Source organism: Halomonas sp. V046 (genome assembly GCF_052645355.1).
The window spans coordinates 1-57671 of the sequence record NZ_JBQXYF010000021.1; the positions used below are offsets into that span (position 1 = coordinate 1).

Below are 57671 nucleotides of genomic sequence, written 5' to 3' on the forward strand. Positions count from 1 at the left end.
ACGAGTCGCTTGCCTTGATATTTCAGTGACTTCGTCACTGACTCATCGGCAAGCGCCCACATGAATTACCTGATCAATTGTTAAAGAGCGGCGCACCACAATCGATGATGCGCGTCTCGCTTGCTGCGAGAGCCGTTCCGGCTGACCCAGCGCCCTGCGAGGAAGGCGTATTCTACAGAAGCGGAGCGTTTCGTCAACCCCGTGCTGCATGGGGAAGAAGCTGGTTCGTCATGCGATGCTTGGCAGCGTATGGCGACCCTCCGTTTCAGTGGTGCGCATTCTACCGAAGCAGCCTGCGAAGTCAAGCGGTGATTTTTCGAAGCGACTTAAAAAGTCATTTGAAATCAACCACCTGAACCACCAATCACCGCAGGCAACGTTTGCTCGTTGCCGGCAGCGGATGCGTACTTTACGGCTTCAGCGGCGCCCTCGCAAGCATTTTTGCAAAAAAAGTTCGACTATTGGCTAAGACCTCGCTGCCCTCGCAACGCTCTGTCCACAGCCCAGACCTCTGCCTGCCCTCAGCCCTGCCCACCACACAGCCCACAGCACCGCCCCTTCGCGCCTGGACCGCAGCGCCCATGCCATGCGGGCCAAGGCAACGCTCCGACACTCTTTCGTCAGATGACGAAGCGTTCCACAAAGCGATGGACGGGTAGTGCTTCGAGGCCTTCCTGGTCTTGGCACAGCGCCATGATCTCGTCACAGCGACCACGAGGAAAACGGGTGCCAAGGTGGCGCTTGAATTTCTCGACCAGCACCGGGATACCCTGCTCTCGACGCCGGCGATGGCCTATGGGGTATTCGACCGCGACCTTGTCGCTGGCGCTGCCATCGCTGAAGAACACCTGAATAGCATTGGCAATGGAGCGCTTGTCGGGGTCCAGGTAGTCGCGGCTGTAGTCCGCATCCTCGATGACTACCATCTTCTGGCGTAGCTCATCGATCATCGGGTGCGCCTCGTGAAAGGCATCTTCGTAGTGCTCGGCATCGAGATGACCAAGCATCAACGGCACCGCGGTCATGTACTGCAGGCAGTGATCACGATCGGCTGGATTGGCAAGCGCTCCTTGCTTGGAAATGATGCGGATGGCCGACTCGTGGGTGGTCAGCTCGATGCGCTCCACCTCGGCCAGCCGATCCTTGACCTCGGGATGAAGAGTGACGGCTGCCTCGCAAGCCGTCTGGGCATGGAACTCGGCCGGGAACGACAGCTTGAACAGGATGTTCTCCATCACGTAACTGCCGTATTCGCGCTGGAAGCGGAATCGGCGCTGGTCGTCGGGCTTAGTCGCCAGGTCCTTGTTGGTATGACTGAAGGCAACATCATAAAACCCCCACTGCGGCGCCGACAGCGCGCCGGGGACCCCCATTTCGCCACGCATGGCGATATCCACCAGGCGCACTCCCCGGGAGGTGGCATCACCCGCCGCCCAACTCTTGCGTGACCCCGCATTCGGCGCGTGGCGATACGTGCGCAGACTCTGCCCGTCGACCCAGGCATGGGAAAGCGCCGAGAGCATCTGCTCGCGGCTCGCCCCCATAAGCTTCGCCACCGCGGCGGTGGTCGCCACCTTGACCAGTACCACGTGATCCAGGCCGACGCGGTTAAAGGAGTTATCCAATGCCAGCACGCCCTGGATCTCGTGGGCGCGGATCATGGCATCCAGCACATCGCCCATGGTCAGGGGCGTGTCGTTTTCGGCGACGCGCTGCTGGGAAAGATGATCGGCCACGGCCAGAATGCCGCCCAGGTTATCCGACGGGTGGCCCCACTCGGCGGCGAGCCAGGTGTCGTTGTAATCGAGCCAGCGCACGATGGTGCCGATATCGAATGCCGCCTTGACCGGGTCCAGACAAAAGGCCGTCCCCGGCACCCTGGCCCCATGCGGCACCATCGTGCCGGGAACCATCGGCCCCAGATGCTTGGTGCACTCGGGAAATCGTAGCGCCAGCAGTCCGCAGCCGAGCGTGTCCATCAGACAATAGCGCGCGGTGTCCCGCGCCTCGGCACTGTCAATCGGCGTCGTGAGCATGTAGTCGGCGATCTGCTGCAGTTCGCTGTCGTAATCCGGTCGCACATTGGCTTCGACGGTGCTCATGCTGCCCTCCTTCGCACATGGAATTGCGACGACGCCGCCTTGCGGCGGCGTCCTGTCATGGCTTCAACTTCAGTATCGTGCTCGGCTTGCTCTGGCGCCAACTCTTGACACCTATCTCGGTCGCCATTCAGATCGGCGCCTCGACCAGGGATCGCAGCGCCGCTGACTCGGTCATGATGGCCGTGTTCGCGGCGACCTCACGCCGGGGTCGGCGCCGGCACCCTGACTCGCCCCTCCATCAGGATTCTGGCGCTGCGGCTCATGGTGGCCTCGGTCGCCACCCATTCACCGTCCACTTGCGTCGCCGCAGCACCCACCCGCAGGGAGCCGGACGGATGACCGAACACCACCGAGGTGCGCGGCGTGGTCTCACCTTCGGCCGCCCCCCCGCCCGCGGCCAGGTTGACCAGGGTGCCCGGCACTGCCGCGGCGACGCCGATAGCCACCGCCGCGGTCCCCATCATGGCGTGATGCAACTTGCCCATGGACATGGCGCGGACCAGCAGGTCGATATCGCTCGCCGAGATCGCCTTGCCACTGGACGCCTGGTAGTCCCTGGGCGGCGCAACGAACGCGATCTTGGGCGTGTGCTGGCGAGCTTCGGCGTCCTCCAGACGCGATATCAACCCCATGCGCAGCGCACCATGCGCGCGCAATAGCTCGAGCCGAGCGAGCGCCTCAGGATCGGCGTTGATGTCATCCTGCAGCTCGGCGCCGCTGTAGCCCAGGTCACCGGCATCGACGAAGATCGTCGGAATGCCGGCGTTGATCAGGGTGGCTCGGATACGTCCCTCGGGGACCACACCGGGAGGCACCTCAAGTTCATCGACCACGGACCCTGTCGGGAACATGCTGCCCTCACCATCGGCCGGATCGACAAAGGCAAGCTGCACTTCGGCGGCCGGAAAGGTCACGCCATCGAGCTCGAAATCGCCCGTTTCCTGAACCCGACCGTCATTGATCGGCACTCGGGAAACGATGGTCTTGGCGATGTTGGCCTGCCAGATGCGCACTTCGACCTCACTGCCCTGCCCCAGTCGCTCGGGATCGATCAGGCCGCTCTCGATGGCGAAGGGGCCCACCGCCGAGGACAGGTTGCCGCAGTTGCCGCTCCAATCGACGAAGGCCTTGTCGATGGCGACCTGGCCAAACAGATAGTCGACGTCGTGGCCGGGCCTGTCGCTCTTGCACACGATGACCACCTTGCTGGTGCTGGAGGTGGCGCCGCCCATGCCATCGGTGTGCTTGGCATAGGGATCGGGGCTGCCGACGATGCGCATGAGCAGCGCGTCACGCTCGGGGCCTGGGGCCTGCGCCGCTTCGGGAAGGTCCTCCAGGCGAAAGAACACGCCCTTGCTGGTGCCGCCACGCATATAAGTGGCGGGGATCCGGAGTTGGGGTGGATACACCGTCGTCGCCATCACGCCACCTCCGATTCGAGAAAGTCCTGGGCGAAGCGCTGCAGCACACCGCCCGCCGAATAGATCGAGAGCTCCTCGAAGGTGTCAAGACGACACAGCACCGGCACACTGACGCGCTCGCCGTCGCGACGCACTATCGTCAGCGTCAACATCTTGCCGGGTTGAATATCGCCTTCGACATCGAAGGTCTCGCTGCCGTCGATGGCCAGGGTCTGGCGCGTGGTGCCCTCTTCAAACTGCAGCGGCAGCACGCCCATGCCGATCAGGTTGGTGCGGTGAATGCGCTCGAAGCCTTCCGCCACGATGGCCTCGACACCGGCGAGCCTGACGCCCTTGGCCGCCCAGTCCCGGGACGACCCCTGGCCATAGTCGGCGCCGGCAATCACGATCAGCGGCTGCTTGCGCTCCATGTACGCCTCGATGGCCTCCCACATGCGCATGACCGTGCCCTCGGGCTCGAGTCGCGCCAGCGATCCTTGGGTCACGGTGCCATCGACGACGGCCATTTCATTGATCAACTTGGGGTTGGCAAAGGTCGCACGCTGCGCGGTCAGGTGGTCGCCGCGATGGGTGGCGTAGGAATTGAAGTCCTCTTCTGGCAGGCCCATCTTGGCCAGGTATTCGCCGGCCGCGCTGCTGGCAAGGATAGCGTTGGACGGCGACAGGTGATCGGTGGTGATGTTGTCACCCAGCACGGCGAGGGCGCGCATGCCGGAAAGGCTGCGCTCGGCGGCGAGTGCTCCCTCCCAGTAGGGCGGACGTCGAATATAGGTACTCATCGGGCGCCAGTCGTAGAGCGGCTCGGTGTGGCTCGCCTGCTCATCCTTGACCTCGAACATCGGGATGTAGACCTGGCGGAAATGATCCGGCTTCACGCTAGCCTCGATGATCGCGTCGATCTCGTCGTCCGCCGGCCACAGGTCCTTGAGTGTGATCGGCTGGCCCTCGGCGTCGTGACCGAGGGCATCCTTTTCGATATCGAAACGAATGCTGCCGGCGATGGCGTAAGCCACCACCAGCGGCGGCGAGGCGAGGAAGGCCTGCTTGGCGTAAGGGTGGATACGACCGTCGAAATTGCGGTTGCCCGACAGCACCGCCGTCGAGTAAAGATCGCGCTCCACGACTTCCTGCTGGATCTTCGGATCCAGCGCACCGCTCATGCCGTTGCAGGTGGTGCAGGCGAAGCCGACGATACCGAAGCCAAGCTGCTCGAGCTCCGGCAGCAGATTGGCCTCTTCCAGGTACAGCTGCACCGCCTTGGAGCCCGGTGCCAGCGATGTCTTGACCCAGGGTTTGCGAGTCAGACCGAGCTCGTTGGCACGCTTGGCCAAAAGCCCCGCGGCGATGACGTTGCGTGGATTCGAGGTGTTGGTGCAGCTGGTAATGGCGGCGATGATCACCGCACCGTCCGGCATCAAGCCCTCTTCCTGCTCGTAGGCGCCGGCAATACCGCGGCTGGCGAGTTCCCGGGTGGCGACGCGGTTATGGGGGCTCGACGGTCCGGCCAGGGTACGCTCGACGCTGGACAGATCGAAGCGCAGGACCCGTTCGTATTCGGCGTCCACCAGGCTGTCGGCCCACAGCCCGGCCTCTTTGGCGTAGGTTTCGACCAGTGCGATCTGCTCCGGCTCACGCCCGGTGAGACGCAGATACGCAAGCGTCTGCTCGTCGATGTAGAACATCGCCGCGGTGGCGCCGTATTCCGGCGTCATGTTCGAGATCGTTGCACGGTCCCCCAGGGTCAGGTGCGAAGCCCCCTCGCCGAAGAACTCCAGATAGGTCGATACCACACGCTCACCGCGTAGAAACTCGGTCAGCGCCAGCACGATATCGGTGGCGGTGATCCCCGGTTGCGGCTTGCCACCAAGCTCGACGCCGACGATGTCCGGCAGGCGCATATAGGAAGCGCGTCCGAGCATCACGCTCTCGGCCTCCAGGCCACCGACCCCTACCGCAATAACGCCAAGGGCATCGACGTGAGGCGTGTGGCTATCGGTGCCCACGAGAGTGTCGGGAAACGCGACACGCCTGCCGTTTTCATCGGCGCGCGCCTGGATCACCGGCGACATCCGCTCGAGATTGATCTGGTGCATGATGCCGTTACCCGGCGGAATCACGTCTACGTTCTCGAAGGCGGTCTTGGTCCAGTTGATGAAGTGAAACCGGTCCTCGTTGCGACGGTCCTCGATGGCGCGGTTCTTGTCGAAGGCACCTTCCTCGAAACCTGGATGTTCGACGGCCAGGGAATGGTCGACGATCAACTGGGTCGGTACCACCGGGTTGACCTTGGCGGGGTCGCCCCCCTTCTCGGCGATGGCGTCACGCAGGCCGGCCAGGTCGACCAGCGCCGTCTGGCCGAGGATGTCGTGACACACCACTCGGGCAGGAAACCAGGGGAAATCGAGATCACGCTTGCGCTCGATGATCTGCGTAAGCGCCGCGGTGAGGTCCTCCGGCGGGCAGCGACGCACCAGGTTCTCGGCCAGCACCCGAGACGTGTAGGGCAGTCTGGCATAGGCACCCGGGGCGAGGGCGTCCACCGCCTCCCGGGTATCGAAGTAGTCAAGATCAGCGCCGGGCAGGGGCTTGCGATAGTCGATGTTCATGGCAGGCGATCACGGGTCCTGCCGCCAGCGCCCCGATGAGGCCCGGCGGCCATGATAGGAAAGAAGGCGGCGGCCTCTCGCGGGCCGCCGCGGTCAGGGGCGATACACGCGCTTCAAGCGCGCTCTTCGATCGGCACCCAGGTGCTATGGTCAGGGCCGGTGTAGTCGGCGCTCGGACGAATGATGCGATTATTCTCGCGCTGCTCGAAGACGTGGGCGCACCAACCGGTCACCCGCGAGCAGACGAAGATCGGCGTAAACAGCTTGGTCGGGATATCCATGAAATGGTAGGCACTGGCGTGGAAGAAGTCGGCGTTGCAGAACAGTTTCTTCTCGCGCCACATGACCTCCTCAACGCGCTCGGACACGGCATACAGGCGCGTATCCCCCACGTCATCGGACAGCTTCTTGGACCATTGCTTGATGATCGCATTGCGCGGATCCGACTCACGGTAGATGGCGTGGCCAAACCCCATGATCTTGTCCTTGCGCTCGAGCATCGCGAGGATCTCGCGCTCGGCTTCGTCGGCCGAGTGCCAGTCCTGAATCATCGCCATCGCCGCCTCGTTGGCGCCGCCGTGTAGCGGACCGCGCAGTGAGCCGATGGCGCCGGTCACACAGGAGTGCATGTCGGATAGCGTCGAGGCACACACCCGGGCGGTGAAGGTCGAGGCATTGAACTCGTGCTCGGCGTAGAGAATCAGCGAGACGTTCATCACCCTGGCGTGCAGCTCGGAAGCCGGCTCATCGCGCAACAGGTGCAGGAAGTGGCCCCCCACCGAGTCGTCATCGGTCTCGGTATCGATGCGCACGCCGTCGTGGCTGTAGCGATACCAGTAGCAGATGATCGACGGCAGCGCCGCCAGCAGGCGGTCCGATACGTCCTGCTCCTCGCCGAAGTCTTCCTCGGTCTCGAGATTGCCAAGCATCGAGGCGCCGGTACGCATCACGTCCATGGGATGTGCGTCGAGGGGAATCTGCTCGAGCACCGTCTTGAGCGCCTTGGGCAGCCCGCGCAGCCCCTTGAGCTTAGTGACGTAAGCATCGAGCTCGGCCTGGTTTGGCAGCTTGCCCTTGAGCAGCAGGTAAGCGACCTCCTCGAAGCGCGCCTTCTCGGCGAGCTCTTCGATGTCGTAGCCGCGGTAGGTCAAGCCGGAGCCGGTGACCCCCACGGTACAAAGAGCGGTGGAACCGGCGCTCTGGCCGCGCAGGCCAGCCCCTGAAATCGGTTTGTCAGCCATGGCGTGTCTCCTTTGAGATAGGACTGGTTAGTGTCACTAACGTAGCGAGGACGTCGGATGCTCTCAGGCGCCCTGACTGTCGTCGAACAAGGCGTCGAGCTTGCGCTCGAAATCGTGATAGTTGAGGAAGTCATAGAGTTCCTCGCGGGTCTGCATGGTATCCACCACATCCCGCTGGTGACCGTTGTCGTGAATGCTCTGGTAGACCTTGAGCGCCGCGGCATTCATGGCACGGAACGCCGACAGCGGATAGAGCACCATGGCGCAGCCGGCGCCCTTGAGTTCATCCTGGGAGAACAGCGGCGTCGCGCCAAACTCGGTGATGTTGGCCAGGATGGGCGCATTGACCCGCTGGCTGAAGGCTCGGTAGTCGTCGAGGGTGTGCACCGCCTCGGCGAAGATGGCGTCGGCGCCGGCCTCGATGCAGGCATTGGCACGCTCGATGGCCGCGTCCAGCCCCTCTTTCTGAAAGGCATCGGTACGCGCGATCAGGTAGAAGTCCGGATCGATGCGGGCATCGGCGGCGGCCTTGACCCGATCGACCATCTCTTCTTTCGACACGATGGCCTTGTTGGGTCGATGACCACAGCGCTTCTGCGCCACCTGATCTTCCAGATGCACCGCCGCCACGCCGGCGCGCTGCATCTCCTTCACCGTGCGCGCGATGTTGAACGCCCCACCCCAGCCGGTATCGATGTCCACCAGCAGCGGCAGGTCCGTGGCGGCGCAGATGCGATGAGCATCCTCGACCACATCGTTCATCGTCGTCATGCCCAGATCAGGCAGGCCAAAGGACGCATTGGCGACACCGCCACCGGACAGATAGATGGCCTGATGACCGACCCGCTCGGCCAACATGGCGGTGTAGGCATTGATCGTGCCGACAATGGGCAGCGGCTGTTGGGCCTTGAGGGCGGCGCGAAAACGCGCACCTGGGGTCTGAGTGGTCATGGGGCCTCCGTGGTCATGTTCCGGGATAGTAAGCAATTAGAGTTGGCGCTGGGGTCAATCGGGGTCAGGTGATGTCGCTGGCATCCTGAGTAACGACGCTGGGGGCGTCGCGTCCTTCGAGGGAGGCGGCGTAGCGCGCCACGACGTTCTCGCGCGATGCGCTGACGTGGCGGCGCATCAGAAGCTCGGCAAGCTCGGCATCGCCGGCCTCGATCGCATCTACGATGCGATGGTGTTCGACGAAGGCCTTCTGCGGCCGCGCGCCGCTGGCACTGAACTGAGTACGGTACATGCGCACCAGGTAATAAAGGTCATCACACAGCAAGGCGGTGAGCATGCGATTGTGGCTGCCCTGGACGATGCGATAGTGGAAGTCGAGATCGCCTTCGCGCTGGTAGTACGCCTCGCCCCTGGCAAGGTCTGACTGACGCTCGTGCACCGCCAGCACCTCACGCAGGCCCGCAATCTCCGTCGCGGTCATGTTCTCGGCGGCAATCCGCGCCGCCATGCTCTCGAGTGCCTCGCGAACGTCGAACAGCTCCATCAGCTCCTTCATCGACAGCTTCACCACACGGGCCCCGACATGGGGGACGCGTTCGATGAGTCGATGAGCCTCGAGTCGCCGCATCGCCTCGCGCAATGGTCCTCGCGAGATGCCATAGGCCTTCGATAGCCCCGGCTCGGTGATCTTGCTGCCGGCAGGCAGCTCACCGCGCACGATCGCGTCTTGCAACTGGTGGAACACCCGCTCGGCCAGGGTTCGGACCTCGGGAGCGACGTAGATGTCTTGTTGGCTGGTGGTCATGTTAATTGTCGACAATGATGGCATGAAAGGACTGTAAGACAGCCGAAAGGCTCGGTCAATACCGCGCATTCTCGCAGCCGTTAGCCATTGGTTGTAGACAATGCTGCCGTCCGCCTTCTCCATCCGCCGGGGCGTTGACGATCGTCCCCCGCCGAGCAAGGACAAAACGCACCCGCAGGCCTAGAATGGGCCGCCAGTTTCTGCCAGGGCGCCCCATGACTCTCGCCATCCATCCCTTTCCCTACCGACGGGATCCGCTCGACCACTTCGCGTCGCTGCGTGCTCGCCCGGGTGCCGTACTCCTCGACAGCGGTGGCCCGGTGGCGCCCGGCGGGCGCTACGACATCCTGACCAGCGACCCTCTCGATACGCTGGAAGTCGATGCCGATGGCCAGGCGCGCCTGGCGAGCCACCATGGCGCGATGTCGGGCAACCTGTTCGATGTTCAACAGCGCTTGCTGGAGCGCCTGCCGCTGCCACAGATGGACTCTTCGCTGCCCTTCCTCGGTGGCTTGATCGGCTTCTGGAGTTACGACCTGGGGCGTCGCCTGGAGCCCATCAACGGCACCGCCCAGGCCGTGAACGATCTGCCGTTGGCACGCCTGGGCCTCTACGACTGGGCACTGATTCAGGATCACGAGCAACGCGAGAGCTGGCTGGTGGCAACGCCCGAGCGCCGCCAGCAGGCCGAAGCCTGGCTCGAGCTTGCCCCTGCGCCGACCGCCGACTTCCGCCTCACCGACGACTTCAAGGCCAAGCTGTCGGCCGAGGCGTACCGTGACCGTTTCGATGCCGTCCAGCGCTACATTCGCGCCGGTGACTGCTACCAGATCAACCTGGCCCAGCGCTTCAGCGCCACCTTCGAGGGCGATCTGTGGCACGCCTACCAGCACCTGAGGCGGGCGACACCCACGCCGTTCTCGGCGTTTATGGCGTGGGACGACAAGGCCATCCTGTCGCTGTCTCCCGAGCGTTTCCTCCAATGTTTCGACGGCATCGTCGAGACGCGCCCGATCAAGGGCACCCGGCCCCGCGGCGCCACGGCGGAGGAGGACAAGCGCCTGGCCCGGGAGTTGTCCGAGAGCATCAAGGATCGTGCCGAGAACGTCATGATCGTGGATCTGCTGCGTAACGACCTTGGCCGCGTGTGCCTGCCGGGCACGGTCAGGGTGCCGCAGCTATGCGGCCTGGAAAGCTACGCCAACGTCCATCACCTGGTCAGCATCGTCCATGGCCATCTGGCTCCGTCACTGGCGCCGCTGAAGCTGCTCGAGGCCGCCTTTCCCGGAGGCTCGATCACCGGCGCTCCCAAGGTGCGTGCGATGCAGATCATCGATGAGCTGGAACCCGACCGACGCAGCGCCTACTGCGGTAGTCTCGGCTATGTCGACAGGCGTGGCCGCATGGATACCTCCATCGCCATTCGCACCCTGGTGGCCGATGCCGGGCGCTTGCATATCTGGGGCGGCGGCGGGCTGGTCGCCGACAGCGACGGCGATGCGGAATACGCCGAGACCCTGGACAAGATTCGCCACCTGATGGCGGCCCTGGACACCCCGCCCCGCTAGCCGTGCTAGCGCTCGACGCGGGTCACGCCCACCCCGCGCCAAACAAAAGAGAATAAGAAGCCTTTTCAACAAGAGCCGCTGGTTATATCGGATCATAAGATAGGAACCAAACGATATTGGGGGCGACATTTGCGTATTTGGTAGGGTAACGGCCAAACCCTTAGCGAGGCGGCCATGACGTCCTTCGATGCCAATGCTTTCGTCCTGGAGCACGACCAGGCAAGCCCCAAGAACATACTCAAGGCCGCCTACCAGGCCTTCGGCGAACTGACGATTTCCTTCTCCGGCGCCGAGGACGTGGTCTTGATCGACCTGGCCTTGAAAGTCGCGCCCAAGCAAGATGTTCACGTCTTCAGCCTGGATACCGGACGCCTCCATGCCGAGACCTACACCTTTATGGAACGGGTGCGGGAGCACTACGCCATCGACCTGGACATCCGCTTTCCGGATCAACAGGCGGTTCAGGCGCTGGTCAACGACAAGGGGCTGTTCAGTTTTTACCGCGACGGTCACCATGAATGCTGCGGCATTCGCAAGGTCGCGCCCCTACGCGAGCGCCTCAAGGGCCTGCCCGTGTGGGTCACCGGTCAGCGACGAGATCAGAGTCCCGGCACCCGTTCCAAGCTGCAAATCGCCGAGCGTGACACCGCCTTCGGTAGCGACGACCAGCCGCTCTACAAGATCAACCCCTTGACCCACTGGTCCAGTGAAGACGTCTGGAACTACATTCGCTCCTTCGACGTGCCCTACAACAGCCTGCATGAAAAAGGCTTCGTCAGTATCGGTTGTGCCCCCTGCACGCGCCCCATTCTGCCGGGCCAGCACGAGCGTGAAGGCCGCTGGTGGTGGGAGGATCAAGGCGGCAAGGAATGTGGCCTGCATGCCGTGAACCTGCCCGGCACCGCCAGCACCGGCTGAGCGTGTGCTCAAGCGGCGCCTGACGGCCCACCGACGGGCAGTACATGACCCGCCAGTCAAACGCAGACGGCGCCCCGAAGGACGCCGTCTGCGTTTGATCGACTGTAGAACGGCGACACGGACCGCGCCTGTCGCCTTCTGGCTCGCCACACCGACGCTACGCATCGACCGGCGACGCGATTACGCCAGGCGCGGTGCCCTAGCGCACCGGTAGCTCGATCCCCTCGAACAACTGGTGCTCGTGTCGAGGACCGGCGGCCAAGGCCTCGTCGACCAGGTCCCGCTCGAGGTGGCCGGCAAAGCCTTTGAGGAAGTCGTACATGTACCCGCGCATGAAAGTCCCGCGCCGAATGCCGATCTTGGTCGTGGAGCTTTCGAACAGATGGCTCGCGTCGAGGGCAACGAGATCGTCATCGAGGGTGTCGTCCACCGCCATGTGGGCGACGATGCCGACGCCCATGCCGAGGCGAACGTAGGTCTTGATCACGTCGGCATCCGCGGCGGTCAGCACGACATTCGGCGACAGCCCTCGAGCGCGGAACGCGTCATCCAACTGGGAACGGCCAGTGAAACCGAACACATAGGTCACCAGCGGGTGCTCGGCGAGGGCGTCCAGCGTCAATGGCCCGTCTGCCAGGGGGTGGCCCTTGGGTACCAGCACGCAGCGATTCCAGCGATAGCACGGCAGCAACACCAGGTCATTGAACAGGTCCAGCGACTCGGTGGCGATGGCGAAGTCGGCCTGACCATCACTGACCATCTGTGCAATCTGCTTGGGCGTGCCTTGCTGCATGTGCAGCGCGACATCGGGATAGCGCTGGGTAAAGGAGTGGATCACCGGAGGCAGGCAGTAACGCGCCTGGGTGTGAGTAGTGGCAATCGACAGCGCACCGCGGCGCTCGTCGCTGTGCTCCTGCGCCACATCCTTGATGTTGGCCGTGAGCCGCAATACCTGACCGGCAAGCTCGATGATCGACTGCCCCGCCGGCGTCACACGGGTCAGGTGCTTGCCGCTGCGCGCAAAGATCTCGACGCCGAGTTCGTCTTCCAATAAGCGAATCTGCTTGGAGATACCCGGTTGCGACGTGAACAGACTCTGAGCGGTCGCCGAAACGTTCAAGTTGTGCCGGGACACTTCCCAGATGTAGCGCAGCTGCTGTAATTTCATGTCACTTCTCTCACGCTCACGATAGGCGCCCTTGGACCGATCGCTGGCCGGGTCTCGCCGAAGCTTGCCCCACCCTGGCCGCCACGCTCCGCCTGGGCGGTGCGAGGCGCCAGTGCGTCGGCAGCTTGCGGCGAGCGTCTGGTCGGCACAACATGCCAAAGCGCCATAAAAATAACTTTGGTGATTACTTTATAGCATAAACGATTCAGGTGCAGCCTATCGTAAGGATGCTAAGAACCTATCGACCCAATATTTGCCAGCCACCCGGCCGACCGCTAACATCGTGCCACCGGGCATGGTTGCCGTGCCCCCAATTCCGCTCGATAAAGCGCAACGCAAATGGAGATTCACATGGCCAATAACGTCGATGTCACCAACGCCAACTTCGAGCAGGAAGTTCTCAAGGCAGACGCTCCCGTCCTGCTCAAGTTCTGGGCCCCGTGGTGCGGCCCGTGCAAGGTGATGGCCCCGGTGGTCGACGAAGTCGCCGAGGAGCGCGATGGTGCCTTGAAAGTGGTCAGCATCAACGTCGATGATGCTCCCGAAATCGCGGCCGAACAGGGCGTTCGCGGTGTTCCGACCGTGATGCTGTTCAAATCCGGTGCCAAGGTGGCGTCGCTGGTGGGCGCGCAGTCCAAATCACAGCTGACCCAGTTCATCGATCAGAACGCCTGATCGCCTCGGGTAAGCCTGTATACGACGGCGCCCCGGCCTTTGGCCGGGGCGCCGTCGTTTTCGGGCGGTCCATCCTACCTGCCGAGCCCCCGGCAGAGCGATGCCTGGTGCCCGCGAAGCGCTCAAGGCTCGCCGGGGCGCTGAGGCTTTTTCGCCGTCTTATGTCGCCTGACCCGCTCGGCCAGCGGCTGATTGGCCTCTTCCACGGGCCCGCCCTTGGCCGGCCCCAGCAGATGCGCCATCCAGCGCGTCTGGGGGTGACTATCGAGGGCAATCTTCAGCGTCATGGTCAAGACCACCGACAGCAGCATGCCCGTCACGCCGAGAATCCAGCCCCACACCACCAGTGACAAGAAGGCCACAAAGGTCGAAAGGCCTAACGCTCTGCCCATCACCCGCGGTTCGATCAGGTTCCCCATGATAAAGTTGATCATCAGATACACCAGACTAAGCAACAGTGCCTGGGCTGGCCCTCCTCCATCCGGAGACACCAGTATCAACAGCACCGGTGGCAGCGCCGCGATCGCCGAACCGATATTGGGAATGTAGTTCAAGGCGAAGGCCAACACGCCCCACAGCAGCGGGAAGTCGACGCCAACGATCAAGCAGGCAAGCCACACCAGCGCGCCGGTAATCAGGCTGATCACGGTCTTCACCGCCAGATAACGCTTGAGCGTGTGACTGAACTCGGTAAAACGGTTGAGACTCGGCGCGGGATTGGCCAGGGCCCGCGAGACCTTGTCGCGAAAGTTCAACGTCTCGAACAGCAGGAACATCACCAGCAGCCCCACGACGATGCTTTGCATCATCAGGTTGCCGAGCTGTCCGAGCAGCGTCGGCAGCCACTCCCCCAACTGCTGCGTATCGATCAGCTCCGCGAGGCGTCGAGTGTCGATAGCGAGACCCATGCTCGCCAGCCCGTCCAGCACGGTCAGGTAATACTGATATAGCTTGTCCTCGATTCCCGGCAACTCATCGGCGAAGGTGCCAACGCTGTTGACCAGCAATAGCCCCAGCAGCGACAGCACGCCCCCGATCACCACCAGCGTCAGCCACACCGACAGGCGCAGCCCCACCCCTCGCTCGTGCAACCACTGAACCGGTGCGGTGCACACCACGGCAATGAACACCGAAAGCAGCAACGGAACCAGCAGATCCCCACCGGCGCGCATGCCGGCGATGATTACCACCAGTGCTGCCAGGGTCAACGTCAAATTCAACGGGAGCCGGCGCTCTTCCTTATCCTCGACATTCTCGTCCACGAGCCATGGTTCCTTGAGAGTTGGGACATCTATCATGCCTCATAGCAGTTACGGTACAAAACTGCCGCCGTAATTCGCCTGAATCGAGGCCGGTTCCGCCGACGGACGGGGGCCCCGACGCGCCGCCCCGGTTGCCGTCCTCCGATGCGAAAACCAGTCGCCCTCATGGTGCAAACAACAAGGAAGGCCAATCCCCCAGGAACTCCTTCATGACATCGTTCGTCCTATGCTAGAACTCTTCACTTCATGTCCCGTGATGTCCGCCCGGGCATCCTGCAAGGAGGCTTTCATGCCGCACCATCTTCCGCCCCTCCCCCATCCGTCGCGTCCCGGCCGACCTCGCCACGCTCGCGGCCTGCCCGCCCTTGGCCTCGCCGCGCTGCTCGGTTCGATGCTGCTCAGCGCACCGGCGCTGGCACAAGACCCCGCCAACGGCCCCGAACGCAAGGCCCAGCGCTACCTCGACGTGCAAGCCCAGTCCGAGCTCGATATTGTCCCGGATGAAGCGACACTCAGCGCACGCCTGTGGGAAAAGACGCCCGCCGTCGCCCAGGAAGAGGACAGCGGTGATCACGGCCAGGCCCTTGGCGAGGCACGCACACGGCTAGAGCAGCGAGCCGCCGAACTGGTACGTACCCTGGAAGAAGCCGGCCTCGAGCGCGACGCCATCAGCGCCGGCTCCCTCAGCGTCCAACAGGAGATGCTCCACCGCCCCGGCACCGACAACGAAGCCCCGACAGTGATGGTCCGCACCCGCCTGGAGCGCCCGGTCACCCTGTCGATCAGCGATCTGGATAGCCTGCCGACCATTCTCGATGCCCTCACCGATGCCGGGGTCAATTCCCTCGACGGTGTCAGCTACGACCTGGCCGACCGAGACGCCGCCAGCGACCAGGCGCTGACCCAGGCGCTTCAGCGTGCCCGCCAGAAAGCCGAGTTGATGGCCGAGACCCTCGGCGTGGAACTGGGGGAAGTGGTCAGCATCAGCGAAACCAATGCGCCGGTGTTCCAGCCACGCATGATGGCCATGCGCGCCGATGCAGCCATGGAAAGCGGCGGCGGCGCCGAGTACCGCCCGGGTGCCATCACCATCGACGCCGGCGTCAACGTGCGCTGGAGCCTGGCGCCCTGACGATGGCCGCGTTAGCGTGACGCTGGCCGCCGCAAGACGAACACCCCCACGAGGCGACTCGTGGGGGTGTTCCGTGGTGAGGGAGATAAAGGCGTGGCGCAGTCAGCTGCAACGACTGTCTCACGTCACGCTTGGCGCTTTTCCCTCGACAGCGTTCCGCCCAGTGGCGTCACACTTGGCGCCAGCGCGCCGACTCAATTGATCCGTTCGACACCGCCCATATAGGGCCTCAGCACCTCGGGCACGGTGATCGAGCCATCGTCGTTCTGATGGTTCTCCATCACCGCGATGAGGCAGCGCCCTACCGCCAGACCGGAGCCATTCAGGGTGTGCAGCAACTGCGGCTTCTTCTGCTCCGGCGAACGAAAGCGCGCCTGCAGACGCCGCGCCTGGAAGTCCTCGCAGTTGGAGATCGACGAGATCTCGCGATAGGTGCCCTGGCTCGGCAGCCACACCTCAAGATCGTAGGTCTTGGCCGCCGAGAAGCCCATGTCACCGGTGCACAGGGTCACCACGCGATACGGCAGCGCGAGCGCCTGCAGGATCGCCTCGGCGTGGCCGCGCATCTCCTCGAGTGCCGCATAGCTCGTGGCCGGATCGACCAGCTGGACCATCTCGACCTTGTCGAACTGGTGCTGGCGAATCATGCCGCGAGTGTCGCGCCCGTGAGAGCCGGCTTCGCTGCGAAAACACGGGGTGTGGGCGGTGAGCTTGAGCGGCAGCGCCTTGGCCTCGACGATCTCGTCACGCAGCAGGTTGGTCAGCGGCACCTCGGCGGTGGGGATCAGGTGGAACCCACGTTCGTCGTCGAGCTTGAACAGGTCCTCGCCGAATTTCGGCAGTTGGCCGGTACCGTAGAGTGACTCCCGGTTGACCATGTACGGCACGTAGCACTCTTCGTAGCCATGCTCCTGAGTCTGCTTGTCGAGCATGAACTGGGTCAGAGCACGGTGCAGGCGAGCCACCGGCCCACGCATGACCGCAAACCGGGCGCCGGTCAGTTTGGTCGCAAGCTCGAAGTCGAGATCACCGTTCTTGGCCCCCAGATCGACGTGATCCTTGACCGCGAAGGCATATTCACGCGGCTCGCCCCAACGCGCCACCTCGACGTTATCGTCTTCGCTGTTGCCCTGGGGCACGTCGTCGTGGGGCAGGTTCGGAATCCCGGCAACGATATCGTCCCATTCGCCCTGAACGTCACCGAGTCGAGTCTTGGCCGCATCGAGGCGATCGCCCAGGTCGCTGACTTCGTCGAGCAACGGCTGAATGTCCTCGCCGCTCGCCTTGGCCTTGCCGATGGCCTTGGACCGCGTATTCCGCTCGTTTTGCAGCCGTTCGGTCTCGGCCTGCAGCTCGCGGCGGCGGGATTCGAGCGACCCGAGTCGCTCGGTATCGAGGGTAAACCCGCGGGCGGCCAGTCGTTGGGCGACCTGGTCGAGGTCGCTGCGCAGCAGTTTCGGATCGAGCATGGAGTCTGGGTCCGTCGCCTATCGTGAAATCGGAAGACAAATGATGAAAAGTCTGGGCGCCCATTGTAGGCAAAACCGCCTTCCTGCGCCATGTATGGACGGCCTGGCCACGCCGCCGAGATGCGCGATACGCCTGGAACAAGGTAAAGTGGTGGCCTTCTTTTGACGCCCCGCCGCCTGGAACAGAGATTCCCGGATCAAGGGCCAGCATCGACCGAGACCATGATCGCACGACTTTCCGCCGACGCGACCCACCTGGACAGCCGCTACGTTCGCTTTCTCGAGGCGCTCAAGCGCTCGGGCTTCGAGGGCGAGATTGCCCCGGACTACGCCAGCCGCACGGTACTGGCGACCGACAATTCACTGTATCAACGGCTGCCCCAGGCGGCCGTCTTTCCGCGCCACCGGGACGACGTCGAGCGCCTGGCACGACTCGCCGGCCGCGAGGAATACCGCACCCTCGTGCTGACCCCGCGCGGCGGGGGCACCGGCACCAACGGCCAGTCGCTGACCGACGGCATCGTGGTCGATGTCTCGCGGCATATGAACCGCATCCTCGACATCGACGTGGAACGGCGCCGGGTGCGCGTCCAGGCCGGCGTGGTCAAGGATCAGCTCAACGCCGCCCTGCGTCCTCACGGCCTGTTCTTCGCCCCGGAACTGTCCACCTCGAACCGGGCGACGCTCGGCGGCATGATCGCTACCGATGCCAGCGGCCAGGGCAGCTGCGAGTACGGCAAGACGCGCAACCATGTGCTCGAACTCGACAGCGTCCTGATCGGCGGTGAGCGTCTGGTCACCGGTCCCGTCAGCGAGGCCGAGCTGGAGGCTCGCTGCGCAGAAGATGGCGCGGCCGGCCGCGCCTACCGGGTGGCCCGCGAGATCATCGATACCCAGGCCGAGGCCATCGCCGCGACCTTTCCACCGCTCAACCGCTGCCTGACCGGCTATGACCTGGCTCACCTGCGCGAAGACGACGGCCGCTTCAACCTCAATAGCGTGTTGTGCGGTGCCGAAGGGTCCTTGGCCCTGACCTGCGAGGCGGTGCTCAACGTGCTGCCGATTCCGCGCCACTCGACCCTGGTCAACGTCCGCTATGCGAGTTTCATGGACGCCCTGGCCGATGCCAAGGCGCTGATGACGGGCGGCGCCAGCCCGACATCCATCGAGACGGTGGACGACACGGTGCTTGGCCTTGCCATGGAGGATTTCGTCTGGGAAGGCGTCGCCGATTTCTTCCCCGCCAGCGCCCCAGGCGAGCCCCCCATCGCCGGCATCAACCTGGTGGAGTTCAACGACGATGACCGTGAGCGCCTCAGGCATCGGGTCGAGCGTTTCTGCGACCACCTGAACCACGACGCCAGCGTAGCGCGCCTTGGCTTCACCCTGGCCGAAGGCCGCGACGCAATCGGCCGGGTCTATGCCATGCGCAAGCGCTCCGTGGGCCTGCTCGGCAATGTCCAGGGAGAGAAGCGCCCGCTGCCCTTCGTCGAAGACACCGCCGTACCGCCAGAACACCTGGCCGACTACATCGCCGAATTCCGCGCCTTGCTCGATGCACGGGGCTTGAGCTACGGCATGTTTGGCCACGTCGATGCGGGGGTTCTTCACGTGCGCCCGGCACTCGACATGAAGGATCCGGCCCAACAGGCCATGATCCGCGAGATTTCCGATGCGGTAGCAAAGCTCACCCACAAGTACCATGGCCTGCTGTGGGGCGAGCACGGCAAGGGCGTGCGTTCGGAGTACTCGCCAACCTTCTTCGGAGACCTGTATCCGAGCCTGCAGCGCTTGAAGGGCGCCTTTGACCCTTACAACCAGCTCAATCCAGGCAAGATCGCATCGCCGCTTTCGATGGCACCCGACGCCGTGCCGTCCAAGGCACCCGACGGCTCGCACAACGCGGCCACGCAGGCGGCGACACGCCACGACCCCAATCTGCTCGCCATCGATGGGGTGCCGATGCGCGGTGATTTCGATCGTCAGATCGACGAGCGCGTGTGGCAGTCCCACGCCGATGCGGTGTACTGCAACGGCAACGGCGCCTGCTACAACTATGATCTCGATGACGCCATGTGCCCGTCGTGGAAGGCTACCCGCGACCGCATTCACTCGCCGAAGGGGCGCGCCAGCCTGATGCGCGAATGGCTGCGCCTGCAGGGCGAGGCCGGCATCGATGTTGTCGAGGAATCTCGGCGCAAGAAGCAGGAAGGCACCTTCGGGTTTCTGCGTCACCTACCCGGGCGCGCGTGCAACAGCGCCAAGGGCAAGGACGACTTCTCCCACCAGGTCTACGACGCCATGGCCGGTTGCCTGGCGTGCAAGTCCTGCGCCGGCCAGTGTCCGGTCAAGGTCAACGTCCCGGCCTTCCGCTCTCAATTCCTCGAGGTCTATCACGGTCGCTATCTGCGCCCGCTACGCGACTATCTCGTCGGTGGACTCGAATTCCTGCTGCCCTGGCTGGCGCCCCTGGCACCGCTCTATAACGCCGCCCTGGGTAACCGACTCGTCGATCGCCTGATGACTCGCGGCGTCGGCATGGCGGATAGCCCTCGCCTGTCACGCGCACGGCTGAAGCCGCTTCTCACAGCCTGGGGCATTGCCGAGGCAACGCCGGTCTCGCTGGGGCGACTCACCGAGCGCCAGAAGGCACGCAGCGTGATCCTGGTCCAGGATGCCTTCACCAGCCACTTCGAAGCACGGCTCGTCGCCGATGTGGTGGAGTTGTTGTCACGCCTGGACATCCGAGTCTTCGTCGCGCCCTTCGCCCCCAACGGCAAGCCGCTGCACGTTCAGGGCTTCCTCGGTGCCTTCGAGCGCACCGCCAAGCGTCAGGCAAACCGTCTCAAGGCGCTGGCCGATAGCGGTGTAGCGCTGGTCGGTATCGATCCGGCCATGACCCTGACCTACCGTCAGGAATACGTCACGGCCCTCGGATCAAACGCCGTGCCCGAGGTATTGATGCTGCAGGAGTGGCTATTGTCACTGGGCGACACCCTGGTGCCGCCGGGCCTGGACCTGAGTCACGAGAAGGCCTTCTCGCTGATGAGCCATTGCACCGAGAAGACCCAGGCCCCGGGAAGCCCCAAGGCCTGGCAACAGGTGTTCGCGCATTTTGGCCTGACCCTGAAGGCACTGCCCAGCGGCTGCTGCGGCATGTCCGGGACCTACGGGCACGAAGCCCGCAATCTGGCGACGTCGAAGGCCATCTATGCGCAGTCCTGGCAGCCGGTCGTCGAGGAACAGGGCGCCAGTGGACGCCTCGTTGCCACCGGATATTCCTGTCGTAGCCAGGCCCAGCGGCTGTCGGATACCCACCTTCCCCATCCCCTACAGGGCCTGCTGGGCGCGCTGCGTCGCGCCGGCTGAGCGTGCGATGACGCCCTCCCGGTGAGGGCGTCATCGCGCGGCGCCAAGATGCAGGCTGTTTTTGCCACGGCCGCTGGTCTACCGCTGTCGCGCTCCGCCTCCCCTCCGCCCCTCCGCCCGTCACCTTCTTCACCGTCGACTCGTGCGCGACGCGACGCGCCGCTTGGCGAAACGTCATCGCGTCAATGGATTGCACGATCGCCGCCACGACGATAGGCTGCGCGGCTTTCGAATTTTCCGGAGCCGTTCGCCCATGGAGCACGCAGGACTTACACTGGCCGTCATCGGACTCTTGGCCCTCGGCTCGCAGTGGCTGGCCTGGAGGCTCAAGGTGCCCGCCATCCTGATCTTGCTGGTGGCGGGCATCGCCGCCGGCCCGATCACCGGGCTACTCGACCCCGACGCCTTGTTCGGCGATCTCCTATTCCCCTTGGTGTCGCTTGCCGTCGCAGTGATTCTGTTCGAGGGCAGCCTGACGCTGAACTTTCATGAATTAGGCGGACACGGACGCACGGTCAGGCGACTCGTCACCACCGGAGCGTTCCTTACCGCGGTGCTCGCCGCCGCCGCCGCCCACCAGTTGCTGGGCCTCTCGTGGCAGATGGCATGCCTGCTCGGCGCCCTCCTCGTGGTGACCGGGCCTACCGTCATTCTGCCCATGCTGCAGACCCTGCGCGCCCGCGAGCACCTGACCCAGATCCTGCGCTGGGAAGGCATCCTGATCGACCCGGTGGGTGCCATCGGCGCCGTACTCGTGTACGAGTTCGTCGCCCTCGGATCCGGCGCGGCGGGCGCAGATTCGGGCTCTGCTGCCCTGGCGCATACCCTCGTCCAGTTCGCCCAGACGCTCCTGGTCGGCTTCGGCTTCGGCGCCATCGGCGGCTATGCCTGGGGCCAGGTGCTGCGCCGGCACCTGCTGCCCCAGCGCCTGCACAGCTTCGGCACCCTGATGATCATGCTGGGGCTGTTCACCGCTTCCAATGCCCTGTTCCACGAATCCGGCCTGCTTACCGTCACCGTCATGGGCACCTGGCTGGCCAACATGCGCGGCGTCCCGACTCGTCCCATCATCGAGTTCAAGGAAACCCTGTCGGTGCTGTTGATCTCGGGCCTGTTCATTCTGCTCGCGGCACGCCTGACCGTTGATCAGCTGGCCATGCTGGGCTGGCCGGCCTGGGCCTTTCTGGGGTTCTTGCTGATCATCGTACGTCCGCTGGCGGTGTGGTTGTGCACCCTGGGAAGTCGCCTGGAATGGCGCGAAAAAGCCCTGCTGGCCTTCATCTCCCCCCGCGGCATCGTCGCCGCTGCCGTGGCGTCGCTGTTCGCTCTGCGTCTTGAAGAGATCGGCGTCGAGGGCGCCGATATGCTGGTCCCGATCACCTTTCTGGTCATCATCACCACCGTGGTGGCGCAAAGCCTGCTCGCCCGGCCAGTCGGCCAGTGGCTCGGGGTTCGTCGCCCCTCGGCCAACGGCGTGCTGATCATCGGTGCCAATCCGGTCGCTCGCCAGATGGGCCAGTGTCTGCGCGATGCCGGACTCGGCGTGCTGCTGGTCGACAGCAGCTGGGACGCGGTGCAGGAAGCACGACGCCAGGGCCTGACCGCCTACTATGGTGACCCGCTCTCCGAACATGCCGCTCAGCACATGGAACTCACCGGCATCGGCTATCTGATGCCGCTATCGCCCTACCGCGAGTTGAACGACCTCTCGGCGCTGCACTTCGAGCACCTGCTCGGCCAGGGCCAGGTCTTTCGCCTGGCCGTGGACGAGGGCCGTCAGGCGCGTCGCCAGCATGCTCGCGCCATCGATCATGTGCCATATCTGTTTGGCCGCGGGATGACGTTTGCCAAGCTGTCGAGCCTCATCGAGCGTGGGGCCAGTTTTCAACGCCATACGCTCGCCGAGCCTCCCCGGTCCAGGGGTACCGAACGCAAAGGCAGTGTCCCGGCCGCCGAGCCGCTGGTCTGCATTGGTGCCTCCGGCCGCCCACGTATCACCACCGCCGATGCACCACTGACGCCACGCCGCGGCGATAGCGTGATCCGGCTGGTGATGAGCTGAAGCCCCCGCACCGAAGAACGGCCAACGGCTAGCGCAGTGCCGCCTGGAGCACTGCGCCGAGCAAGACGCCGGCGATACCGAAGAGCGATGGCCATAGCCATCGTCGCTCCTGAGCCTGGGCGATCGCCCGGGTATGCAGTTCTACCGCCGTCTTGAGCAGCGTCTCGATCTGGTCGGCGCTCAACGGCCGCCGAGTCAGCGCCTGCCGGGCCTGCTCGCTGAGCGCCTCGCGCGCATCACGGGCCAGCTCGATACCGCGTTCGGCATCGAAGCTCCGGTCATAGCCATGGCGCCAGCGTAATGACGCCCATTCACCATTCAAGCGAAAGAACTCCGGGTGCTCGCGAAAGACCTCGTGCCAGCCGTCAGCACTCACCGACTCACCGAGCTTGATTGCCCAGCTCGACACCTCGCGACTGGCCCAGGGATAAGCGCCCATGACCTGAATGGCCGCGATCACATCCGCCAGGCGTGCGCCGTTTTCCAGATACGGGGACTTGATTGACGCCATGACGTCCTCCTCGACCTCTTCGGTACGAAATCTCGGCTGTCGTCCTGAGTATGGGACGTCATGACACAGGCCTGCCCCTGGTTTCGTTCCCAGCACACCACTTTTACCGATCCCGAAAACGCCTCACGCCGGTCAAAGACCGGCGTGAGGGAGATGGCTGAGGCAGGCCGTCCTAGAAGAACAGTCGCCGCAGCCCCGCGCCGGGGTCCTCCTGACGCATGAACGCTTCACCGACCAGAAAGCCGTGCACATCGTGCTCACGCATGCGCAACACGTCATCACGGGTGTGGATACCCGACTCGGTGATCACCGTGACCTCCGGGGGGATACGCGGAAGTAGCTCGAGGGTCGTTTCCAGCCGCGTATCGAAGGTGTGCAGGTCGCGGTTATTGATACCGACCAGCGACAGGTTCAGCGCCAGGGCCCGCTCAAGCTCACGCGCATCGTGCACTTCCACCAGCACGTCCATGCCGAGAGCCTCGGCCTGCTGGTGAAGGTCCTTCATGCGGGCATCGTCGAGGGCCGCAACGATCAGCAGGATGCAGTCGGCGCCGATAGCCCGAGCCTCCGCCACCTGATAGCCGTGGGTGATGAAGTCCTTGCGGATCACCGGCAGGCTGCATGCCTCGCGGGCGGCGATCAGATAGTCTTCATGACCCTGGAAGAAGTCGGCATCGGTCAGCACCGAGAGACAAGCCGCGCCTCCGGACTGGTACTGAGCGGCGATCTCGGCCGGACGAAAGTCCTCACGAATCAGTCCCTTCGAGGGCGAGGCCTTCTTGACCTCGGCGATCACCGCGGGGTCTCCATCGCGCATGCAATTGGCCAGTGCATTAACGAAGCCACGCGGCGCCGCCTGCTCGGCCGCGCGCGCCAGAAGGTCCTGCTCGCTGACCCTGGTCCGCCGTGCGGCAACCTCCTCGTCCTTGCGCGCAAGAATTCGGGTCAGAATGGTGGGCGTGGCATCGGCCATGGAAACGCTCCTGTCGCTGTCGCGGGTCGCACTCACTGGGCGAACACTCGGGTGAAATGGGCCAGTTCCTTCATCTTTTCCAGCGGCAGCTTGGAGGCCTGGGCATCCTGGGCCATCAACACGCCCTCCTTGAGCGAGTCGGCAACATCGGCGGCATACAGCGCCGCCCCGGCATTCAGCGCCACGATATCGGCACCCGGGCCTTCGCCGATCAACGCCTTCTCGACCAGACGCAGGCTGTCCTCGGCGCTCGTGACCTTAAGCGGCGCCAACGACTGCGTCTCGATACCCAGGTCTTCCGGCGTGATGGTATAGGTCGTGACCTCCCCGTCCTTGAGCTCGGCGATGCGGGTCGGCGATGCCGGCGAGATCTCGTCGAGGCCATCTTCTGCATGAACCACCAGCACGTGGCGGCTACCCAGACGACGTAGTACTTCGGCCATCAACGGCAGCAACTCCGGCGAATAGACGCCGAGTAGCTGGTTCGGCGCACCCGCCGGGTTGGTCAGCGGCCCGAGAATATTGAACAGCGTGCGCACGCCCATCTCACGTCGCGGCCCGATCGCGTGGCGCATGGCCGGATGGTGGTTAGGGGCAAACATGAAGCCGACGCCGACCTCGTCGATGCAGCGCCCGACCTGCTCGGCATTCAGATCGAGACCGATGCCAGCCACCTGAAACAGGTCGGCGCTGCCAGACGACGACGAAACGCCACGGTTGCCGTGCTTGGCCACGTGGGCACCACCGGCGGCAGCGACGAAGCTCGAGGCCGTGGAGACGTTGAACAGGTTGGCGCCATCGCCGCCGGTACCGACGATATCCACCACGTTCTCGGCGTGCAGCTGAACCGGTGTCATCAGGTCGCGCATGACCTGGGCGCAGCCGCTGATTTCCGCCGCGCTTTCGCCCTTCATCGCCATGCCCATCAGGAAGGCGGCGATCTGGGCGTCGCTGGCCTCGCCGGTCATGATGGTACGCATGACCGCGTGGGCCTGGTCAAAGGTCAGGTCTTCTCGGCGCATCACCGCACCGATCGCTGCTGGCATCTGCATGGGGGTCTCCTGGTCGGTGTGATGGAGGTTCAGCGACGCTGGACGAAGGTCGCGAGCATTTCATGGCCCTGGCGGGAGAGGATCGATTCGGGGTGAAACTGCACGCCCTCGATGTCGAGTTCACGGTGACGCATGCCCATGATCAGGCCAGGGGTAACGTCATCTTCGTCGGTCCAGGCGGTCACCTCGAGGCAGTCCGGCAGGCTCGCGCGGTCCACCACCAGCGAGTGATAGCGCGTCACCGGCAACGGATCGTCGAGGCCCTTGAACACGCCGAGGCCACTGTGGCGAATATCGGAGGTCTTGCCATGCATGACCTGAGGCGCGCGCACCACCTGACCACCGTAGACCTGGCCGATCGCCTGGTGCCCGAGACACACGCCAAGAATCGGCAGCTGACCGGCGAAGTGGCGAATGACCTCGAGTGAAATGCCCGCCTCGTTCGGGGTGCAGGGGCCCGGCGACACCACCAGATGGGTGGGCGCCAGCGCCTCGATCTCATCGATGGTGATGGCATCGTTGCGGTGGGTGACGACCTCGGCACCCAACTCGCCCAGGTACTGGACGATGTTGTAGGTAAAGCTGTCGTAGTTATCCAGCATCAAGATCATTTCGGATCTAAGCTCCTGAAATTATTGGTCGAGTCATACCCGCTGACACCTAGTTACTCACCTTGGTACTCGCCGAGCCCGCATCACGCTGCCACTACCCTCGAGACGACCCACACAAAAATGCCGCCTCGTGGGCGGCACTGTGATGGCTGTACGTCTCGTTCGACGTCTCACACGAAGCTCCGCCTCTCAGGTGAAGAGGCGCCACTGGCGGGGTGAGGTCGAGATGGCTAGTGAGATCATGAGCCTATAGTGTGGTGAGTCGTCGGGGCTGTCAAGCCGGCCGGCGAGGTGCACCGCGCCCTCGCAAGCCGAGCCTCACTCGGGGTTATCGAGGCCGCGTTCGGCCATGGCCACGGCGCGGAACAGCGCACGCCCCTTGTTCAGGGTTTCCTGCCATTCAAGCTCGGGCACCGAGTCGGCCACCACACCGGCACCACACTGAACGTGCAGCTCGCCGTCCTTGATCACCGCCGTGCGAATGGCGATGGCGGTATCCATGTTCCCGTGCCAGGACAGATAGCCCACGGCACCGGAATAGACGCCCCGCTTGACCGGTTCGACCTCATCGATGATCTCCATGGCACGAATCTTCGGTGCCCCGGACAGCGTCCCCGCGGGGAAGGTGGCGCGCAGCGCATCCATGGCGCTGAAGCCCGGCTTCACCCGTCCGGTGACGTTGGACACGATGTGCATCACGTGGGAATACCGCTCGATGCCCATCTGATCGGTGACTTCCACCGTGCCCGTCTCGCTGATGCGGCCGACATCGTTGCGCCCCAGGTCGATCAGCATCAGGTGCTCGGCGACTTCCTTGGGGTCGTTCAGCAGGTCTTCCTCGAGCGCCTTGTCCTCGGCCGCGGTCTTGCCCCGAACCCGCGTCCCGGCGATTGGCCGCACGGTCACCATACCGTCTTCCAGACGGGTCAAGATTTCTGGTGATGATCCCACCACATGGTGGTCATCGAGGTGGAAGAAGAACATGTAGGGCGATGGGTTGAGGCTCCGAAGTGCGCGATACAGGTCCAGCGGTTCCGCCTGGAACGGAATCGACATGCGCTGGGACGGCACGCACTGCATGACGTCACCGGCCAGCACGTAGTCCTTGATCTTGTCCACGGCCGCCTTGAAGCCTTGCTCGGTAAACCCCGAGGTGAAGTGGCCTTCTTCCACCGGCGGACGCGATGCGCTGGGAACCCGACGCGATATCTCGAGGGGGCTACGCAGGCGCTCTTCCAGCTCCGCCAGGCGGCGCTCGGCGCACTGGTACGCAGCGTCATCGGCGGGATCCGCGTGAGTCCACAGCGTCAGGCGCCCATAGAGGTTGTCGAACACCACCAGCTCGTCACAGACCATCAGCAGAATATCGGGCACGCCGATGGGATCCGGCTTCTCGACGCCGGCCAGCCGTGGCTCGATGTAGCGGATGGTGTCGTAGCCAAAGTAGCCGACCAGGCCACCATCGAAACGCGGCTGATCGTCCAATTGAGGCACCTTGAAGCGCGCCTGGAAGTCTTCGATCCAGGCCAATGGATCGGCCACTTCGGTGACCCCAAGGGCCTCACCATCGACGATATGGCGGACCGTATAACCACGCACTTCGATGCGCTCACGACACGGCAGGCCGATGATCGAATAGCGCCCCCACTTTTCTCCCCCGGTGACGGACTCCAGCAGGAAGGTCCAGGGGGCATCGGCGAGTTTCAGGTAGGTCGACAGCGGCGTGTCGAGATCCGCCAGCACGTCGCGGGTCACGGGAATACGGTTGTAGCCGGCGTCGGCAAGCTCACGAAAGCGATCGGGGGTCATCATGCCCGGGTCCTCGAAGGTAACGGTTGCAATGGTGGTTCTCGGCGGCACGTTCAGCGAAGTGCCGGGTCAAGGTGTTGACGTCACCATCGCCAGGCGCGGGGCCCAGACCAGCGCAAGACGCTGAGCAAAGACGAACGCAGGAAGCGTTCACCGGAAGTGGCAGGAAGGCAGTGCAGCGGCATGCGGCTGTCCATCGCGGCGTGTCCAACAGGAGAAGTGGGTCGAGGCAGCGCTATAGCTAGAACTTATAGCCAAAATTTAGAGCCAAAATTCATAGCCAAAACTTATCGAAAGTATCCAGCTTATAGCGTTGTTTAGGAACACTAAACGAGTTGATCCAGCGATTCAACCACGCCATCGGGGTCGCTGTCGGCCACCGGCTCGCCGTGGTTGTAGCCGTAAGGAACCGCCAGCGTGCGAAAACCTGCGGCCTTGCCCGCCGCCACGTCGTGACGCGAGTCGCCGATCATCAGGCAGTGCCTGGGAGCGATGTCAAAGCGGTCGCACAGATGCAACAGCGGCAACGGGTCCGGCTTGCGCCTGGCCAGGGTGTCCCCTCCCAGACAGGCGGCGAAGTAGCCGTCGATGCCCAGCGCTCGCAGAATCGGCGCGATGAACGCCTGCGGTTTGTTGGTCACCAGACACAGGGTGAGCCCACGTTCATGTAGTCCTGCCAGGGCTTGCTTGGCGCCAGGATAGAGCCGGGTGCGAGCGCTCGGCGCGCGTCGGTAATGCGCGATGAAGGCGTCATGGGTACGTCGCGTCAACACCTCGCTGGGCGCCTCGCCGAGCGCATCGGTCAGCGCACGCTCCACCAGCACCCAGGCGCCGTTGCCGACCCAGTGACGAACCTTGTCCTCGCCGGCCGGCTCAAGCGCCACCTCGACCAGGGCGGCATCCACCGCCACGGCGAGGTCGGGCACCGAATCGACCAGGGTTCCATCCAGATCGAACGCCACCAGACGGACGCCATCCAACATTTGCCGCATAAAAGCTCCCCACCGTTATGCACAAAACGGAATAAGTATGCCAGACGAACATTGTCGCGTACGGACCGTGGTCAGCCAAGCACCTATGTGCCTATGATGTCGCCTCAACCATTTACGAGGGCTCTTTATGAGCAAACCAAGAATCGTGGTCATCGGCGGCGGCGCCGGCGGCCTGGAACTCGTCACGCGACTAGGCAGACGCCTGGGCAAGAAGGGCAAGGCCGACGTGGTGCTGGTGGACCGCAACTCGACCCATATCTGGAAGCCGCTGCTCCACGAAGTGGCCACCGGCGTGCTCGACTCTGGCCTCGACGAAATATCCTACCAGGGTCACTCGGGGAGCAATGGCTATCGCTTCCAACGTGGCACCCTGTGCAACCTGAACAGAGAGACCCGCTGCGTGACCCTGGCCGCCATCGAGGATGAAGACGGCAACGAAGTCCTGCCGGCACGGAGCCTGGAGTACGACCATCTGGTCCTGTCGGTGGGCAGCGTGAGCAATGATTTCGGGACCGAGGGCGTCAGCGACCACTGCCACTTTCTCGACAGCCCCGCCCAGGCCGAAGGCTTCCGCAAGGCACTGCTCAATACCTTCCTGCGCTACAGTGGCGAAGCGAGCCATGACAATCCCTGCATCACCGTCGGCATCATCGGCGCCGGCGCAACCGGGGTCGAGCTATCGGCTGAGCTGCACGATGCGTCGCGCATGCTCAAGAGCTACGGCTTCACGTCACTCGGTCGCGAGCACCTCAAGGTCCACGTGATCGAGGCGGCACCGAAAATCCTGCCGGTACTGCCCGACCGGATCAGCGATGCTGTGCACAAGGAACTCGAGAAGCTCGGGGTCAATGTCCATGTCGACACTCGGGTCACCAAGGTCGAAGCCAATCGCATCCATACCTCCGACGGCGATCCGATCAAGATCGATCTGGGCGTCTGGGCGGCGGGCATCAAGGCCCCGGCCTTCCTGGCCGAACTCGGCCTTGAGGTCGAGCGCAACAACCGCGTCAAGGTCCACCCGACCATGCAGAGCCTCGACGATCCGCGCATCTTCGCCTTCGGCGACTGCGCCAGCTGCCCCCAGGAAGATGGCTCGGTGGTGCCACCGCGGGCACAGGCCGCCCACCAGCAGGCCTCGGTGCTGTACAAGAACCTGTGCGCCGTCATCGACGGCAAGGCGCTCAAGGCGTTCAAGTTCCAGGACCGCGGCTCGCTGATCTCGCTGGCCCATTTCGATGCCGTCGGTAGCCTGATGCGGGCCGCCTCGGCGCGCAGCCTGTTCATCGAAGGCAACCTGGCCCGGCTGTTCTACGCGTCGCTCTATCGCATGCACCAGCGTGCCATCCACGGCACCCTCAAGACCGGCATGATGGTCGTGGTGGACGGGCTCAACCGCTTCCTGAAGCCGCGCCTCAAGCTGCATTAAGACAGCACCTCTCCCCGACAAAACGACACGCCAAGAACCAACAAGGCTGCCAGTGGGCAGCCTTGTTGGTGATTACGCGCCACACCGCCTCACAGCGCGGGCTTGGCCTCGTCGCCGTGATGGTAGACGTGCACGTCGCGCTGCGGGAAGGGAATACTGATACCTTCCTTGTCGCAGCGACGCTTGATCTCCTCGGTCATCTCCCAGTACACATCCCAGTAGTCGGCAGCCTTCACCCAAGGACGCACGATCCAGTTGATGCAGGAGTCACCCATGGCATTCATACGGATGTTCGGGGCCGGCGTTTCCAGCACGCGCGGATCATCGGCCACCACGCTCTCGAGGACCCGACGCACGACGTCGATGTCGTCGTCGTAACCGACGCCGACCACCAGATCGACCCGACGCGTCGCGTGGGCCGAGGCATTGGTGATGGCACCGCTCATCATCTGGCCATTGGGCACGATGATCTTGCGGTTGTCGGGCGTGGTGAGCTCGGTGGAAATGATCTGCACGTCGGCGACGGTGCCACTGACGCCGCCGGCATCGACATAGTCACCGATCCGGTACGGGCGGAAGATGATCACCATCACGCCGGCAGCAAAGTTGGCCAGCGACCCCTGCAGCGCCAGCCCCACGGCGAGACCCGCCGCACCGACCACGGCGATCAATGACGCGGTCTGGATCCCGATACGACTGATCGCCGCCAGCACCACGAACACCAGCAGTAACGCATAGACAATGTTGCCCAGGAACTTCACCAGCAACGGTTCGACCTTGGCCCGCTCCATGCCCTTGATCATCACCTTGTGCAACGCCTTGGCGATCCAGCGTCCGACGATGAAGATCGCCGCCGCGGCGACCAGGTTGATCAGGAACTGCAGTCCCGTTGTAGAGGCGAACTCGATCAATGCCTCGGTGTCGAGATTTTGCAAAAACTCCATGTGCTACTCCCCTGTGATGATTCCCTTGCTCGGAGTATCGCGCTGCGATATCCGCTGATCGACCCTTGAATGACGCACCGTCGCGTGACCGGCCCTACCCGATCGGTCGGGCCGGCCCTTGCCCCACGTCTTGCCCCACTTCATTGCCCCACGTCTTGCCGCACTTCATCGCCCCACGTCTTGCCGCACTTCATTGCTCCAGGGTCCAACCGGCATCAGTCGAGCCGCGCGGCCAGCCAGCGCCGCTTGCCAGCGACCGTCATGCGTTTGATCGCCGCCTCGAGCTTCTGCGCTTCGCTGCGCGTGCCGACTCGCTGCTGGTAAATCAGCGTCAAGGGGCCTTTACCGCGCAGCGCCTTGGCACCGCGACCGCTCGCGTGCTCACCGAGCCGCCGCGTGACATCGGTGCTGATGCCGGTGTAAAGCGCACCGGCGGCGGTTTCCAGCAGATACAGCGACCACACCGCTGCGGTACCGGCAGAACGGTCTTGCACTCCTGCTTGAGCATAGTCCGAATCGGTGTTCACGAAAGCGCAGCAAGCTCGGCACGAAACTTGTCCATCACGCTGTCGTAGTGGTGAGGGTCGCCTGCGCGGCGGGCACCAAACACCGCCGATCCAGCCACAAAGGTGTCGGCGCCAGCCCGGGCGATCTCGGCAATATTGTCGACTTTCACACCACCGTCGACTTCCAGGCGGATGTCGAACCCACTGGCGTCGATGCGCGCCCGCGCCTGACGCAACTTGTCGAGGGTCGCCGGAATGAAGGACTGGCCACCGAAGCCGGGGTTGACGCTCATCAACAGGATCATGTCGACCTTGTCCATGACGTAGTCGAGATACGACAGCGGCGTCGCCGGGTTGAACACCAGGCCCGCCTTGCAGCCACCATCGCGGATCAACTGCAAGGAACGGTCCACATGCTCCGAAGCCTCCGGATGAAAGGTGACGTAGGTCGCTCCCGCATCGATAAAGTCGCCGATCAGGCGATCCACCGGTTTGACCATTAGGTGGGCATCGATGGGCGCCGTCACCCCGTGCTTGCGCAACGCCTCGCAGACCATCGGACCGATGGTCAGGTTGGGCACATAGTGATTGTCCATCACGTCAAAATGAACAACGTCCGCGCCGGCAGCCAAGACGTTATCGACTTCCTCGCCAAGGCGCGCGAAGTCGGCCGAAAGGATAGACGGAGCGATAAGAAAGTCACGAGGTGCGGTCATGAGAATATCCGACGGACGGGAAAAGTCGGCATTCTAGCAGTTATGCACAGCACATTGCCGCCCGCGCCCTTTCGACGGTTCGACGGTTCGACGGTTCGACGGTTCGACGGTTCGACGGTTCGACGGTTCGACGGTTCGACGCAGGCAGGGGAGCGCGGGGAAATGCGGTACGAGGATACATATTCCAAAAAATACTAAAAAATATTATTGTCATTCCAATAAAACAGAATTAGCCTGCAAACCAGCACACAATTGACGTTTTCGCTTTCTCGTTGCCCTCGGAGCCCACCATGTCGCTGTCCGCGTTCCTGCGTCCCACCTCCCTGTCTCTGACCCTGGCCCTTGGCCTCGGCGCCGGCCTGGCGACGCCCGCCATGGCGGAGGACCGCGAACTGTTGAATTCCTCGTACGACATCGCCCGAGAACTGTTCGGTGCGGTCAACCCGGTGTTCAAGGAGCAGTGGGAGGCCGAGCACGGCGACAGCCTGACCATTCAGCAGTCCCATGCCGGCTCCTCGGCCCAGGCACGGGCCATCCTCCAGGGCCTCAAGGCCGACGTGGTGACCTACAACCAGGTTACCGACGTTCAGGTTCTGGCCGACGCCGGCCTGGTGGCGGAAGACTGGCAGAGCCAGCTGCCGAACAACGCCTCACCCTATTACTCCACTACCGCTTTCCTGGTCCGCAAGGGCAATCCCAAGGGTATCGACTCCTGGGACGACCTCGCCGCCGAGGGCGTCGAGCTGGTGTTCCCGAACCCGAAGACGTCCGGCAACGGCCGCTATACCTACCTGGCCGCCTGGGGCGCTGCTGCGCGCGAATTCGACGGCGATCAGGACAAGGTGCGCGAGTTCATGCGTGACTTCCTCGCCAACGTCAAGGTCTTCGACACCGGCGGTCGTGGTGCCACCACCAGCTTCATCGAGCGCGGCATCGGCGATGTGCTGATCAGCTTCGAGTCCGAGGTCAACAACATCCGCCAGGAATACGGCAGCGACGAATACGACGTGGTGGTGCCGCCGGTCAGCATCCTGGCCGAATTTCCGGTCGCCGTGGTCGAGGAAAATGCCGAGCGCAACGGCAACCTGGAACTCGCCCAGGACTACCTGAACTTCCTCTACACCGAGGACGCTCAGCGCCTGCTGGCGGGTTTCAACTACCGCGTCCATGACGAAGTCGTCGCCGGCGAATTCGCCGACAGCTTCCCGGATACGGAGCTGTTCAAGGTCGAAGACGTCTTCGGCGGCTGGGATTCGGCCATGCAGACCCACTTCGCCAGTGGCGGCGAGCTGGACCAGCTACAGCGCCGTTGATCGCCGAGGAGTAAACCTGCCCCCATGAAGGCTTCGACCCTTTCCCTGCCTTTCCGAGCCCGGCGCCGAGTGCTGCCGGGCTTCGGCCTGTCACTGGGCATCAGCCTGACGTTTGTCTCGCTGGTACTGCTGCTGCCGCTGACCGGCCTGGTCGGCCAACTCAAGGGCCTCTCGGCACTCGAATACTGGCACATCATCAGCGAACCCCGCCTGGTGGCAAGCTATGTGACCACGCTGGGCGCCGCCGCGGCAGCCGCCGTGGTCAACGCCGTCTTCGGCCTGCTGCTGGCCTGGGTCCTGGTGCGCTACGAGTTTCCGGGCAAGCGCCTGCTCGACGCCTTGATGGACCTGCCCTTCGCCCTGCCCACTGCCGTCGCCGGCATTACCCTGGCGACGCTCTATTCGTCCAACGGCTGGATGGGAAAACTGCTCGAGCCGCTGGGCCTTGACGTCGCCTACACCTGGGTCGGCATCGCGCTGGCCATGGCCTTCACCAGCATTCCCTTCGTCGTACGCACCGTGCAGCCGGTACTCGAAGACTTGCCGAGTGAAATCGACGAGGCGGCGATGACCCTCGGCGCCAACGACGGTGTGGCGTTCCGGCGGGTCATTCTGCCCCACCTGTGGCCGGCCCTGGTGACCGGCACGGGCCTCGCCTTCGTGCGCTCGCTCGGCGAGTTCGGGGCGGTGATCTTCATCGCCGGCAACATGCCCTACGAGACCGAGATCACCTCGCTGATGATCTTCGTCAAACTGCAGGAATACGACTATGTTGGCGCCTCCGCCATCGCCTCCGTGGTGTTGGCCACCTCGCTCGCCCTGCTGCTGGCGATCAACCTGTGGCAGGGCCGCTTCATTCGCCGTCTGCACGGAGGACAGGGCTGATGCAAAGAATCGGTGACGCGCCGGCGCTACGCCGGCTGTTGATCGGTGCCGCGGTGGTGCTGTCGGCGCTGTTTCTGCTGCTGCCGCTGATCGCCATCTTCGCCCAGGCCTTCGCCGAAGGCATCACGACCTTCGTGACCAATATCAGCGACAGCTACACCCTGGCGGCGATCGGCCTGACGCTCTTCATTACCGTGCTGACGATCCCGATCAACCTGGTATTCGGCGTGATGCTGGCGTGGCTGGTGACGCGTTTCGCCTTCCCCGGCAGACGCCTGCTGCAGACCCTGATCGATATTCCCTTCGCCATCTCGCCGGTGGTGGCCGGTCTCGTCTACCTGTTGCTGTATGGGCGCAATGGTTGGGTCGGCGGCTGGCTCGATGGTCACGATATTCAGCTGATGTTCGCCTGGCCCGGCATCCTGATGGTGACAATCTTCGTGACCTGCCCATTCGTTGCCAGGGAGCTGATCCCGCTGATGCAGGCCCAGGGCTCCCGCGAAGAAGAAGCCGCGGTGACCCTCGGCGCCCGGGGCTTCACGCTGTTTCGCCGCATCACCCTGCCCAACATCCGCTGGGCGCTGCTGTACGGCGTGATCCTCACCAACGCCCGTGCCGTCGGCGAGTTCGGCGCGGTGTCGGTAGTCTCCGGTGCCATTCGCGGCCAGACCAATACCCTGCCGCTGCACGTCGAACAGCTCTACCAGGACTACAACACCGTCGGCGCCTTCGCCAGCGCCGCCCTGCTCGCCCTGATCGCCCTATTCACGCTGGCCGCCAAGGCCCTGCTCGAGTGGCGCGCCACGCGCCTGGAGTCGTCGTCATGAGCATTCGCCTTCACCACATCCAGAAGCACTTCGGACGCTCCCAGGCCCTGTCACCCATCGATCTTGACGTCGAAAGCGGTGAACTGATCGGGCTCCTCGGTCCCTCGGGCTCGGGCAAGACAACGCTGCTGCGCATCATCGCCGGGCTCGAGACCCCGGACGACAATCCCGCGACGCAACTGTTGTTCGGCGAGCGCGACGTGACCCGCGTCCACGTCCGCGACCGGCGCATTGGCTTCGTCTTTCAGCACTACGCGCTGTTTCGCCATATGAGCGTGTTCGACAACGTGGCCTTCGGCCTCACGGTGTTGCCGCGCCGCGAGCGCCCTTCCTCCGGCGAGATCCGCACCCGGGTGCTGCGCCTGCTCGAGATGGTGCAATTGAGTCACCTGGCCCAGCGCTTTCCGGCCCAGTTGTCCGGCGGCCAGCAGCAACGGGTATCGCTGGCCAGGGCCCTGGCCCTGCGCCCGGAGGTGCTGCTGCTCGACGAGCCCTTCGGCGCATTGGATGCCAAGGTCCGCCAGGAACTGCGCCGCTGGTTGCGCCACCTGCACGATGAACTTGGCTTCACCAGCGTGTTCGTCACCCACGATCAGGAAGAGGCGCTGGAGCTTTCCGACCGCGTGGTGGTAATGAGCAACGGCCGCATCGAGCAGATCGACACCCCAGAGGCCCTCTACCGCGCTCCGGCCAACCGTTTCGTGTTCGAGTTTCTGGGTGACGTCAACCACCTGGAAGGCCAGGTCCACAATGGCCTACTGACCTGTGGCGATGCCCGCCTGCGCGTCACCCTTCCCGACGGCCGCCACGAACTGCTGCTGCGGCCCCATGAAGCAACCCTCGCCGACACCCCCGACGAGCGCGCCAACCTGCCCGCGGTGGTGACCGCCGTGGTCCCGGTGGGGGCCGAGGTTCGCGTCGAGCTGTCCGCCGACTGGATGAGCGAGCCGTGGCTGGTCGCGGTCCGCCACCAGGACGCCGAACGCCTCAACCTGGCCCGCGGCGCTCGCGTCTATGCCCGCCCCCTGACCTGGCATCACTATCCCGAGACCGCTGGCCAGGCGAGGCACAGCGAGCGTCGCGCCCAGACGGTCAGCACCTGACGCCGGCCAGCCACGCACCGGAGAACCAGGCAGCGGAGAACCACGCTGCCTGCCCGCCAACCCCGCAGCCGCGCACCGCCTCCGGCAGCATCGCGTTCATGGCGCTTTGAGCGCCGCCCGCCCCACGACAAACCCGCTTCAGCACAGCTTCAGAGGCCATCCCCCTCTCCCCACCGGCGCCCATTTCATGGTAGACATGCAGCCACGACACCGGGCACAACGCCCGTTGCCAACACCGACATCGGCACGCCTTGAACGGTATTGCCAATCGCCGACCCACAAGGACTCCCCCTCATGCCTGCTCGCGTCATCTCGATCCTCGCCGCCCTCGCCGCGACCGTCCTGCTCAGTGCCTGCTCCGGTCCTCAGTATCTGCAGCCGGACCCTCAACGCAGCGTGTCAGTACCGGCTTCCGGCCAAGGCCAGGCGGTCACGGTCATCGCCGTCGACGGTCGCGACTCCGACGTACTCGGCACCCGCAGCGGCAGCGCCAGCTCCACCGCGGTGATCAGCGTAAGCGCCCACGAGATCATCCCCCAACTGCAGGCCGAGGCCGAACGCGCCGTGCGTGAGATGGGCTTCTCGCCCACCGCCGCACCCGCCGATGGTCGCCCGGCCCTGACGCTGACGCTGACGCGCTTGAACTATGCCCGCGGCGAAAGCCGCCCGCTGATCGATGAGGCACAGCTCGAGAGCGTGCTGGTGGCCGAAGCACGCAATCGTGGTGACATCTACACCGGCACCTATACCTCGCGGCGCACTCAGAGCTACGCGGTGACGCCGGACAAGGCCACCAACAACCGCATGGTCACCGATCTGCTGTCTGATGGCCTCAACCGTGCCTTCGCGGACCCCGCCTTGGGGCAACTGCTGGCCCGCTGAGTCCCGCCACGCCCTGGCGTGGTCGAACCCGCCTGTCTCGACCATGCCCTCGACCACGCCCTCGACCACGTTCTCAACGCCTTCTCGACACGCATCAGCGCCCGCCGGCGACGCGTCCTTAGCCTAGCCACAACCGACGTTACCCCGACACCGCAAGGTGTCGGGGTAACGGGGTAACGCGCTAACCCGCCGGGCCACAACGGTCCCGGCCGGCTGAATCCACTTAGTCCACTTGCGGCCCGCGCCTGACCAATGCCCAGGCGCTTTCGCGAAAGCCATTGGCTTCCGGCGCGGCATCCTCCAGATGGGTCACGAGGAAGTTGGGCTCAAACAAACGCCGAACCTCCTCGGCCTCCACGCCGAACGGCGGTCCGCCGTCATCGGGCCGTGTCAGGCTGATCAGCAATCCCGGCGCGCCTGGCGGAATCAACTGGGCCAAGTGGAAGGCATAGCGCTGACGCGTCGCCACGGGCAGAGCAATCAGCGCGGCGCGATCATAGAAGGCGCCGATCTCCTGGGCCTGGTCGATATGGAAGTGGAAGAAATCTCCGCCCCATAGCTCGATGCTGCCCTGCCTCAGAATGCCAAACCCCGCCTGCTGATAGCGCGTCACCTCACCCCGCCCCTCGGCCACGAACTGCTCGAGTGCCAGCGGCGCCAACTCGATTCCGAGCACCGGGTGCTGATGCTCGGCCAACCAGCGCATGTCCAGGCTCTTGCCGCACATCGGCACCAGCACCTTGGTACCGGGCAAGGCACCGAGTGCCGGCCAGTGACGCATCAGGGTCGGGTGCACGCTATCGCGATGAAAGCCGATGCGGCCCTCGTCCCAGCGCTTTAACCAGTCGTCTTGCATGGCGATCAGAACCAGCGATCGCGCTTGCGTCGACGACGCGGCAAGTGGGGCACGATCAGCCCCACCAACAGCCCGACACCGGCCACGCCGCCGCCGTACATGAAGTAGCGCATCAACAGGTCTTCTTTCTGGGTCTCCAGGCGCGCCTCGAGATCACCGTTCTTCTGGCTGATGGTGTCGTGGGCGATCTCGAGCTCCTGGTTGCGCGTCTCGAGTTGCGCGATGCGCTGCTCCCGGGCCTCGAGCGTCTCACTCATCGAGGCGGTGCGGTTCTCCCAGGTCTCGTTGATGCCGTCGAGCTCCGTGGTCAGCGCTTCGACCTTGGTGCGCAGTGCCGGCAGCTGCTGACTGGCGCTAGGGGTATCGCGCAGTTCGCTACTCGGCACCCAGACCTGATCGCCGCTTTCACTGCGAACCTGAGAGTAGTCACCGCTGGTGTCCAACAGCGTCACCGGCTGGCCCGCGGTCAGGGTCCCGACGATGCGATAGCCATCGGTCGGTCCGCTGCGCACGAAGGTGGTGAGTTCGTCGGATACCCAGCGTGAGGCGTCATTCTGCTGAGCGCTGACCGGCAGGGCCAGGGTGCCAAGGGCAAGGCCCAGCGTCAGTGTCTTGAAAATATGCGTGTTCATGCCGTATTCCTGGCTGTCCTGGGCTCTCGAGGCGACAGACTCCGTCGCAAAGGCTTCCGCGGGCAGGCATCCTGCCGTCACCGCGGGCGATGAGACCACTGGCGGCGGCAAATCGTTCCACAACTTCTGTGGATAAGATTCGGGAAAACCGCTGGAAAGCGCCGCCGGATGGGCGTGGCCGCTGGCTTCGGCACGAATCGATCAATTCGTGACCGTAGGCCATGGGGCCGCCACATCATCGTTCGCGGGCAAGCCTATCATATTTGCGCAGGCGCACGCCCCGGACAAACTGGCCCAGATCGGTCGAGGCGCGTATAATTACGCGCCAAGCGTACTGGCCCGTTCGGCCACACTCCTCGCGCGCCATTCACCCTGTTCGACACACCTCAGGTGCTTCTCGGGCCGATCCCGACTTATTGCTATGACGAAGAAACTCTTCATCAAGACCCACGGCTGCCAGATGAACGAGTACGACTCTGCCCGGATGGCGGATCTACTCGGCGACTCTCATCAGATGGAGCTGACCCACGACGAGCGCGATGCCGATGTCATCCTGCTCAATACCTGCTCGATCCGTGAGAAGGCTCAGGAAAAGGTCTTCCACCAGCTCGGCCGCTGGAAGAAGCTCAAGGATGCCAACCCGGATCTGGTGATTGGCGTCGGCGGGTGCGTGGCGAGCCAGGAAGGCGAAGCGATCCGCAAGCGTGCGCCGCATGTCGACATGGTATTCGGTCCCCAGACCCTGCACCGGGTGCCGTCAATGCTGGACGCTCGACGCGACAATCAGATCTCGGTGGTGGATGTCACCTTCCCGGAAATCGAGAAGTTCGACCACCTGCCCAAGCCGACGTCAGAGGGCGCCACCGCGTTCGTCTCGGTCATGGAGGGCTGCTCCAAGTACTGTACCTTCTGCGTCGTCCCCTACACCCGGGGCGAGGAAGTCTCGCGGCCCTTCGAGCCGGTCATGGAAGAGGTCTTCCATCTGGCCGATCAAGGTGTGCGCGAGATCAACCTGCTGGGGCAGAACGTCAACGCCTATTGCGGCATCAACGACGACGGCGACGAGATCGACCTGGCCGAACTGATCGCCTGCATCGCGGCGGTCGACGGCATCGACCGCATTCGCTTCACCACCTCTCACCCGGTGGAGTTCAGCGATAGCCTGATCGAGGCCTATGGCGAGATTCCGGAGCTGGTCAGCCATCTGCACCTGCCGGTGCAGGCGGGGTCGGACCGCATCCTCTCCGCCATGAAGCGCGGTCACACGGTCGAGGAATACGTCGACAAGATGGAGCGCATCCGCGCCCTGCGCCCGGACATCAGCTTCTCATCGGACTTCATCATCGGCTTTCCCGGCGAGACCGCAGATGACTTCGAGGCGACGATGGACTTGATCCAGCGCATCGGTTTCGATCATTCCTTCAGCTTCGTCTACTCCGCCCGCCCCGGTACCCCGGCGGCGAGCCTCGAGGACGATACGCCGGAAACGGTCAAGAAGCAGCGCCTGGCCATCCTGCAGGAGCGCATTATCCAGCAGACCCAGCAGATCAGCCGGCGCATGGTCGGCAGTACCCAACGCATTCTGGTCACGGGCTTTTCGCCCCGCGATCCGGGGCAGCTGTCCGGGCGCACCGAGAACAACCGCGTGGTCAACTTCCGTGCCGCCAATCCCACCGAGCTGATCGGCTACTTTGTCGACGTGGAAATCACCGAAGCGCTGCCCAATTCACTGCGTGGCGAGCTCGCCTCACCCGAACGCTATTGAGACGTCGTTACCGACGTCACCGCGAGAGACGATTGCCCTGGCCTGCGCCGGGGCAGTAAGCTGACAGCGACCACTCATCAACGCACGGACCCCTCTGTCTTGAGCCAGCCATCCTCCCAGGCCAATCGCATCATCACGCTCAACCTCGAACCCAACGAGCCTCGTCGTCTGGCCAACCTGTGCGGCCAGCGCGATGAACACCTCAAGCTGATCGAGTCCCGACTGGGCGTGACCCTTCGCAACCGTGGCAACATGTTTCAGCTGGCCGGCCCAGGCCCCAGAGTCAAGGCCGCGGCCAACGTGGTCGAGCATCTGTATCGCGAGGCGGAAGCCTCGGAGCTGACGCCGGACACGGTGCACCTGTTCCTGCAGGAAGCCGGGCTAGAGTCGCTTGAGGAAGAGCCCGTCGAAGAGTCCGATGGCGAGGTGCTGATCCGCACCCCACGCACCCTAATCAAGCCCCGCGGCTTGAACCAGCAAAGCTATGTCACCAGCGTTCGCAACCACGACATCAACTTCGGCATCGGTCCCGCGGGTACCGGCAAGACCTACCTGGCGGTCGCCGCCGCGGTCGAGGCGCTCAACCAACAGGAAGTCCGGCGTATCCTGCTGGTACGCCCAGCGGTAGAGGCCGGCGAAAAGCTCGGTTTCCTGCCCGGCGACCTGGCGCAGAAGATCGACCCCTACCTGCGTCCGTTGTACGACGCCCTCTACGAGATGATCGGCTTCGAGCAGGTGGCCAAGCTGATCGAGCGTCAGGTGATCGAGATCGCGCCCCTGGCCTACATGCGCGGGCGCACGCTGAACAATGCCTTCATCATTCTCGACGAAAGTCAGAACACCACGCGAGAGCAGATGAAGATGTTCCTGACCCGCATCGGCTTCGGCTCCACCGCGGTCATCACCGGTGACGTGACCCAGGTCGACCTGCCCAAGGGCCAGAGCTCGGGGCTGATCCAGGTCCTCGACGTCCTCAAGGACACCGCCGGCATCGGCGTGACCCACTTCGCCGCCAAGGACGTCGTGCGCCATCCGTTGGTCCAGCGCATCATCGAAGCCTACGACCTGTTCGAAGCCGAGCAGGAGGCCGAGGACCGCGCCCGACGCGAGGCGCGTGCCGAAGAACGCCGTGCCTCGAGGCGCCACGATAGCGGGCGCTACTCCCATGAGGACGGCACTCGATGAGCGCCTGCGTCGATCGCCAGGTCGCGAGCGAAGCCGATGACCTCCCGGCCCAGGCGTCGTTACAGCGCTGGGTCGATGCCACCTTGGCCAACTTCCCCGACCATCACTCATCGGAGTTGACGATTCGCTTCGTCGATGCCGAAGAGAGCCAGGCGCTGAACCGCGACTATCGCAGCAAGGATGCGCCCACCAACGTCCTGTCGTTTCCCTTCGAGGGCCCCGAGGGCCTGAGCCTGCCGCTGCTCGGTGACCTGGTAATCTGTCACCCGGTCGTGGCACGAGAGGCCCGCGAGCAGGACAAGACGTTGCAAGATCACTACGCTCATATGGTTGTGCACGGCACCTTGCACCTGCTGGGCCACGATCATATCGACGATGACGAGGCCGAACACATGGAAGGCCTCGAACGCGACATCCTTGCCGGCCTGGGGCTCAGCGACCCTTATGCCTCGCCGGCACCCGAGCAGGATCATGATAGCGAGGACGAGAGAGCCGACGCATGAGCGAAGACCGATCGACCGGCCAGGGCAACAAGTCCTGGTTCGACAAACTCTTCAGCGCCCTGTCCAACGACAGCGACGAACCCAGCTCACGCGAGGAACTGCGCGACTTTCTGCGCCAGGCCGCCAGCCGGCTAAAGCTTGAGCAAGACGCCATGACGATCATCGAGGGTGCCCTCAACATCAGCGACCAGCAGGTCCGTGAGGTGCTGATTCCACGCTCTCAGGTCACCGCACTGGAGATCGATCAGCCCCTCGAGGACTATCTGCCGATCATTCTCGAGACCGGCCACTCCCGCTACCCGGTGATCGGCGAAAACCTCGATGAGGTCAAGGGCATCCTGCTGGTCAAGGATCTGCTGCCGTTGCTGCAGAACAAGGACAACACCCTGCCCTTCCAACTCGAAGAGGTGTTGCGTCCGGCCATGTTCGTGCCGGAGTCCAAGCGCTTGAACAGCCTGCTCAAGGAGTTCCGCGACGCCCACAGCCACATGGCCATCGTGGTCGACGAGTACGGCGGTACCGCCGGCATCGTCACCATCGAGGACATCCTCGAGGAGATCGTCGGCGACATCGAAGACGAGCATGATACCGACGAAGAAGAGGATATTCGCGATCTCGGCGACAAGCGCTACGCGGTACGCGCCCTGACCCCCATCGAAGACTTCAACGAGCGCTTCGAGACCCGCTTCTCCGATGATGAGTTCGACACCCTGGGCGGCCTGGTGATGCAGCGCTTCGGCCACCTGCCGTCCCGCGGCGAACACACCGTCATCGGTGATTGGCGCTTTACCGTGCTGAACGCCGACAATCGCCGTATTCGTCTGCTGGAGGTCGAGCCCGAAGGCGAACCCGACGACGAGTGAGCGTCGCGCCGGGCCTGAGGTAGCGTGTCACGACACCACGCCTCAGGCACGGTGGGTCCCCCGCGGTCTCCTACCATCCATTCTCTACCCCCAATCACCACCCGCGCTGGCATCGCCCGGCACCCCGACCAAGGAAGGAAGACATGCTTGAGCGACTGCTCGGCACCAGGGCAGGCTATGTCGCCGCCCTGATCGCCGGAGCCTTGACCACCCTGAGTGCCGCCCCCTTCTCCCTGTGGTGGCTAGCGCCCATCGCGGCCGGCCTGTTCTACGCCGGCCTGTCACGCCAGACCGGCAAGCAAGCGGCACTTCGTGGCTGGTGCTATGGCCTTGGCATGTTCGGCACCGGCACCTCCTGGGTCTATGTCTCGATCCACGACTACGGCTACACCAGCATGCCGCTGGCGGTCTTCCTGACCGCCTTGTTCGTTGCCAGCATGGCCCTGTTCATGGCCGTTCCCTTTGGCCTGTATCGCCGCTTCGTCGGCCCACGCTATCGCGTTCTGACCTTTGCCGGCGCCTGGGTACTGATGGAGTGGATCCGCACTTGGCTGTTCACGGGGTTTCCCTGGCTGTTGCTCGGCAGTACCCAGATCGACTCACCGCTCGCCCCCTGGGCGCCGGTGATCGGTGTCTATGGCCTATCGCTGGTTACCGCCCTGAGCGGTGCCTTGGCCGTCGAAGCCCTGCATCGCCGCTGGCTGGCGCTCGCGCCTTTGGCGGCGCTGTGGCTGATTCCGCTGCTGCTGCCGAGCCAGTGGACCCGCCCCACCGGTGAGCCACTCACGGTCAGCCTGCTACAAGGCAATCTGCCCCAGTTGATCAAGTGGACCCCGGAAGGCCAGCGCCAGGCGGTCAATACCTATCTCGGCATGACCGCCGAGCTTGGCGCCAGGCCCGCCAGCGGCGACGACACGGGCCAGGGCGGCGCCGCCAGCGAGCCCCAGACACCGGACCTGGTGATCTGGCCCGAGGCCGCACTGCCGATGTTCGAAGACCAGGCCGAACCCATCCTGGCCCGTGCTCAGGCCGCCCTGTCACCAGACACGGCACTGATCACCGGCATTCTGCAGCGCGACGACAGCGGGCAGTTTTTCAATGCCGTGGTCGGGCTTGGCAATGCCTCCGGCCACTATCGCAAGGCCCACCTGGTGCCCTTCGGCGAATACCTGCCGCTGGAGAGCCTGCTGCGCGGCGCCATCGCCTTCTTCGACCTGCCGATGCCGGCCATGACACCCGGTGACGAGGACCAGCCACCCCTCGAGGCCGCAGGCTATCGCTTCGGTAACGCCATCTGCTACGAGATCATCTACGCCGATCTGGTGGCCGAGCGGGCGCGAGACTCCGACATCCTGCTGACCCTGTCCAACGATAGCTGGTTCGGTAATTCCATCGGTCCGCATCAGCATCTCGCCATGGCAAGACTGCGCGCCCTGGAGAACGGCCGCTACGTCATCCGGGCGACAAGCAATGGCGTCACCGCCATCATCGATGCCCAAGGCCAGGTGCTGAAACAGCTGCCTCAATTCGAAACCCTGCGCCTGGACGGCGACGTCCAGGCCATGCAAGGCATGACCCCTTTCACCCGAACGGGAAGCTGGCCGGTATGGCTGCTGGCGGGGCTGATGGTCGTGGCCGGAGGGAGGCGCGTCGGGCGTAGCCCGCAGCGCTAGGCGCCACGCTGCCCCCCCCCCCCGCAGCGCTACGCTGTCAACACCCTCGCAGCGCTGCGCTGTCAACAACATAGCACCGCGGCCCTTGCCCCCTGGTCATCCCAGGGCGGAGGGGCCTTGCCCTCCAGGGGCCTTGCCCTCCAGGGGCCTTGCCCTACAGGGCGTGGCTCAAGGAACTTGCCAGAGGGAGCTTGCCAGAGCCACAACCAACAACCCCCTTAGCAAGATGCCTCGGGGGGTTGGGGTGTTACTGCGCTTTCCTGCGGCGAGTTCTCTCAAACGCTATCTCAAGTGCTATCTAAAGCTCTATTTCAAGCGCCATTTCAAGCGTTATCTCAAGCTCGCCGGCGCTAGCTGTGGCTCGCGTCCTCTCCCAGCACCTCGGGTATAGACGTTCTGACGTAGCGCCCAGGCGCCGGCTCCAGCAATTCAAGCTGACCACCGCCGGGCTCCCTCGCCTCGACCATCTTCTCGGCATCGGCGTAGCCGTTGGCGGTCAACCACTGCTGCCAATGAGGCCACCAGGAGCCTTCATGGGCCTCGGCGCCATCCAGCCAGGCCTCGTGGCTGTCGGGCAGTTCGTCATTGGTCCAGTAACCGTACTTGTTCTTGTGTGGCGGGTTGACGACTCCGGCAATATGACCAGAGCCTCCGAGCACGAACGTCACCGGCCCCTTGGGCAACAGCGCACCATAATAGCTGCTGTTCCACTTGGCGATGTGGTCTTCGCGGGTCGCGATAAAGTAGCTCGGCGCCGAGACCTTGCGCAGGTCGATCTTGACGTCATCGAGCTCGATACCGCCGGGCTCGACCAGACGATTCTCCTGATACAGATGGCGGAGGTACCAACCGTGAGTGCCCGCCACCAGGTTAGTGCCGTCGGTGTTCCAGTACAGCAGATCGAAGGCGGATGGCGCTTCGCCCTTCAGGTAGTTGTTGACGTAGAACGACCAGAACAGGTCATTTTCACGCAGCAGGTTGAAGGAATACGCCATCACCCGCCCATCGAGGTAGCCGTCCTGTTCGAGTTTGGCCTCGATGCCCTGCAACACCGGCTCGCTCAGGAAGACGCCGATCTCGCCCGGGTCGCGGAAGTCCTGCAGCGTCGCCATGTAGGTCACCGACTTGACCTTGCGCCCACGGCGAGTACTGGTCAGATAGGCAACGGTAGACGCCGTCAGGGTGCCGCCGATGCAGTAGGACAGGAAGTTGGCGGATTTCTCCCCCGTCGCCTGCTCGATGCCATCCAGCGCCGCGATCGGGCCGAGCTGCATGTAGTCGGCCCAGGTCACGTCACGCTGCGCGGGGCCTGGGTTACGCCAGGAAATCAAGAACACCGTATGCCCCTGGTCCACCAACCACTTGACCAGAGAGTTCTCCGGGCGCAGGTCGAGCACGTAGTACTTGTTGATCCAGGGTGGCACGATCAGCAGCGGGGTCTTGAACACCGTCTCGGTGCTCGGCGTGTACTGGATCAGCTGCATGACTTCGTTTTCCATGACCACCGAACCCGGCGTCACGGCGATGTTACGACCGATCTCAAAGGCACTACGATCGGTCATCGAAACGTTGAGACCATCGGCGGAATTGGCCAGATCCTCGCGCAACCGAGCCAGCCCTTCCACCAGGTTCTGTCCCTTGGTCTCGAGGGTCCGACGCATGACTTCGGGGTTGGTCGAGGCGAAGTTGGTCGGCGACATGGCGTTGACCATCTGCCGCGCATAGAAGCTCAGGTTGCGTTTTTCCCCCGGCGCCATTCCCTCGAGCCGATCGACCAGGTCTTCCACCACCCGGGAAAACATCAAGTACTGCTGCATGATGGTGTTGTAGGCGGGTTCGCTGGTCCAGGCCTCGTCCTTGAACCGCTTGTCCCCCTTCGGCGGTGACACCAGTGGCTCCAGGGACTGGCCCGAGGCCGCTTGCAGGGCCTGCTGCCACAGATGCATCTGGTCCTGCATCAAGCGGGATTGCGTCTCCCACAGCAGCGTCGGATTGCGCATCAAGGACTCGGCGCCAGCCTGAAAGCTTGCGCGCATGTCCTCCATCACCGAATCGGCGGCATCGTTCGGAACCATGCGTGACAGCATGTCCTCCATCAGGGCCTGATACTGCTCACCGATCACTGAGAGCTGATTGCCCCACTCTTCCGCCTGGTCCGGCGCCGAAGAACCATTGCCTGACGACATTGCCATCTCCTGTCACCTGCACATGCAAAGGGCGGGCGCTCAGACCATGAACCGCATCCACGTCACCCACCGGTTTCCAGCATCACGAACACGACAACGCCCCCCAGGAGCGTTGTCGTGCCGATTCCTGTTGTCGTTTTCTAGCGCTTGCGGGTCGAGCTGCTGGAGGCCTTGGCGGCGCCTCCGGCGGGCTTGGTGGCCTCAGTGGCTGGCCCGGACGCCTGCTCGGCGGCCTTGGTCACACGCTGGGCAGCCTCTTGGGTCGCCTGGGTGGCTTGCTCGGTCGCCTTGCTCGCCTGGTCCGCCAACTGCTGGCCGGACTCGGCGAACAACGCCTCGAGCTCGCCCTTGAACTCGAGGCTCATCTCGCTCATGGCGCGAGCGTCTTCGAGCATCTGGGAAGATAGCTCGTTGAGCATGTCGGCCTGGCGAGTGGAGAAATCGCGCAGGCCTTCGGAGTCCGAGATCTCGGTCGCATCACGCATGCGCTCGGTTCCGAGCTGGCTATAGCGCTTCATCGACTCCATCTGGTACTGAGACATCTTCTCCATATTGTCCAGCATCAGGGAGTTGAGCTTGCGCATCGGCTCGAAAAACTGGCGAGTCTGCTCGTTGAAGTTGTCGAACATCTTGTCTTGCATAGCCGTTTCCTCCTGGAAGACGTGGCAATCACTCTAGCAAGGTACCGCGAGCCTACCTGTCAGGCGTTGACCGCTATCATGGCCAGAGCCTCATCGCCTGGAGCGCATGACGACGCGTGTTCGCGTATCCGCCACGAACCCCGCCGCCAAGCTACCTACGAACCCGTCGTCTAACCACTACCAAACCTGTCGTCTAACCACTATCAAACCTGGCGTCTAGCAACCAACGAACCCGGCGTGCTGCGGTGCACAAAAACCAGTCTGGCACACACATGGTGACAACGCCATGACACCGACCCTATCTGCGCGATTCGGCAATACAGATCCTCCTCGCAGGGCGTCACGGACCATCAGCCAAGGGACCGTGCCCTCACTTTGCCTGACGCCCCTTGCTCGCGCGCGAGTTGGCACTGGCAGTCCCCTTGCGTCGCGGCGTCGAATCCTGGGCCGCCTCGTCTTTCTCACGCGCACCGCCGTCGTCGCTGCGGGCCTTGCTGGCGGCCTGAGTGAGCATATCCAACATCATCTTCTGATAGTTGCCGAAGCTGGCGAGTCCCTGGGACAAGCCCTGCTGAAGGGCCGGCTGCTGCAAGAAGGGCTGCATCAGGCTCATCGGATCATAGCCCTCGACCCCGGTTTCCATCTGGCGCTGAATGCGGTCCAGCAGGTCCTGCTGGAACGCCTCGATATTGGGCAGCCCCAAGGCTTGGCGAAACTCCTCCGGGCTCAGGTCAAACTCGACGTTGATCTTCATGGCAGCCTCTTGTCGCTTCCTTCTCGCCACACAGCGGTGTGGCGAGAAACAATGAAATGAGTGTAGCAGTCGTTTGACGATCCGCGATTCAGCGAAGCCGTGGTGTTGCCACGCTCACGTCAACGTTCTGGGCTCGGTGGCGCATCAAGTGGTCCATGAGCGTCAAGGCCATCATGGCCTCGGCAATCGGCGTCGCGCGAATACCAACGCAAGGGTCATGACGCCCCTTGGTCACGATCTCGACCGGGTTGCCCGCCACATCGATGGAACGCCCGGGAATGGTAATGCTCGAGGTCGGCTTCAACGCCAGATGGGCGACCAGGGTCTGGCCACTGGAAATCCCCCCCAACACGCCACCGGCGTGGTTGGACAAAAACCCCTCGGGGGTCATCTCGTCGCGGTGCTCACTCCCACGCTGGGCCACCGACGCGAAGCCATCACCGATTTCTACGCCCTTGACCGCGTTGATGCTCATCAGACCATGGGCCAAGTCGGCATCGAGGCGATCGAAGACCGGCTCCCCCAAGCCAGGCGGCAGGCCCTCGGCGGTCACGGTAATCTTGGCACCGACCGAGTCCTGATCGCGACGCAGCCGGTCCATGTAAGCCTCCAGCTCCGGCACCCGCTCGGGGTCAGGGCAGAAGAACGGGTTCTGCCCCACCGACGCCCAATCGCGAAACTCGATGGCGAGCTCACCGAGCTGGCTCATGTAGCCGCGCACCTGGATGCCGTGGCTCGCCAGGTACTTCTTGGCGATCGCCCCGGCGGCGACGCGCATGGCGGTCTCCCGCGCGCTGGAACGGCCTCCGCCGCGGTAGTCGCGGACGCCGTACTTGTGGTGGTAGGTATAGTCGGCGTGGGCGGGGCGAAACTGGTCCTTGATCTTGCCGTAGTCCTTGGAGCGCTGATCGGTGTTCTCGATCACGAGGCCAATCGAGGTTCCCGTGGTCACACCCTCAAACACCCCGGAAAGAATCTTGACCTGATCGGGCTCGCGGCGTTGGGTCGTATGGCGCGAGGTCCCGGGACGACGGCGATCCAGGTCCTCTTGCAGATCCGCCTCGCAGAGTTCGAGCCCCGGTGGGCAGCCATCGACGATGGCGCCGAGGGCCAAGCCATGGCTCTCGCCGAAGGTGGTGACGGTAAACAGCTTGCCGAAGGTGTTGCCTGACATGGGCGCTCCTCAAAACAGGGGAAGATGCACGCACCCGGCGTCATCTTGTTACGGATAGGGTGTGTGGTTGATCGAGCGGCTGGCGGCTACGGCTCAGTGGAACGATGCCGCGTGGGCCTCGAGTTCCTCGGCGGTCAAGGCAAAGACCCCCTGGCCACCACGCTCGAACTCCAGCCACAGGAATGGCACCCCGGGGAAGGCGGCCTCCAGGTGATGATCGGAGTTGCCGACCTCGACAATCAACACCCCATGGTCGGTGAGGTGATCGCGCGCTTCGCGCAGGATTCGGCGCACGATATCCAGGCCATCGGTGCCAGCGCCCAGGGCCAGCGCCGGCTCGTGGCGAAACTCGTCAGGCATGATCGTCAGATCTCGTGCATCGACGTAAGGCGGGTTGGAGACGATGAGGTCATAGCGCTGTCCGACGAGTCCATCGAAGACATCGGACTCGACTGCCCTGACCCGGCGCCCAACATCGTGTCGGTTGATGTTGGCGCGGGTCACGGCCAGGGCCTCGGCACTGATATCGGAAAGATCCACCTCGGTCGTTGCCAGGTAATGTGCGCTGGCGATGCCGATACAGCCCGAGCCGGTGCACAGGTCCAGCACCCGCGCCGGGGGCTCCTCCGGGAACCAGGCCTGAAAACCGTCCTCGATCAGCTCGGCAATCGGCGAGCGCGGGATCAACACCCGTTCGTCCACGGCGAAGGTCAGTCCCGCGAAGAAGGCCTCGCCCAGCAGGTACGGCAAGGGGCGCCGATCGGTGATCCGAGCCCTGACCAGCGCCACGATGCGCTCACGTTCCATGGGCAACAGGCGGGCTTCCTGAACGCCGGGATCCACGTCCCATGGCAGGTGCAGCGCACCGAGCGTCAGCGCCACGGCTTCGTCCCAGGCGGAGGTGGTGCCGTGACTGTAGGTCAAGCCAGCCAGGTGAAACTCGCTCGCCGCCCAGCGCAGACAGTCGCGAAGGGTGATCAGGCCGTCGGCGAGGCTGTGATCGTCGAGCACCAGGGTCGAGGCGGAAGAGCGGAAGTCGGCCAAGGGAACATCCTGTCGGTCGGAGCATGAGTCGGGCGGTAATCGCCATGAAGACACCGTGGCAGGGCGCGGCCGGCCACCGCTGAGATTGTATCCGTGGCAGCGGTTCACTGCCACGGCTGCCACGGTATACTGTGCAGCATTCAACCTAACCCGAGGCCATCATGAGTGACCGCCAGCCGCCGCCCGATGACGAGATCAGTGCCTTTCGCCAGGCACTACAGCAGGCCGGCGTGCGGCGTATCTCCAGTAACCGTGCCGATACTGGCAAGCCTGCGCAGGGCAGGGCCAGCCTCGACGCCGCCGCCGCACGTCGGGCCGCGGCGGTCAGCGCCGGTGACGAGGTCGCCGCCGGGCGCACCTCCGATGGTCGCGTAGAGCCGGTACGACCGTCCGAGTACCTCGACTTCGCGCTGCCTGACCTGCCCTATCGCACCCGCAGCCAATTGAAGCGCGGCCAGATCAGCTGGGAAGGCGGCCTCGACCTGCACGGCTATACCCTCGAACAAGCTCGCCAGGAGCTGGAGAGCTTCCTGCGCGATGCCCTTCTCGCCGGCCAACGCTGCGTCATCGTCGTACACGGCAAGGCCTGGGGAGCCACGGCGGACTATCCGGTGATCAAGAGCCACGTGAATACCTGGCTCCGGGAGTGGCCCAGTGTGCTGGCGTTCTGCTCGGCCACCGATGCCGAGGGCGGCACCGGTGCCGTCTACGTGCTGCTCAGGCGCCGGGGCCGGACCCCCTAGCCCACCGGCCTCTCGGTCTGCTCGACGATGCCACAGCTCTCGATGCGATCCAGCGCCTGACAGGTCAGGTGGCGCCCCAGGCGAATCAGCTCGCGAGCACGGTGAAACTCGAAGGAACCGCACACGGTTTTCGGTACTTCCACCAGAATGTCCGGCGGGTACCCGGCCTCCTTGTAGCGCGCCAGCGCGGCCTGGGTGATGTCAAACGATGTCAGAATCATCGCCAGCCGGCCCCACTCCTTCTTGCCCAGCGCCGCGGTGCCACGCTCGACGCGATCCGCCTCGGCCTCAGTTCCCGCTGACTCGAGCAAGCGCCGAGTGGCATCCTTGTGAGCACTGGCGCCACGACGGTCGCGCCAACGACGCTCCCATAGCGCCACCGACGACGCTTCCGCGAGCGCCTGCTCTCGTCCTTCATCACAGCTCACGCAGGTTTCCGGCAACAGCTCTTCCAGAGTGACCAGGCTGGGGCTGTTGGCGGTGACGTTGACCGCCATCACCAGGTCGGCGTGCACCGACACCGTCGAGATGATCGGCAAGGGATTGAGCAAGCCGCCATCGACCAGCAGCCGCGGCCCATCCTCCACCGGCGTGAACACCCCGGGAATGGCGATGGAGGCACGGATCGCCTTGAGCAGCGAACCGCGCTGGAACCACACCTCTCGCTGGCGGATCAGGTCGGTGGCGACAGCGGTAAAGGGGATCGGCAGGTCTTCGATGTTGATATCGCCGATAAAGGATTCGATCTTGCCCATGACCTTCTTTCCCTGCATGGCACCCATGGTGCCGAAGGTCACATCGAGCAGCCGGAGTACGCCGAACGAGCCCAGCTCCTCGACCCACTCGCGATAGGGGTCAAGCTTGCCTGCCGCATAGATACCGCCGATCAAGGCCCCCATGGAACAGCCCGAAATGGCTGCAATCTCGTAGTTCCGAGCCAGCAACTCCTGAATCACGCCGACGTGTGCGTAACCGCGGGCGCCTCCACTGCCCAGCGTCAAGGCGATACGCTTGCCGGACACCCCTGCGGGACAGTCGTGTCGTTGCGCCATCATGGCAGCCATCCTCCTGGCTAGCTCGCCCGGTCCAGGCGGAGCTCTCCTCTATCAGGCTAGCCCAAGGTCATCAGGCTAGCCCAAGGTCGCCTCTCGGGAGGCGTTCTCGAACTCGACGATAGCCGTGGCGACTGCCGCCACATGAGCGGGTGACGCATGCAGATGATGGCCACCCGGCAGCACACGCCGAGTGAGCCGCGTCACCGCGCGCCGCGCGCGTACTGCCGGATCACGCTCGCCCAGAATGCCGCTTTCCCCCTCGATCAGCAGTACCGCGCAGGTAATCGCGCCGAGCACCGCCTCGACCTGGTCAGGGGTCAAACGCACCGGCGAAGGGCGCTTGAGGCGTGGGTCGGTGCGCAGGGCCACACCTTCCGACTGGCAGGGAACAAGGTTCCGCGCCACGATATCGCGCACCGTCTCGGCATCGACCGGAGTCGCTCCACCGGCCACCCGCGCCGCCACGGCACTGTCCAGATCGGCATAGCGCGGTGGCGAGGAGATCCGCCGGCGATGTGACCTGAGTGCCTTGCCAAGCTGTCGTGGCGTTTCCTCGACGCTGGAAGTGACCGAACCGAGACCATCGATCAGCACCAGGCGTTCGACGCGCTCCGTCAGCGCTCCCGCTACCAGGCAGGCGACCCCGGCACCGAGGGAGTGCGCCAGCACCGGTGCCCGCTCAAGCCCCAACGCATCGAGCGCATCGAGCAGGTCATGGCAGTAGTCCCACAACGCATAGTCGTGTCGCCCAGGCAAGGGCGCAGACTCACCGTGGCCGGCGAAGTCGATCGCCACCAGGCGAATGTCCAGCGCGGCAACCAGTCGCGGCGCCAACCGCGTGTAACTGGCCGCATTATCGAGCCAGCCGTGCAGCGCCAGCCAGGTCGGCGCATCCGCTCGCCCCCAGGCGAGCCCGGCCAGGCGCCCATCGGCCAGGCTGACCGGTTGGGGCTCGAGATCGACCTCGCTCATCGGGCAGCCTCCCCAGCCGGCGCCGGCATCAACGTCTCAATCATGCTCACAAGGGCAATACGTGTTTCCTCGGGATGCTCCATCGGGAACATGTGGCTTCCGGGAACTCGTGACAGCGCCACCCCGCGGCGGGACAGGCGTTTGCAGCGGGCCGCCGTGAGCAAGTCCGACGATTCACCGGCGATCACGCCCAGCGGCACCCGCACCTCCCGAGGCAGGCGGTCCAGGTGGTGCGGCAGGTGACGGAAGATCTCGACCTCGATCTCAGGGTCATAGGACAGCACCACACTGCCATCTTCCAGCACCTGGCTCCCGCCCTCGATGTAGTCATCCAGCGCCGCATCGGTGAAGCCGCGAAACAGCCCCTTGCGCCTGAGCTGCGCACGCATCGCCTCGCGACTGTCCCAGCGGGTGCGGCGGCCCTTGGTCTTGCCCGCCGGCGTGACCCTATCGACGAAGCCCAGCCATTTGCTGGCACGCATGGCCAGCGCGTCGATGCCCAGCATCAACGGCGGGTCGAGCATGATCACACCGCGAAAATGCTGCGGGGCCTGTTGTGCCGCCATCGCCATCACCACCCCCCCCATGGAGTGGCCGACACCGATGACCGGCCGCGCGAATGCCTGCATGTCATTGAGCAATTCATCGCGCAATGCCAGCCAGTTGTGGCCCACGGGGAAATCAGGGTGGTGGCCGAGGCGATCGACACGCTGGACACGAAAGCGATCCTCCAGCGGCGCCAGCAGGCTTTGATAACTGCGCCCAGGGAAGCCATTGGCATGGGCGAACAACAGGGTGGGCAGGGCGGTGTCTGGCATCGTGATCGGACTCGGCTGAAGGGAAAGCCAGGCGCACATGGCACACGGCTGGCGGTAGCAGGCTAACGGGATTACCATGGCCCGCCAAGTCCACCATTGGCTAGTGCCGACGAAAAGCACCGCCAGAGCCCCCAGGAGAACCGAGTGAGCCAAGCCCCCAAGCCGCCCCGTGACACTCGCCTGCGCAACCGCGTGTTCTTCACCACGGTCGCCGTCGCCGTGATTGTTGGCCTGTGGCTCTCGCGCTAGAGGCGCTGGCGACCCTGTCGCCGCGCCAAGAGGACGAACGCCTTCGCAGCGCCTCGTAACCGTTGCCGACAGTGGCACCGCCCCTTCGCCCGCCCTCTCGAGCTCGCCTGCGCCGCCCCGATCCTTGTGCCAGGCCTCGAGGCAAGGCACCGTATGCATCCTTGACGAAGGTGCTGAAAGCGGCTGGATGCCCCGCCCGGCCCCCGCGATCGCGGCATGGATGACTTTAAACATCATACATAGTATTAATTATTAGTCCCCCATGGCTCGCGATTGCCGTACAGGGGCCCGCCGTCGCCATCAAGGAGTCCAGTCATCGATACCGCCATCGTTCTCGGCACCCTCGAAGTCAGCCTGCCCGTCTTCGCCATGGTCTTCATCGGCGCCCTGCTCAAGCGCCTTGGCTGGATCGACCAGGCCTTCGTCAATACCGCCTCATCGCTGGTGTTTCGCGCCACCATGCCGACACTGCTGTTTCTCAGCATCTTGCGCGCCGATCCCGATACCGACTTCAATTTATCCCTGGTGGGTTTCTATCTTGGCGTCTCGGCACTCGCCTTCATACTGATCTGGCTATGGTCGCTCAAGCGCTGCCCGCGCGAGGATCGCGGCGTCTTCGTCCAAGGCGCCTTTCGCGGCAACTGCGGCGTCGTCGGCCTGGCGCTGGCGGCCAACATGTACGGCGATCTTGGGCTCTCTCTTGGCGGCCTGATGGCCGGTGCGATTATCGTCCTCAACCTGGTGCTATCGGCCGTGATTCTCGCCATCTACAGCCCTGTGGTCAGCTCCCGTCCCGGCGCGATACTCAAGGATGTCGCCACCAACCCGCTGATCATCGGCATCGTCTCGGCCGTGCCCCTGAGCTACCTGGGAGTGACGCTGCCCGACTGGTTGATGACCTCCGGCGACTACCTCGCCTCACTGTCGCTGCCGTTGGCCCTGATCTGCATCGGCGGAAGCCTCGGCATCGAAGCGGCGCGTCGAAGTAGCCTTCTGTCGTTGGAGGCAAGCGCCTGGAAGCTGGTGATCATGCCCGCCCTCGGTGTTGTGCTGGCGGTACCGTTGGGCTTTCGCGGCGCCGAACTCGGCATCCTGTTTCTGTTTCTCGCAAGCCCCGGCGCCGCCGTCGCCTACGTCATGGCCCGGGCCGCGGGCGGCAACGAAGGCCTGGCGGCCAGCATCATCGTCGTCAGTACCCTGTTAAGCCTTGTCACCATCAGCGTCGGCATTCTCGTCTTGAAGACCATGGCGCTGGTGTAGCATCGCCCTCACACGCGTCATTACCCTCTAGCCGCCCTCAACAAAGGACGCAGAAGCGCTCTTCCATCGCATGATCGACAAGGCCCCGTCCAAGGTCCGAAAGATGCTGACAGACAACGGGAAGTACCGTACTGAACCGCCCCGGGATTCCCGGAGACTCCATTTCTTGAGAGGATGGAGTGATGACAACATCGAAGAAATACTCACCCGAAGTCAGGGAACGGGCGGTTCGGATGGTGCGTGAGCACCAGGACGAGTACACCTCGCAGTGGGCTGCGATCGAGTCAATTGCCGGCAAGTTTGGCTGCGCCCCGCAGACTCTGTGCAACTGGGTTCGGCAGGCTGAGCGTGATGCTGGCGAACGTGCTGGGCTGACGACCGAGGAACACGCCCGCCTGAAGGCGCTGGAGCGGGAGAACCGAGAGTTGCGCCAGGCCAATGAGATCCTGCGCAAGGCCTCCGCGTATTTTGCCCAGGCGGAGCTCGACCGCCGCTTCAAGTCATGACGACCTTCATTGACGAACATCGTGAGGTTCATGGAGTCGAGCCGATCTGCCGGGTACTGCCGATTGCTCCATCGACCTATTACGCCCATGTGCAGCGCCGTACTCAGCCCGCTCGGCGCTCACGCCGTGAACAACGTGATGAGCGGTTGTGCCAGGAAATCGAGCGTGTCTGGGAGGAGAACTTCCGGGTCTATGGCGCCCGCAAGGTCTGGCGGCAATTGAAGCGGGAGTCCCTTGCGGTTACGCGCTGCACGGTGGAGCGCTTGATGCGTCGTCTGGGGCTGCAAGGCGTGGTACGGGGCAAGTCCGTCAAGACCACGGTCAACGACAAGGCCAGTGCGTGCCCCCTGGACCGGGTCAATCGCCAGTTTCGTGCCGATCGGCCCAACGCCCTGTGGGTTTCGGACTTCACCTACGTCAGCACCTGGCAGGGATTCGCTTACGTGGCCTTTGTCCTTGATGTGTTTGCCCGCCGCATCGTCGGCTGGCGGGTGTCCGGCACGGCACGCACAGAGTTCGTGCTCGATGCCCTGGAGCAGGCCATCCATGAACGACGCCCTGGCGATGACAGCGACCTTATCCATCATAGTGACCGTGGTGTTCAGTATGTGTCGATTCGCTATACGGAACGGCTGGCCGAGGCGGGAATCGAGCCTTCTGTAGGCAGTGTGGGGGACTCCTATGACAATGCCCTGGCGGAGACCATCAACGGCTTGTACAAGGCCGAGGTCATCCATCGCAGCTCATGGCCGACCCGGTCTGCCGTGGAACTGGCCACACTGGAATGGGTGAACTGGTTCAATCACCGGCGGTTGCTGGAGTCGATTGGCAACATACCACCCGCTGAGGCGGAAGCTCTCTACTATCAACAAAGTACCGAGTCCGCTCAGGCAGCGTGACTCAAACGAGAAAGTCTCCGAGATAGCCGGGGCGGTTCAATAGTGCTCCGCAACCCGCGTATTGAACTGATATAGCTTAAGCTGATTTTCACCTTTAATGATGCGTAGACCACTCAATGGTACGTAGGCCATAACATCCCCTTTACGCACACAAATGGAACAATTACACTTTTTAGGATCAACAAGTCCATTAGGCAGGTCAAGTTCGAGCTTCACCATTCCACAGTGGCACGTAGCCCTATGTCTGAGTTGAACCCCAACTCCGCCCACTTGTTTGAGCATTGCTAGCCTCCCGTTTAACCCACTTTAAAAATGGCTGCTCGCTATACGGTGCAAGTGGCTTTCACTTGCAATTAACGCTCACGCTTGGCTCATTAGCATCATAACGCGGTAAGTTTGCATCCATATCATCCCAGCATGCTCTTGATGAGACGAAATTGTGAGAAATTGGTCTTTCAATTATATCCGAGTCCAAAACACCTAACCTAAGGCGCAATCGCTCTGGAAAATTTTCATTACTGTTGTAAATTGGAGATCCACATTTTTACAAAAATGCCGTCTTTTGCCAAGCGCTGCCTCATAATGAGTGATAAA

Annotated in this window: 49 protein-coding genes and 1 other annotated feature (1 of these 50 running past the window's edge); of the genes, 20 read left to right on the forward strand and 29 right to left on the reverse strand. The window is 63.8% G+C overall.

The genetic code is table 11. The features are described from left to right. Positions 1-620: 620 nt before the first annotated feature. The 6 genes from ACUN9Y_RS20775 to ACUN9Y_RS20800 form a co-directional block, all read right to left on the reverse strand. A complete protein-coding gene (locus tag ACUN9Y_RS20775) occupies positions 621-2102 on the reverse strand; it encodes a bifunctional 2-methylcitrate dehydratase/aconitate hydratase (protein WP_445462647.1) in 1482 nt (493 codons plus the stop codon). Positions 2103-2299: 197 nt separating this feature from the next. Further along, positions 2300-3523: a 2-methylaconitate cis-trans isomerase PrpF gene (prpF, locus tag ACUN9Y_RS20780; RefSeq protein WP_445462648.1), complete on the reverse strand. Its 1224-nt coding sequence runs from the start codon at positions 3521-3523 to the stop codon at positions 2300-2302. Next, on the reverse strand, positions 3523-6129 hold the full coding sequence (gene acnD, locus ACUN9Y_RS20785; RefSeq protein ID WP_445462649.1) for a Fe/S-dependent 2-methylisocitrate dehydratase AcnD: 2607 nt from the start codon (positions 6127-6129) through the stop codon (positions 3523-3525). Before acnD ends, prpF begins: the two co-directional genes overlap by 1 nt. A gap of 113 nt (positions 6130-6242) precedes the next feature. Continuing rightward, positions 6243-7370 (reverse strand): bifunctional 2-methylcitrate synthase/citrate synthase, encoded by a 1128-nt coding sequence (prpC, locus tag ACUN9Y_RS20790; protein WP_445462650.1) that lies wholly within the window; start codon positions 7368-7370, stop codon positions 6243-6245. A 63-nt stretch (positions 7371-7433) separates the two neighbouring features. Further along, the gene (prpB, locus tag ACUN9Y_RS20795) at positions 7434-8321 is read right to left on the reverse strand and encodes a methylisocitrate lyase (protein ID WP_445462651.1); all 888 of its coding nucleotides are present in this window, start codon (positions 8319-8321) and stop codon (positions 7434-7436) included. A 64-nt stretch (positions 8322-8385) separates the two neighbouring features. Continuing rightward, complete coding sequence (locus ACUN9Y_RS20800) at positions 8386-9126, reverse strand: GntR family transcriptional regulator (protein WP_445462652.1); 741 nt, start codon at positions 9124-9126, stop codon at positions 8386-8388. 215 nt (positions 9127-9341) lie between these two features. On the opposite strand from ACUN9Y_RS20800, the gene pabB reads away from it, so the two are divergent. Together pabB and ACUN9Y_RS20810 are read left to right on the forward strand one after the other, a co-directional pair. Next, complete coding sequence (gene pabB, locus ACUN9Y_RS20805; protein ID WP_445462653.1) at positions 9342-10694, forward strand: aminodeoxychorismate synthase component I; 1353 nt, start codon at positions 9342-9344, stop codon at positions 10692-10694. Positions 10695-10868: 174 nt separating this feature from the next. After that, entirely contained in the window at positions 10869-11612 is a 744-nt protein-coding gene (locus ACUN9Y_RS20810; RefSeq protein WP_445462654.1) for a phosphoadenylyl-sulfate reductase, read from the forward strand. A 199-nt stretch (positions 11613-11811) separates the two neighbouring features. Here the strand turns inward: ACUN9Y_RS20810 and cysB are convergent, their stop codons facing one another. Continuing rightward, the gene (cysB, locus tag ACUN9Y_RS20815) at positions 11812-12780 is read right to left on the reverse strand and encodes an HTH-type transcriptional regulator CysB (RefSeq protein ID WP_445462655.1); all 969 of its coding nucleotides are present in this window, start codon (positions 12778-12780) and stop codon (positions 11812-11814) included. A gap of 351 nt (positions 12781-13131) precedes the next feature. Between cysB and trxA the strand changes: the two genes are divergently transcribed. Beyond that, positions 13132-13455 carry a thioredoxin gene (gene trxA / locus ACUN9Y_RS20820; RefSeq protein ID WP_445462656.1) on the forward strand — a complete coding sequence of 108 codons (324 nt, stop codon included), beginning with the start codon at positions 13132-13134 and terminating at the stop codon, positions 13453-13455. 122 nt (positions 13456-13577) lie between these two features. Here trxA and ACUN9Y_RS20825 read toward each other — a convergent pair whose 3' ends face one another. Beyond that, positions 13578-14717 carry an AI-2E family transporter gene (locus tag ACUN9Y_RS20825; protein WP_445462657.1) on the reverse strand — a complete coding sequence of 380 codons (1140 nt, stop codon included), beginning with the start codon at positions 14715-14717 and terminating at the stop codon, positions 13578-13580. A 289-nt stretch (positions 14718-15006) separates the two neighbouring features. Between ACUN9Y_RS20825 and ACUN9Y_RS20830 the strand changes: the two genes are divergently transcribed. Further along, positions 15007-15849, forward strand: a complete 843-nt coding sequence (locus tag ACUN9Y_RS20830) for an SIMPL domain-containing protein (protein WP_445462658.1) — start codon at positions 15007-15009, stop codon at positions 15847-15849. A 194-nt stretch (positions 15850-16043) separates the two neighbouring features. Here ACUN9Y_RS20830 and serS read toward each other — a convergent pair whose 3' ends face one another. Next, positions 16044-17318, reverse strand: a complete 1275-nt coding sequence (gene serS, locus ACUN9Y_RS20835; RefSeq protein WP_445462659.1) for a serine--tRNA ligase — start codon at positions 17316-17318, stop codon at positions 16044-16046. 222 nt (positions 17319-17540) lie between these two features. Between serS and ydiJ the strand changes: the two genes are divergently transcribed. After that, a complete protein-coding gene (ydiJ, locus tag ACUN9Y_RS20840) occupies positions 17541-20687 on the forward strand; it encodes a D-2-hydroxyglutarate dehydrogenase YdiJ (RefSeq protein WP_445462660.1) in 3147 nt (1048 codons plus the stop codon). Positions 20688-20940: 253 nt separating this feature from the next. Next, on the forward strand, positions 20941-22749 hold the full coding sequence (locus ACUN9Y_RS20845) for a cation:proton antiporter (protein ID WP_445462661.1): 1809 nt from the start codon (positions 20941-20943) through the stop codon (positions 22747-22749). A gap of 28 nt (positions 22750-22777) precedes the next feature. Here ACUN9Y_RS20845 and ACUN9Y_RS20850 read toward each other — a convergent pair whose 3' ends face one another. From ACUN9Y_RS20850 to ACUN9Y_RS20875, 6 genes are all read right to left on the reverse strand, one after another. Continuing rightward, positions 22778-23260 carry a hypothetical protein gene (locus ACUN9Y_RS20850; protein ID WP_445462662.1) on the reverse strand — a complete coding sequence of 161 codons (483 nt, stop codon included), beginning with the start codon at positions 23258-23260 and terminating at the stop codon, positions 22778-22780. Positions 23261-23432: 172 nt separating this feature from the next. Continuing rightward, positions 23433-24233: an indole-3-glycerol phosphate synthase TrpC gene (trpC, locus tag ACUN9Y_RS20855; protein ID WP_445462663.1), complete on the reverse strand. Its 801-nt coding sequence runs from the start codon at positions 24231-24233 to the stop codon at positions 23433-23435. A gap of 32 nt (positions 24234-24265) precedes the next feature. Further along, positions 24266-25285, reverse strand: coding sequence for an anthranilate phosphoribosyltransferase (gene trpD, locus ACUN9Y_RS20860; RefSeq protein WP_445462664.1), 1020 nt, complete (start codon positions 25283-25285; stop codon positions 24266-24268). Positions 25286-25314: 29 nt separating this feature from the next. Next, on the reverse strand, positions 25315-25896 hold the full coding sequence (locus ACUN9Y_RS20865) for an anthranilate synthase component II (protein ID WP_445462665.1): 582 nt from the start codon (positions 25894-25896) through the stop codon (positions 25315-25317). 318 nt (positions 25897-26214) lie between these two features. Next, on the reverse strand, positions 26215-27705 hold the full coding sequence (trpE, locus tag ACUN9Y_RS20870; RefSeq protein ID WP_445462702.1) for an anthranilate synthase component I: 1491 nt from the start codon (positions 27703-27705) through the stop codon (positions 26215-26217). Between the two features lie 326 nt (positions 27706-28031). Beyond that, positions 28032-28697, reverse strand: coding sequence for a phosphoglycolate phosphatase (locus ACUN9Y_RS20875; protein WP_445462666.1), 666 nt, complete (start codon positions 28695-28697; stop codon positions 28032-28034). A gap of 127 nt (positions 28698-28824) precedes the next feature. Between ACUN9Y_RS20875 and ACUN9Y_RS20880 the strand changes: the two genes are divergently transcribed. Beyond that, entirely contained in the window at positions 28825-30123 is a 1299-nt protein-coding gene (locus ACUN9Y_RS20880; RefSeq protein WP_445462667.1) for an NAD(P)/FAD-dependent oxidoreductase, read from the forward strand. Positions 30124-30212: 89 nt separating this feature from the next. Here ACUN9Y_RS20880 and ACUN9Y_RS20885 read toward each other — a convergent pair whose 3' ends face one another. The 3 genes from ACUN9Y_RS20885 to rpe form a co-directional block, all read right to left on the reverse strand. After that, positions 30213-31067 carry a mechanosensitive ion channel family protein gene (locus tag ACUN9Y_RS20885; RefSeq protein ID WP_445462668.1) on the reverse strand — a complete coding sequence of 285 codons (855 nt, stop codon included), beginning with the start codon at positions 31065-31067 and terminating at the stop codon, positions 30213-30215. A 215-nt stretch (positions 31068-31282) separates the two neighbouring features. Next, the gene (locus tag ACUN9Y_RS20890) at positions 31283-31594 is read right to left on the reverse strand and encodes a GIY-YIG nuclease family protein (RefSeq protein ID WP_445462669.1); all 312 of its coding nucleotides are present in this window, start codon (positions 31592-31594) and stop codon (positions 31283-31285) included. Continuing rightward, positions 31591-32289: a ribulose-phosphate 3-epimerase gene (gene rpe, locus ACUN9Y_RS20895; protein WP_445462670.1), complete on the reverse strand. Its 699-nt coding sequence runs from the start codon at positions 32287-32289 to the stop codon at positions 31591-31593. Before rpe ends, ACUN9Y_RS20890 begins: the two co-directional genes overlap by 4 nt. Positions 32290-32579: 290 nt before the next feature. Between rpe and cysP the strand changes: the two genes are divergently transcribed. From cysP to ACUN9Y_RS20920, 5 genes are all read left to right on the forward strand, one after another. Beyond that, positions 32580-33602: a thiosulfate ABC transporter substrate-binding protein CysP gene (cysP, locus tag ACUN9Y_RS20900; RefSeq protein ID WP_445462671.1), complete on the forward strand. Its 1023-nt coding sequence runs from the start codon at positions 32580-32582 to the stop codon at positions 33600-33602. A gap of 24 nt (positions 33603-33626) precedes the next feature. Beyond that, entirely contained in the window at positions 33627-34487 is an 861-nt protein-coding gene (gene cysT, locus ACUN9Y_RS20905) for a sulfate ABC transporter permease subunit CysT (protein ID WP_445462672.1), read from the forward strand. After that, positions 34487-35314 (forward strand): sulfate ABC transporter permease subunit CysW, encoded by an 828-nt coding sequence (cysW, locus tag ACUN9Y_RS20910; RefSeq protein WP_445462673.1) that lies wholly within the window; start codon positions 34487-34489, stop codon positions 35312-35314. The genes cysT and cysW overlap by 1 nt, the downstream gene beginning before the upstream one ends. Continuing rightward, positions 35311-36417, forward strand: coding sequence for a sulfate/molybdate ABC transporter ATP-binding protein (locus tag ACUN9Y_RS20915; protein ID WP_445462674.1), 1107 nt, complete (start codon positions 35311-35313; stop codon positions 36415-36417). Before cysW ends, ACUN9Y_RS20915 begins: the two co-directional genes overlap by 4 nt. A 294-nt stretch (positions 36418-36711) precedes the next feature. After that, positions 36712-37299, forward strand: coding sequence for a YajG family lipoprotein (locus tag ACUN9Y_RS20920; protein WP_445462675.1), 588 nt, complete (start codon positions 36712-36714; stop codon positions 37297-37299). Between the two features lie 223 nt (positions 37300-37522). Here the strand turns inward: ACUN9Y_RS20920 and ACUN9Y_RS20925 are convergent, their stop codons facing one another. Together ACUN9Y_RS20925 and ACUN9Y_RS20930 are read right to left on the reverse strand one after the other, a co-directional pair. Beyond that, positions 37523-38155: a thiopurine S-methyltransferase gene (locus ACUN9Y_RS20925; protein ID WP_445462676.1), complete on the reverse strand. Its 633-nt coding sequence runs from the start codon at positions 38153-38155 to the stop codon at positions 37523-37525. A 5-nt stretch (positions 38156-38160) separates the two neighbouring features. Then, positions 38161-38787 carry a TIGR04211 family SH3 domain-containing protein gene (locus tag ACUN9Y_RS20930; RefSeq protein ID WP_445462677.1) on the reverse strand — a complete coding sequence of 209 codons (627 nt, stop codon included), beginning with the start codon at positions 38785-38787 and terminating at the stop codon, positions 38161-38163. A gap of 421 nt (positions 38788-39208) precedes the next feature. Here ACUN9Y_RS20930 and miaB point away from each other — a divergent pair, with 421 nt between their 5' ends. From miaB to lnt, 5 genes are all read left to right on the forward strand, one after another. Then, a complete protein-coding gene (gene miaB, locus ACUN9Y_RS20935) occupies positions 39209-40552 on the forward strand; it encodes a tRNA (N6-isopentenyl adenosine(37)-C2)-methylthiotransferase MiaB (protein ID WP_445462678.1) in 1344 nt (447 codons plus the stop codon). Positions 40553-40651: 99 nt separating this feature from the next. Continuing rightward, positions 40652-41737: a PhoH family protein gene (locus ACUN9Y_RS20940; protein ID WP_445462679.1), complete on the forward strand. Its 1086-nt coding sequence runs from the start codon at positions 40652-40654 to the stop codon at positions 41735-41737. Continuing rightward, the gene (gene ybeY / locus ACUN9Y_RS20945) at positions 41734-42240 is read left to right on the forward strand and encodes an rRNA maturation RNase YbeY (protein ID WP_445462680.1); all 507 of its coding nucleotides are present in this window, start codon (positions 41734-41736) and stop codon (positions 42238-42240) included. The genes ACUN9Y_RS20940 and ybeY overlap by 4 nt, the downstream gene beginning before the upstream one ends. Further along, a complete protein-coding gene (locus ACUN9Y_RS20950) occupies positions 42237-43103 on the forward strand; it encodes an HlyC/CorC family transporter (RefSeq protein WP_445462681.1) in 867 nt (288 codons plus the stop codon). The genes ybeY and ACUN9Y_RS20950 overlap by 4 nt, the downstream gene beginning before the upstream one ends. Before the next feature lie 143 nt (positions 43104-43246). Beyond that, positions 43247-44776, forward strand: a complete 1530-nt coding sequence (gene lnt / locus ACUN9Y_RS20955) for an apolipoprotein N-acyltransferase (protein ID WP_445462682.1) — start codon at positions 43247-43249, stop codon at positions 44774-44776. A gap of 350 nt (positions 44777-45126) precedes the next feature. Here lnt and phaC read toward each other — a convergent pair whose 3' ends face one another. The 5 genes from phaC to prmB form a co-directional block, all read right to left on the reverse strand. Further along, on the reverse strand, positions 45127-46962 hold the full coding sequence (gene phaC / locus ACUN9Y_RS20960) for a class I poly(R)-hydroxyalkanoic acid synthase (protein WP_445462683.1): 1836 nt from the start codon (positions 46960-46962) through the stop codon (positions 45127-45129). Between the two features lie 140 nt (positions 46963-47102). Beyond that, on the reverse strand, positions 47103-47603 hold the full coding sequence (locus ACUN9Y_RS20965; protein ID WP_445462684.1) for a phasin family protein: 501 nt from the start codon (positions 47601-47603) through the stop codon (positions 47103-47105). A gap of 370 nt (positions 47604-47973) precedes the next feature. Further along, on the reverse strand, positions 47974-48357 hold the full coding sequence (locus ACUN9Y_RS20970; RefSeq protein ID WP_445462685.1) for a hypothetical protein: 384 nt from the start codon (positions 48355-48357) through the stop codon (positions 47974-47976). Positions 48358-48445: 88 nt separating this feature from the next. Next, the gene (aroC, locus tag ACUN9Y_RS20975) at positions 48446-49531 is read right to left on the reverse strand and encodes a chorismate synthase (protein WP_445462686.1); all 1086 of its coding nucleotides are present in this window, start codon (positions 49529-49531) and stop codon (positions 48446-48448) included. Between the two features lie 93 nt (positions 49532-49624). Next, a complete protein-coding gene (prmB, locus tag ACUN9Y_RS20980) occupies positions 49625-50575 on the reverse strand; it encodes a 50S ribosomal protein L3 N(5)-glutamine methyltransferase (protein ID WP_445462687.1) in 951 nt (316 codons plus the stop codon). 161 nt (positions 50576-50736) lie between these two features. Between prmB and ACUN9Y_RS20985 the strand changes: the two genes are divergently transcribed. Next, complete coding sequence (locus ACUN9Y_RS20985; RefSeq protein WP_445462688.1) at positions 50737-51318, forward strand: Smr/MutS family protein; 582 nt, start codon at positions 50737-50739, stop codon at positions 51316-51318. Here the strand turns inward: ACUN9Y_RS20985 and ACUN9Y_RS20990 are convergent. The 3 genes from ACUN9Y_RS20990 to ACUN9Y_RS21000 all read right to left on the reverse strand — a co-directional run bounded on the left by ACUN9Y_RS20990 (position 51315) and on the right by ACUN9Y_RS21000 (position 54163). Continuing rightward, complete coding sequence (locus ACUN9Y_RS20990) at positions 51315-52370, reverse strand: patatin-like phospholipase family protein (RefSeq protein WP_445462703.1); 1056 nt, start codon at positions 52368-52370, stop codon at positions 51315-51317. The two genes, ACUN9Y_RS20985 and ACUN9Y_RS20990, sit on opposite strands and share 4 nt — an antisense overlap. A gap of 78 nt (positions 52371-52448) precedes the next feature. Then, positions 52449-53345 (reverse strand): alpha/beta fold hydrolase, encoded by an 897-nt coding sequence (locus ACUN9Y_RS20995; RefSeq protein ID WP_445462689.1) that lies wholly within the window; start codon positions 53343-53345, stop codon positions 52449-52451. Continuing rightward, a complete protein-coding gene (locus tag ACUN9Y_RS21000; protein WP_445462690.1) occupies positions 53342-54163 on the reverse strand; it encodes an alpha/beta fold hydrolase in 822 nt (273 codons plus the stop codon). Before ACUN9Y_RS21000 ends, ACUN9Y_RS20995 begins: the two co-directional genes overlap by 4 nt. 522 nt (positions 54164-54685) lie before the next feature. Here ACUN9Y_RS21000 and ACUN9Y_RS21005 point away from each other — a divergent pair. Together ACUN9Y_RS21005 and ACUN9Y_RS21010 are read left to right on the forward strand one after the other, a co-directional pair. Further along, positions 54686-55672, forward strand: coding sequence for an AEC family transporter (locus ACUN9Y_RS21005; protein ID WP_445462691.1), 987 nt, complete (start codon positions 54686-54688; stop codon positions 55670-55672). A gap of 182 nt (positions 55673-55854) precedes the next feature. Further along, a protein-coding gene (locus ACUN9Y_RS21010) for an IS3 family transposase (protein ID WP_445462692.1) occupies positions 55855-57077 on the forward strand; the annotation gives its coding sequence in 2 pieces (ribosomal slippage) (positions 55855-56140 and positions 56140-57077; 1224 coding nt in all). Continuing rightward, positions 56133-56249 (forward strand) — a sequence feature (AL1L pseudoknot). It overlaps the preceding gene by 117 nt. A 480-nt stretch (positions 57078-57557) precedes the next feature. On the opposite strand, the gene ACUN9Y_RS21015 is transcribed toward ACUN9Y_RS21010, so the two are convergent. Continuing rightward, a protein-coding gene (locus ACUN9Y_RS21015; RefSeq protein ID WP_445462693.1) for a GFA family protein crosses the window boundary here: on the reverse strand, positions 57558-57671 show its 3' end. Its footprint extends 168 nt past the window's final position; 114 of the gene's 282 nt are visible here — the last part of the coding sequence; the start codon falls outside the window, past its right edge; it ends in the stop codon at positions 57558-57560.

What these genes read in the sequence shown, in the direction of transcription:
- ACUN9Y_RS20800 (WP_445462652.1), bottom strand. Translation starts at nt 9,126, where the DNA reads ATGACCACCAGCCAACAAGACATCTACGTCGCTCCCGAGGTCCGAACC.
- ACUN9Y_RS20965 (WP_445462684.1), bottom strand. Translation starts at nt 47,603, where the DNA reads ATGCAAGACAAGATGTTCGACAACTTCAACGAGCAGACTCGCCAGTTT.
- trpE (WP_445462702.1), bottom strand. Translation starts at nt 27,705, where the DNA reads ATGACCCCCGATCGCTTTCGTGAGCTTGCCGACGCCGGCTACAACCGT.
- ACUN9Y_RS20875 (WP_445462666.1), bottom strand. Translation starts at nt 28,697, where the DNA reads ATGCGGCAAATGTTGGATGGCGTCCGTCTGGTGGCGTTCGATCTGGAT.
- trpC (WP_445462663.1), bottom strand. Translation starts at nt 24,233, where the DNA reads ATGGCCGATGCCACGCCCACCATTCTGACCCGAATTCTTGCGCGCAAG.
- ybeY (WP_445462680.1), top strand. Translation starts at nt 41,734, where the DNA reads ATGAGCGCCTGCGTCGATCGCCAGGTCGCGAGCGAAGCCGATGACCTC.
- aroC (WP_445462686.1), bottom strand. Translation starts at nt 49,531, where the DNA reads ATGTCAGGCAACACCTTCGGCAAGCTGTTTACCGTCACCACCTTCGGC.
- ACUN9Y_RS20830 (WP_445462658.1), top strand. Translation starts at nt 15,007, where the DNA reads ATGCCGCACCATCTTCCGCCCCTCCCCCATCCGTCGCGTCCCGGCCGA.
- ACUN9Y_RS21000 (WP_445462690.1), bottom strand. Translation starts at nt 54,163, where the DNA reads ATGCCAGACACCGCCCTGCCCACCCTGTTGTTCGCCCATGCCAATGGC.
- ACUN9Y_RS20915 (WP_445462674.1), top strand. Translation starts at nt 35,311, where the DNA reads ATGAGCATTCGCCTTCACCACATCCAGAAGCACTTCGGACGCTCCCAG.
- ACUN9Y_RS20925 (WP_445462676.1), bottom strand. Translation starts at nt 38,155, where the DNA reads ATGCAAGACGACTGGTTAAAGCGCTGGGACGAGGGCCGCATCGGCTTT.
- rpe (WP_445462670.1), bottom strand. Translation starts at nt 32,289, where the DNA reads ATGACCGCACCTCGTGACTTTCTTATCGCTCCGTCTATCCTTTCGGCC.
- cysB (WP_445462655.1), bottom strand. Translation starts at nt 12,780, where the DNA reads ATGAAATTACAGCAGCTGCGCTACATCTGGGAAGTGTCCCGGCACAAC.
- cysP (WP_445462671.1), top strand. Translation starts at nt 32,580, where the DNA reads ATGTCGCTGTCCGCGTTCCTGCGTCCCACCTCCCTGTCTCTGACCCTG.
- ACUN9Y_RS20970 (WP_445462685.1), bottom strand. Translation starts at nt 48,357, where the DNA reads ATGAAGATCAACGTCGAGTTTGACCTGAGCCCGGAGGAGTTTCGCCAA.
- ACUN9Y_RS20930 (WP_445462677.1), bottom strand. Translation starts at nt 38,787, where the DNA reads ATGAACACGCATATTTTCAAGACACTGACGCTGGGCCTTGCCCTTGGC.
- phaC (WP_445462683.1), bottom strand. Translation starts at nt 46,962, where the DNA reads ATGTCGTCAGGCAATGGTTCTTCGGCGCCGGACCAGGCGGAAGAGTGG.
- miaB (WP_445462678.1), top strand. Translation starts at nt 39,209, where the DNA reads ATGACGAAGAAACTCTTCATCAAGACCCACGGCTGCCAGATGAACGAG.
- ACUN9Y_RS20990 (WP_445462703.1), bottom strand. Translation starts at nt 52,370, where the DNA reads ATGGCGCAACGACACGACTGTCCCGCAGGGGTGTCCGGCAAGCGTATC.
- ACUN9Y_RS20885 (WP_445462668.1), bottom strand. Translation starts at nt 31,067, where the DNA reads ATGGAGTTTTTGCAAAATCTCGACACCGAGGCATTGATCGAGTTCGCC.
- ACUN9Y_RS20845 (WP_445462661.1), top strand. Translation starts at nt 20,941, where the DNA reads ATGGAGCACGCAGGACTTACACTGGCCGTCATCGGACTCTTGGCCCTC.
- lnt (WP_445462682.1), top strand. Translation starts at nt 43,247, where the DNA reads ATGCTTGAGCGACTGCTCGGCACCAGGGCAGGCTATGTCGCCGCCCTG.
- ACUN9Y_RS20920 (WP_445462675.1), top strand. Translation starts at nt 36,712, where the DNA reads ATGCCTGCTCGCGTCATCTCGATCCTCGCCGCCCTCGCCGCGACCGTC.
- ACUN9Y_RS20865 (WP_445462665.1), bottom strand. Translation starts at nt 25,896, where the DNA reads ATGATCTTGATGCTGGATAACTACGACAGCTTTACCTACAACATCGTC.
- trpD (WP_445462664.1), bottom strand. Translation starts at nt 25,285, where the DNA reads ATGCAGATGCCAGCAGCGATCGGTGCGGTGATGCGCCGAGAAGACCTG.
- ACUN9Y_RS20950 (WP_445462681.1), top strand. Translation starts at nt 42,237, where the DNA reads ATGAGCGAAGACCGATCGACCGGCCAGGGCAACAAGTCCTGGTTCGAC.
- prpB (WP_445462651.1), bottom strand. Translation starts at nt 8,321, where the DNA reads ATGACCACTCAGACCCCAGGTGCGCGTTTTCGCGCCGCCCTCAAGGCC.
- pabB (WP_445462653.1), top strand. Translation starts at nt 9,342, where the DNA reads ATGACTCTCGCCATCCATCCCTTTCCCTACCGACGGGATCCGCTCGAC.
- ACUN9Y_RS20775 (WP_445462647.1), bottom strand. Translation starts at nt 2,102, where the DNA reads ATGAGCACCGTCGAAGCCAATGTGCGACCGGATTACGACAGCGAACTG.
- trxA (WP_445462656.1), top strand. Translation starts at nt 13,132, where the DNA reads ATGGCCAATAACGTCGATGTCACCAACGCCAACTTCGAGCAGGAAGTT.
- prpC (WP_445462650.1), bottom strand. Translation starts at nt 7,370, where the DNA reads ATGGCTGACAAACCGATTTCAGGGGCTGGCCTGCGCGGCCAGAGCGCC.
- acnD (WP_445462649.1), bottom strand. Translation starts at nt 6,129, where the DNA reads ATGAACATCGACTATCGCAAGCCCCTGCCCGGCGCTGATCTTGACTAC.
- prpF (WP_445462648.1), bottom strand. Translation starts at nt 3,523, where the DNA reads ATGGCGACGACGGTGTATCCACCCCAACTCCGGATCCCCGCCACTTAT.
- cysT (WP_445462672.1), top strand. Translation starts at nt 33,627, where the DNA reads ATGAAGGCTTCGACCCTTTCCCTGCCTTTCCGAGCCCGGCGCCGAGTG.
- ACUN9Y_RS20995 (WP_445462689.1), bottom strand. Translation starts at nt 53,345, where the DNA reads ATGAGCGAGGTCGATCTCGAGCCCCAACCGGTCAGCCTGGCCGATGGG.
- ACUN9Y_RS20880 (WP_445462667.1), top strand. Translation starts at nt 28,825, where the DNA reads ATGAGCAAACCAAGAATCGTGGTCATCGGCGGCGGCGCCGGCGGCCTG.
- ACUN9Y_RS20810 (WP_445462654.1), top strand. Translation starts at nt 10,869, where the DNA reads ATGACGTCCTTCGATGCCAATGCTTTCGTCCTGGAGCACGACCAGGCA.
- ydiJ (WP_445462660.1), top strand. Translation starts at nt 17,541, where the DNA reads ATGATCGCACGACTTTCCGCCGACGCGACCCACCTGGACAGCCGCTAC.
- cysW (WP_445462673.1), top strand. Translation starts at nt 34,487, where the DNA reads ATGCAAAGAATCGGTGACGCGCCGGCGCTACGCCGGCTGTTGATCGGT.
- ACUN9Y_RS20850 (WP_445462662.1), bottom strand. Translation starts at nt 23,260, where the DNA reads ATGGCGTCAATCAAGTCCCCGTATCTGGAAAACGGCGCACGCCTGGCG.
- ACUN9Y_RS20985 (WP_445462688.1), top strand. Translation starts at nt 50,737, where the DNA reads ATGAGTGACCGCCAGCCGCCGCCCGATGACGAGATCAGTGCCTTTCGC.
- serS (WP_445462659.1), bottom strand. Translation starts at nt 17,318, where the DNA reads ATGCTCGATCCGAAACTGCTGCGCAGCGACCTCGACCAGGTCGCCCAA.